Origin of the sequence: Sinorhizobium psoraleae (assembly GCF_013283645.1) — a bacterium.
GTDB lineage: Bacteria > Pseudomonadota > Alphaproteobacteria > Rhizobiales > Rhizobiaceae > Sinorhizobium > Sinorhizobium psoraleae.
Genome location: NZ_JABEKV010000001.1, coordinates 842,594 through 896,876 on the forward strand (window position 1 = coordinate 842,594; position 54,283 = coordinate 896,876).

General features: G+C 61.5%; 55 protein-coding genes and 1 tRNA gene (2 of these 56 cut by a window edge). 28 read left to right on the top strand and 28 right to left on the bottom strand.

Features of this window, described 5'->3' with window-relative positions; translation table 11 throughout:
- Positions 1-172: the beginning of a response regulator transcription factor CtrA gene (gene ctrA, locus ILFOPFJJ_RS03765; RefSeq protein WP_136508054.1), read on the bottom strand. The gene continues 530 nt to the left of window position 1, outside the view; 172 of the gene's 702 nt are visible here — the first part of the coding sequence; it begins with the start codon at positions 170-172; its stop codon lies off the left edge, out of view.
- 444 nt (positions 173-616) lie between these two features.
- Here ctrA and ILFOPFJJ_RS03770 point away from each other — a divergent pair, with 444 nt between their 5' ends.
- Positions 617-967, top strand: coding sequence for a flagellar export protein FliJ (locus ILFOPFJJ_RS03770; protein WP_173509220.1), 351 nt, complete (start codon positions 617-619; stop codon positions 965-967).
- 387 nt (positions 968-1,354) lie between these two features.
- Here the strand turns inward: ILFOPFJJ_RS03770 and ILFOPFJJ_RS03775 are convergent, their stop codons facing one another.
- Entirely contained in the window at positions 1,355-1,636 is a 282-nt protein-coding gene (locus tag ILFOPFJJ_RS03775) for a GNAT family N-acetyltransferase (RefSeq protein ID WP_173509221.1), read from the bottom strand.
- 209 nt (positions 1,637-1,845) lie between these two features.
- Positions 1,846-2,121 carry a CtrA inhibitor SciP gene (gene sciP / locus ILFOPFJJ_RS03780; RefSeq protein WP_003527546.1) on the bottom strand — a complete coding sequence of 92 codons (276 nt, stop codon included), beginning with the start codon at positions 2,119-2,121 and terminating at the stop codon, positions 1,846-1,848.
- A gap of 482 nt (positions 2,122-2,603) precedes the next feature.
- Between sciP and ILFOPFJJ_RS03785 the strand changes: the two genes are divergently transcribed.
- The 7 genes from ILFOPFJJ_RS03785 (at position 2,604) to ILFOPFJJ_RS03815 (ending at position 9,792) form a co-directional block, all read left to right on the top strand.
- Positions 2,604-3,350: a helix-turn-helix transcriptional regulator gene (locus tag ILFOPFJJ_RS03785; protein WP_173509222.1), complete on the top strand. Its 747-nt coding sequence runs from the start codon at positions 2,604-2,606 to the stop codon at positions 3,348-3,350.
- Between the two features lie 189 nt (positions 3,351-3,539).
- The gene (gene mnmA, locus ILFOPFJJ_RS03790) at positions 3,540-4,736 is read left to right on the top strand and encodes a tRNA 2-thiouridine(34) synthase MnmA (protein WP_173510146.1); all 1,197 of its coding nucleotides are present in this window, start codon (positions 3,540-3,542) and stop codon (positions 4,734-4,736) included.
- Between the two features lie 134 nt (positions 4,737-4,870).
- A tRNA-Met gene (locus ILFOPFJJ_RS03795) sits at positions 4,871-4,947 on the top strand.
- Between the two features lie 541 nt (positions 4,948-5,488).
- Positions 5,489-6,592 carry an acyltransferase family protein gene (locus tag ILFOPFJJ_RS03800; RefSeq protein WP_173509223.1) on the top strand — a complete coding sequence of 368 codons (1,104 nt, stop codon included), beginning with the start codon at positions 5,489-5,491 and terminating at the stop codon, positions 6,590-6,592.
- A 470-nt stretch (positions 6,593-7,062) separates the two neighbouring features.
- Positions 7,063-8,166, top strand: a complete 1,104-nt coding sequence (locus ILFOPFJJ_RS03805; protein WP_173509224.1) for a serine kinase — start codon at positions 7,063-7,065, stop codon at positions 8,164-8,166.
- Positions 8,153-9,244 carry a nucleotidyltransferase family protein gene (locus ILFOPFJJ_RS03810; protein WP_173510147.1) on the top strand — a complete coding sequence of 364 codons (1,092 nt, stop codon included), beginning with the start codon at positions 8,153-8,155 and terminating at the stop codon, positions 9,242-9,244. The genes ILFOPFJJ_RS03805 and ILFOPFJJ_RS03810 overlap by 14 nt, the downstream gene beginning before the upstream one ends.
- A gap of 245 nt (positions 9,245-9,489) precedes the next feature.
- On the top strand, positions 9,490-9,792 hold the full coding sequence (locus ILFOPFJJ_RS03815; RefSeq protein WP_173509225.1) for a hypothetical protein: 303 nt from the start codon (positions 9,490-9,492) through the stop codon (positions 9,790-9,792).
- Between the two features lie 286 nt (positions 9,793-10,078).
- Here ILFOPFJJ_RS03815 and ILFOPFJJ_RS03820 read toward each other — a convergent pair whose 3' ends face one another.
- From ILFOPFJJ_RS03820 to hutF, 6 genes are all read right to left on the bottom strand, one after another.
- Entirely contained in the window at positions 10,079-10,663 is a 585-nt protein-coding gene (locus ILFOPFJJ_RS03820; protein ID WP_173509226.1) for a HutD/Ves family protein, read from the bottom strand.
- Positions 10,660-12,147, bottom strand: a complete 1,488-nt coding sequence (locus ILFOPFJJ_RS03825; protein WP_173509227.1) for an HAL/PAL/TAL family ammonia-lyase — start codon at positions 12,145-12,147, stop codon at positions 10,660-10,662. The genes ILFOPFJJ_RS03820 and ILFOPFJJ_RS03825 overlap by 4 nt, the downstream gene beginning before the upstream one ends.
- The gene (locus ILFOPFJJ_RS03830; RefSeq protein ID WP_173509228.1) at positions 12,140-12,967 is read right to left on the bottom strand and encodes a quaternary amine ABC transporter ATP-binding protein; all 828 of its coding nucleotides are present in this window, start codon (positions 12,965-12,967) and stop codon (positions 12,140-12,142) included. Before ILFOPFJJ_RS03830 ends, ILFOPFJJ_RS03825 begins: the two co-directional genes overlap by 8 nt.
- Positions 12,960-13,817 carry an ABC transporter permease gene (locus ILFOPFJJ_RS03835; RefSeq protein ID WP_136508808.1) on the bottom strand — a complete coding sequence of 286 codons (858 nt, stop codon included), beginning with the start codon at positions 13,815-13,817 and terminating at the stop codon, positions 12,960-12,962. Before ILFOPFJJ_RS03835 ends, ILFOPFJJ_RS03830 begins: the two co-directional genes overlap by 8 nt.
- 150 nt (positions 13,818-13,967) lie before the next feature.
- Positions 13,968-15,002, bottom strand: a complete 1,035-nt coding sequence (locus tag ILFOPFJJ_RS03840) for an ABC transporter substrate-binding protein (protein ID WP_173509229.1) — start codon at positions 15,000-15,002, stop codon at positions 13,968-13,970.
- Between the two features lie 34 nt (positions 15,003-15,036).
- Entirely contained in the window at positions 15,037-16,413 is a 1,377-nt protein-coding gene (gene hutF, locus ILFOPFJJ_RS03845) for a formimidoylglutamate deiminase (RefSeq protein WP_173509230.1), read from the bottom strand.
- A gap of 136 nt (positions 16,414-16,549) precedes the next feature.
- On the opposite strand from hutF, the gene hutC reads away from it, so the two are divergent.
- Together hutC and ILFOPFJJ_RS03855 are read left to right on the top strand one after the other, a co-directional pair.
- Positions 16,550-17,293 carry a histidine utilization transcriptional repressor HutC gene (gene hutC, locus ILFOPFJJ_RS03850; RefSeq protein ID WP_173509231.1) on the top strand — a complete coding sequence of 248 codons (744 nt, stop codon included), beginning with the start codon at positions 16,550-16,552 and terminating at the stop codon, positions 17,291-17,293.
- A 31-nt stretch (positions 17,294-17,324) separates the two neighbouring features.
- Positions 17,325-20,252, top strand: coding sequence for an aminotransferase (locus ILFOPFJJ_RS03855; protein ID WP_173509232.1), 2,928 nt, complete (start codon positions 17,325-17,327; stop codon positions 20,250-20,252).
- A gap of 60 nt (positions 20,253-20,312) precedes the next feature.
- Here ILFOPFJJ_RS03855 and ILFOPFJJ_RS03860 read toward each other — a convergent pair whose 3' ends face one another.
- A complete protein-coding gene (locus ILFOPFJJ_RS03860; RefSeq protein ID WP_173509233.1) occupies positions 20,313-21,254 on the bottom strand; it encodes an AraC family transcriptional regulator in 942 nt (313 codons plus the stop codon).
- A gap of 220 nt (positions 21,255-21,474) precedes the next feature.
- Between ILFOPFJJ_RS03860 and ILFOPFJJ_RS03865 the strand changes: the two genes are divergently transcribed.
- Complete coding sequence (locus ILFOPFJJ_RS03865; RefSeq protein WP_173509234.1) at positions 21,475-22,515, top strand: NAD(P)-dependent alcohol dehydrogenase; 1,041 nt, start codon at positions 21,475-21,477, stop codon at positions 22,513-22,515.
- Positions 22,516-22,589: 74 nt separating this feature from the next.
- On the opposite strand, the gene ILFOPFJJ_RS03870 is transcribed toward ILFOPFJJ_RS03865, so the two are convergent.
- The gene (locus ILFOPFJJ_RS03870) at positions 22,590-23,054 is read right to left on the bottom strand and encodes an Lrp/AsnC ligand binding domain-containing protein (RefSeq protein WP_136508815.1); all 465 of its coding nucleotides are present in this window, start codon (positions 23,052-23,054) and stop codon (positions 22,590-22,592) included.
- Between the two features lie 25 nt (positions 23,055-23,079).
- Positions 23,080-24,243: a M20 aminoacylase family protein gene (locus tag ILFOPFJJ_RS03875; protein WP_173509235.1), complete on the bottom strand. Its 1,164-nt coding sequence runs from the start codon at positions 24,241-24,243 to the stop codon at positions 23,080-23,082.
- A 331-nt stretch (positions 24,244-24,574) separates the two neighbouring features.
- On the opposite strand from ILFOPFJJ_RS03875, the gene ILFOPFJJ_RS03880 reads away from it, so the two are divergent.
- Entirely contained in the window at positions 24,575-25,618 is a 1,044-nt protein-coding gene (locus tag ILFOPFJJ_RS03880) for a D-alanyl-D-alanine carboxypeptidase family protein (protein ID WP_173510148.1), read from the top strand.
- 103 nt (positions 25,619-25,721) lie between these two features.
- The gene (locus ILFOPFJJ_RS03885; RefSeq protein WP_173509236.1) at positions 25,722-26,867 is read left to right on the top strand and encodes a CobW family GTP-binding protein; all 1,146 of its coding nucleotides are present in this window, start codon (positions 25,722-25,724) and stop codon (positions 26,865-26,867) included.
- A 51-nt stretch (positions 26,868-26,918) separates the two neighbouring features.
- On the opposite strand, the gene ILFOPFJJ_RS03890 is transcribed toward ILFOPFJJ_RS03885, so the two are convergent.
- The 6 genes from ILFOPFJJ_RS03890 to ILFOPFJJ_RS03915 all read right to left on the bottom strand — a co-directional run bounded on the left by ILFOPFJJ_RS03890 (position 26,919) and on the right by ILFOPFJJ_RS03915 (position 31,659).
- Positions 26,919-27,401 (bottom strand): methyltransferase family protein, encoded by a 483-nt coding sequence (locus ILFOPFJJ_RS03890; protein WP_173509237.1) that lies wholly within the window; start codon positions 27,399-27,401, stop codon positions 26,919-26,921.
- A 254-nt stretch (positions 27,402-27,655) separates the two neighbouring features.
- Positions 27,656-27,892, bottom strand: coding sequence for a sulfurtransferase TusA family protein (locus ILFOPFJJ_RS03895; protein WP_173509238.1), 237 nt, complete (start codon positions 27,890-27,892; stop codon positions 27,656-27,658).
- Complete coding sequence (locus tag ILFOPFJJ_RS03900) at positions 27,892-29,328, bottom strand: L,D-transpeptidase family protein (RefSeq protein WP_173509239.1); 1,437 nt, start codon at positions 29,326-29,328, stop codon at positions 27,892-27,894. Before ILFOPFJJ_RS03900 ends, ILFOPFJJ_RS03895 begins: the two co-directional genes overlap by 1 nt.
- A gap of 214 nt (positions 29,329-29,542) precedes the next feature.
- Positions 29,543-30,496, bottom strand: coding sequence for an acetyl-CoA carboxylase carboxyltransferase subunit alpha (locus ILFOPFJJ_RS03905; RefSeq protein WP_173509240.1), 954 nt, complete (start codon positions 30,494-30,496; stop codon positions 29,543-29,545).
- Positions 30,497-30,559: 63 nt separating this feature from the next.
- A complete protein-coding gene (gene xerD, locus ILFOPFJJ_RS03910; RefSeq protein ID WP_173509241.1) occupies positions 30,560-31,513 on the bottom strand; it encodes a site-specific tyrosine recombinase XerD in 954 nt (317 codons plus the stop codon).
- Positions 31,510-31,659: a hypothetical protein gene (locus ILFOPFJJ_RS03915; RefSeq protein ID WP_173509242.1), complete on the bottom strand. Its 150-nt coding sequence runs from the start codon at positions 31,657-31,659 to the stop codon at positions 31,510-31,512. Before ILFOPFJJ_RS03915 ends, xerD begins: the two co-directional genes overlap by 4 nt.
- Positions 31,660-31,708: 49 nt before the next feature.
- On the opposite strand from ILFOPFJJ_RS03915, the gene ILFOPFJJ_RS03920 reads away from it, so the two are divergent.
- The 4 genes from ILFOPFJJ_RS03920 to ILFOPFJJ_RS03935 are packed head-to-tail and all read left to right on the top strand — an operon-like array spanning position 31,709 to position 34,917.
- Positions 31,709-31,900 carry a hypothetical protein gene (locus tag ILFOPFJJ_RS03920; RefSeq protein ID WP_173509243.1) on the top strand — a complete coding sequence of 64 codons (192 nt, stop codon included), beginning with the start codon at positions 31,709-31,711 and terminating at the stop codon, positions 31,898-31,900.
- Positions 31,897-32,487: a shikimate kinase gene (locus tag ILFOPFJJ_RS03925; RefSeq protein ID WP_173509244.1), complete on the top strand. Its 591-nt coding sequence runs from the start codon at positions 31,897-31,899 to the stop codon at positions 32,485-32,487. Before ILFOPFJJ_RS03920 ends, ILFOPFJJ_RS03925 begins: the two co-directional genes overlap by 4 nt.
- A complete protein-coding gene (aroB, locus tag ILFOPFJJ_RS03930; protein ID WP_173509245.1) occupies positions 32,480-33,613 on the top strand; it encodes a 3-dehydroquinate synthase in 1,134 nt (377 codons plus the stop codon). Before ILFOPFJJ_RS03925 ends, aroB begins: the two co-directional genes overlap by 8 nt.
- Positions 33,610-34,917, top strand: coding sequence for an HlyC/CorC family transporter (locus tag ILFOPFJJ_RS03935; RefSeq protein WP_173509246.1), 1,308 nt, complete (start codon positions 33,610-33,612; stop codon positions 34,915-34,917). Before aroB ends, ILFOPFJJ_RS03935 begins: the two co-directional genes overlap by 4 nt.
- A 7-nt stretch (positions 34,918-34,924) precedes the next feature.
- On the opposite strand, the gene ILFOPFJJ_RS03940 is transcribed toward ILFOPFJJ_RS03935, so the two are convergent.
- Positions 34,925-35,206 (bottom strand): BolA family protein, encoded by a 282-nt coding sequence (locus ILFOPFJJ_RS03940; RefSeq protein ID WP_173509247.1) that lies wholly within the window; start codon positions 35,204-35,206, stop codon positions 34,925-34,927.
- 232 nt (positions 35,207-35,438) lie between these two features.
- Here ILFOPFJJ_RS03940 and ILFOPFJJ_RS03945 point away from each other — a divergent pair, with 232 nt between their 5' ends.
- The 4 genes from ILFOPFJJ_RS03945 to ILFOPFJJ_RS03960 all read left to right on the top strand — a co-directional run bounded on the left by ILFOPFJJ_RS03945 (position 35,439) and on the right by ILFOPFJJ_RS03960 (position 40,275).
- Positions 35,439-36,074, top strand: coding sequence for a J domain-containing protein (locus ILFOPFJJ_RS03945; RefSeq protein WP_173509248.1), 636 nt, complete (start codon positions 35,439-35,441; stop codon positions 36,072-36,074).
- Positions 36,075-36,150: 76 nt separating this feature from the next.
- On the top strand, positions 36,151-37,146 hold the full coding sequence (gene cobS / locus ILFOPFJJ_RS03950; protein WP_136508830.1) for a cobaltochelatase subunit CobS: 996 nt from the start codon (positions 36,151-36,153) through the stop codon (positions 37,144-37,146).
- 76 nt (positions 37,147-37,222) lie between these two features.
- Positions 37,223-39,151, top strand: a complete 1,929-nt coding sequence (gene cobT / locus ILFOPFJJ_RS03955) for a cobaltochelatase subunit CobT (RefSeq protein WP_173509249.1) — start codon at positions 37,223-37,225, stop codon at positions 39,149-39,151.
- A 128-nt stretch (positions 39,152-39,279) separates the two neighbouring features.
- Positions 39,280-40,275 (top strand): esterase-like activity of phytase family protein, encoded by a 996-nt coding sequence (locus ILFOPFJJ_RS03960; protein ID WP_173509250.1) that lies wholly within the window; start codon positions 39,280-39,282, stop codon positions 40,273-40,275.
- A 72-nt stretch (positions 40,276-40,347) separates the two neighbouring features.
- On the opposite strand, the gene ILFOPFJJ_RS03965 is transcribed toward ILFOPFJJ_RS03960, so the two are convergent.
- Together ILFOPFJJ_RS03965 and rpmB are read right to left on the bottom strand one after the other, a co-directional pair.
- Entirely contained in the window at positions 40,348-40,986 is a 639-nt protein-coding gene (locus ILFOPFJJ_RS03965; RefSeq protein WP_173509251.1) for a VUT family protein, read from the bottom strand.
- Positions 40,987-41,127: 141 nt separating this feature from the next.
- Positions 41,128-41,418, bottom strand: a complete 291-nt coding sequence (gene rpmB, locus ILFOPFJJ_RS03970; RefSeq protein WP_136508834.1) for a 50S ribosomal protein L28 — start codon at positions 41,416-41,418, stop codon at positions 41,128-41,130.
- Positions 41,419-41,806: 388 nt separating this feature from the next.
- Here rpmB and ILFOPFJJ_RS03975 point away from each other — a divergent pair, with 388 nt between their 5' ends.
- Positions 41,807-42,583: a DUF3108 domain-containing protein gene (locus tag ILFOPFJJ_RS03975; protein WP_173509252.1), complete on the top strand. Its 777-nt coding sequence runs from the start codon at positions 41,807-41,809 to the stop codon at positions 42,581-42,583.
- A 208-nt stretch (positions 42,584-42,791) separates the two neighbouring features.
- Positions 42,792-43,682: an aromatic amino acid exporter YddG gene (gene yddG, locus ILFOPFJJ_RS03980; protein ID WP_173509253.1), complete on the top strand. Its 891-nt coding sequence runs from the start codon at positions 42,792-42,794 to the stop codon at positions 43,680-43,682.
- Between the two features lie 3 nt (positions 43,683-43,685).
- Here the strand turns inward: yddG and ILFOPFJJ_RS03985 are convergent, their stop codons facing one another.
- The gene (locus tag ILFOPFJJ_RS03985) at positions 43,686-44,129 is read right to left on the bottom strand and encodes a cupin domain-containing protein (RefSeq protein ID WP_173509254.1); all 444 of its coding nucleotides are present in this window, start codon (positions 44,127-44,129) and stop codon (positions 43,686-43,688) included.
- Positions 44,129-44,899, bottom strand: a complete 771-nt coding sequence (gene gloB / locus ILFOPFJJ_RS03990; protein WP_173509255.1) for a hydroxyacylglutathione hydrolase — start codon at positions 44,897-44,899, stop codon at positions 44,129-44,131. Before gloB ends, ILFOPFJJ_RS03985 begins: the two co-directional genes overlap by 1 nt.
- Positions 44,900-44,998: 99 nt before the next feature.
- Here gloB and ILFOPFJJ_RS03995 point away from each other — a divergent pair, with 99 nt between their 5' ends.
- The 3 genes from ILFOPFJJ_RS03995 to ILFOPFJJ_RS04005 all read left to right on the top strand — a co-directional run bounded on the left by ILFOPFJJ_RS03995 (position 44,999) and on the right by ILFOPFJJ_RS04005 (position 47,878).
- Positions 44,999-45,769: a class I SAM-dependent methyltransferase gene (locus tag ILFOPFJJ_RS03995; protein ID WP_173509256.1), complete on the top strand. Its 771-nt coding sequence runs from the start codon at positions 44,999-45,001 to the stop codon at positions 45,767-45,769.
- Between the two features lie 79 nt (positions 45,770-45,848).
- Positions 45,849-46,955, top strand: a complete 1,107-nt coding sequence (gene hisC / locus ILFOPFJJ_RS04000; protein WP_173509257.1) for a histidinol-phosphate transaminase — start codon at positions 45,849-45,851, stop codon at positions 46,953-46,955.
- Positions 46,955-47,878 carry a prephenate/arogenate dehydrogenase family protein gene (locus ILFOPFJJ_RS04005; protein WP_173509258.1) on the top strand — a complete coding sequence of 308 codons (924 nt, stop codon included), beginning with the start codon at positions 46,955-46,957 and terminating at the stop codon, positions 47,876-47,878. Before hisC ends, ILFOPFJJ_RS04005 begins: the two co-directional genes overlap by 1 nt.
- A gap of 40 nt (positions 47,879-47,918) precedes the next feature.
- On the opposite strand, the gene ILFOPFJJ_RS04010 is transcribed toward ILFOPFJJ_RS04005, so the two are convergent.
- Complete coding sequence (locus ILFOPFJJ_RS04010; RefSeq protein ID WP_173509259.1) at positions 47,919-48,932, bottom strand: DUF2125 domain-containing protein; 1,014 nt, start codon at positions 48,930-48,932, stop codon at positions 47,919-47,921.
- Positions 48,933-49,196: 264 nt separating this feature from the next.
- Between ILFOPFJJ_RS04010 and ILFOPFJJ_RS04015 the strand changes: the two genes are divergently transcribed.
- Positions 49,197-49,769, top strand: coding sequence for a gamma-glutamylcyclotransferase (locus tag ILFOPFJJ_RS04015; RefSeq protein ID WP_173509260.1), 573 nt, complete (start codon positions 49,197-49,199; stop codon positions 49,767-49,769).
- 71 nt (positions 49,770-49,840) lie between these two features.
- Here ILFOPFJJ_RS04015 and ILFOPFJJ_RS04020 read toward each other — a convergent pair whose 3' ends face one another.
- The 4 genes from ILFOPFJJ_RS04020 to ftsE all read right to left on the bottom strand — a co-directional run bounded on the left by ILFOPFJJ_RS04020 (position 49,841) and on the right by ftsE (position 53,435).
- Entirely contained in the window at positions 49,841-50,623 is a 783-nt protein-coding gene (locus ILFOPFJJ_RS04020; RefSeq protein ID WP_173509261.1) for a lysophospholipid acyltransferase family protein, read from the bottom strand.
- A gap of 259 nt (positions 50,624-50,882) precedes the next feature.
- A complete protein-coding gene (locus ILFOPFJJ_RS04025) occupies positions 50,883-51,584 on the bottom strand; it encodes a YdcF family protein (RefSeq protein WP_173509262.1) in 702 nt (233 codons plus the stop codon).
- 191 nt (positions 51,585-51,775) lie between these two features.
- Positions 51,776-52,783, bottom strand: a complete 1,008-nt coding sequence (locus ILFOPFJJ_RS04030; protein ID WP_173509263.1) for a cell division protein FtsX — start codon at positions 52,781-52,783, stop codon at positions 51,776-51,778.
- Positions 52,776-53,435, bottom strand: coding sequence for a cell division ATP-binding protein FtsE (gene ftsE, locus ILFOPFJJ_RS04035; protein ID WP_167528349.1), 660 nt, complete (start codon positions 53,433-53,435; stop codon positions 52,776-52,778). Before ftsE ends, ILFOPFJJ_RS04030 begins: the two co-directional genes overlap by 8 nt.
- A 510-nt stretch (positions 53,436-53,945) precedes the next feature.
- Here ftsE and ILFOPFJJ_RS04040 point away from each other — a divergent pair.
- A protein-coding gene (locus ILFOPFJJ_RS04040; protein WP_312032679.1) for a hypothetical protein crosses the window boundary here: on the top strand, positions 53,946-54,283 show its 5' portion. Its footprint extends 226 nt past the window's final position; only the first 338 of its 564 coding nucleotides appear in the window; the start codon lies at positions 53,946-53,948; its stop codon lies beyond the right edge, outside the window.

Consider the following 54,283-nt stretch of genomic DNA (forward strand, 5'->3'; position numbering starts at 1 on the left):
ACATATCCGGCAGGTTCAGGTCGAGAAGAATGATATCGTAATCATAAAGCTTGCCGAGATCGACGCCTTCTTCACCGAGATCGGTCGTGTAAACGTTGAAACTCTCGGACTTAAGCATGAGCTCGATGCTTTGAGCTGTCGCGCTATCGTCTTCGATCAGTAGAACCCGCATGTTTTTCCCCTTTTCCGCCGCCCAAGGTACGTCGTGGCCCCCTTACGCGATACGGATCCAGTCGTTGCCTGATTTGGAGGCTGCCACCAAATGGTTAACAAATTCTGATTCACTCTGGCAAGGTGTATCGAGAATGTTAAATATTTTTAGCAGTCTCCTGATTCAAAAGGTGAATCTCAAATGGCATCTCTCATGTAATACATGAGGAAATGCCGCTATCTGACTCTTCCGACTCGTTAATGCGCGAAGTGCCACATTTCATGCTTCAGCATTTACGGAGCCTTAAATCATCACCCCTATGATTAACGATGCCCGTAAACGAAAGGTTACCAGCGGTAGGCCTTTGTTAAGGTCGCTTCTATTTTTTGTTTCCGGCCGCAACGGGGCCGGCACGACGGGTCAGGATCAGTAACCGGGGTCTCGCTATCCACGGGAGTATTGCGTATGAAAGCACGTGAGAGCCTTGTCCGCCTGAAGGAATTTCAGGTCCGGGAGAAGCAGCGTCAGTTGAACCAGCTTCAGATGATGATGGCTGAGTTCGAGCGAATGACCAAGGATCTGGAAAGTCAGATTGTATTCGAAGAGAAGAAGTCGGGAATTTCGGATCCCGCACATTTTGCCTATCCCACCTTCGCCAAGGCCGCCCGCCAGAGAGCCGACAATCTACAGGTCTCGATTCGCGAGCTGAAGGCGCAGCAGGATGCGGCCGAACTCGCGCTCGAGGAGGTTCAGGCCGAATACGCGAAAGCGGCGGCGCTCGAAGAACGAGACTCAGGCGCCCGCATGCGCGCCTGAGTCATTATGCTCCTTCAAAGTGTTACAGCGATCTTTCCGTATCTGATCGGACGTGCGGTGCTGTCTTCTCGAGTCGTGCAGTCTGCCTGACGCGGGAGGCGTTTCTATTGCCGCCTGCAGCAGTTCCAGGAAGGTATGTAACGGTTTTCCGTCCGGAATTCTGTGGTTTCAGAGAGTTAGATCATTTCATTGTTTCAAGGGAACGTTGAAATGATCTAAATCGATCCCCCTCGCATGTTCGGATGCCGGGCGTACCAAGTCGTCGATGGACGATCGACTCGTCGGGATGCGAGGCGGACATGGGCGGAAGAGCGCGTCTTCACGACCTCGCCTGCTTGTGAGCGCGCCGTCCGCTGAGCTTCGAAAACGCAGGTCGCGCGGGCCCGCTTACGCCTGAATGACGTCCTGCCACTCCGGATGGCGCATCGCTTGCGCGCGCATGAAGGGGCAGAGCGGAATGATCTTCCAGCCGCCTTTTCGCGCTTCGTCGACTGCGTGCTTTGCGAGCGCTTGTCCCACGCCCTTGCCGCGCAATTCATCCGGCACCAGCGTGTGATCGATGATGATCAGTTTCGGTGAGGACCGCGAATAGGTCATCTCGCCGGTATGGCCCTCCACGGTCGCCGAATAACGGCCCTTTGCATTGATTTCCTCGTGGGCGATTTCCATAGATCTTCGCTCCGCATCTGTTGCTGCCGGCGGGAATGCTACAACATGTTTTCCGCGATCGGAAACATGCAGCAATTCAAAGCGCTACGGCGTCCTTTGCGCGTCTGATGAGCGGCGCGGTAGCGGCGTCATGCGACCCAAAACAACACCGGCGGCTGCGGGCAGATCCCGAAGCCGCCGATGTTGAACTATGGCCCTGTCGGGTGAAATCAGTGGCGATACTGTTGGATGCGCGTGGTCCGCAGACCGGCGAGACCATGATCGTTGATGGAGGACTGCCAGGAAAGGAACTCCTCCACGGTCAGGGTGTACCGTTCGCACGCCTCCTCGAGGCTCAAAAGGCCACCGCGCACGGCGGCGACGACTTCAGCCTTCCGGCGGATAACCCAGCGCCGGGTGTTGGCCGGTGGCAGATCCGCGATCGTCAGAGGGCTGCCATCGGGGCCGATGACATACTTTACGCGTGGTCGCATCATTTCGGTCATGGGACTCTCTACACAAACTCAAGACCATATGACCGCGACCTTAGCTTGCCACATTTAACATTTGCCTAAGCCGCCGGTAACAATTTGCTCATAATTTGAGACACTTCGAAGCTGCGGCGTAACACCGGACGTCACAGAAGAGACCACTGTCGGGCGCGTTGTCTCCTTGCCGATATTTGCTGGCCTCCGCATGGAAAGGCCCAAGTTTCGCGTGGTTTTCACATGGGAGCCATGCAATTACCACATTTCACTTCAACTAAAATTTTTGATAGCGAGGCGCACAGCAAAGAATGAGCGTTCGCGTGTACGCTCCCGGAATTATCTCCTGGGCACAACATATTTTCTTGATCGGCCGCGTTGCTTGCGCGACCAGCTGATCGGTGCCGGCTGTATTGCAGCCGCCAGTTGAAGACTGTGCCGGGATTGCAAGGGAGCATTCAATTCTTGACCAGGCGAACCCGCCGGCAACGTGGTGACAAGGTATGAAGGAATCGACTGAACCGGCCTCGCGGCGCGAGGCTGATGACGACATGCTTTCGGAGTTTGATCCCGCATCGGTGCGCACCGAATACGAGCTGTTGCACTTGATGCGGCGACTGGTTGCGCGCTACCGCTTCAGCCGCTTCGTGATCGCTCGGCTGCCGCTGGCCGAGCAGCAGCGGTTTTCCGAACGTCTGGTGCTCAGCAATTGGCCCGTCGAACTGGTGCGCCAATACGATGCCTCCGGCGCCTTTCAGGCGAGCGTCCTCGTTGAGCGGCTGCGCCAGACGAAACTGCCGGTCGTGGGTGGCGCGGAGCTTCTGGACATCACACGCAAGGATGGAGAGGCGATGTCCGTCCGCCACCTTCAGGCCCATCCCGACATGACGCGTCATTTTGCCTTGCTTTTGCATACGACCTATGGGGAGCCGTTCGTCGTCATGCTTTCGGGAACGCGGGAAGAGCCGGTCGGCACGGAACGCGCAATGCTCTATCTGACGCTCGTGCAGCTCTTCGAGTGTCTCGAGCGTACCTTCGATACCGGGAGCGTGGCGCGCGAAAAACTGTCCAGCCGCGAGATCGAGTGCCTGCGGTGGGCCGCGGCCGGCAAGAGCAGCGACGAGATCGCCATCATTCTCGGCATTTCCGCCTACACGGTCAGCAGCTATTTCAAGAGTGCGACGCGCAAGCTCGATGCGGTCAACCGCATGCAGGCGATCGCTCGCGCGATGCGGATGAAGCTGATCTGACAGCTTGATGCGGCTGATCCGCAGCCAAACCTCCGCCCTTGCCGCAGGGCGGACAAGTTTCTATATGTCGCGGCACAGAAAGCTTTGAAATGCCGCTTGGCGCCGTTTTTGCGGAAGGCCCAAGGCATGAGCGTGAAACAGGGCGGCGCAGGCGATCGACGCGTGCCCCGCAATGCCGGATTGGATCCCGTGAACAGTCTCGATTTTGACCGCAAGCCCGAAGATACGCGCGTCGTCGTCGCCATGTCCGGTGGCGTCGATTCCTCCGTTGTGGCGGGCCTGCTCAAACGCGAGGGCTATGACGTGCTCGGCATCACGCTGCAGCTCTACGACCATGGCGCGGCCGTGCACCGCGCCGGCTCCTGCTGCGCCGGCCAGGACATCGACGATGCGCGGCGCGTTTGCGAGACGCTCGGCATCCCGCATTACGTACTCGATTATGAAGCGCGCTTCCGCGAAACGGTGATCAATCCCTTCGCCGAAAGCTATATCGCGGGCGAGACGCCCATCCCTTGCGTTGCCTGCAACCAGACGGTCAAGTTCGCCGATCTGCTTGCGACCGCCAAGGAGCTCGGCGCCGATGCGCTTGCCACCGGCCATTACATCCGCTCCCGGCCGAGCCCGAAGCCGCGCTATGCCGGGCAGCGGGCGCTCTACCGGCCGACGGACGCCGAGCGAGACCAGAGCTATTTCCTGTTCGCGACAACGCAGGAACAGATCGACTATCTGCGCTTTCCCCTCGGTGGGCTTTCCAAGACCGAAACGCGGGCTCTGGCCGAAGACATGGGCCTGATCGTTGCCAAGAAGGCCGACAGTCAGGACATCTGTTTCGTGCCGCAGGGCAAATACAGCGACATCGTTTCGAAGCTGAAGCCGAATGCGGCTCTCGCCGGCGAGATCGTCCATCTCGACGGGCGCGTGCTCGGCAGCCACGACGGCATCCTGCACTATACGATCGGCCAGCGGCGCGGCATCGGGGTCGCCACCGGTGAGCCGCTTTACGTCGTCTATCTCGACGCCCGCTCGCGCCGCGTCATCGTCGGACCGAAGGAAGCGCTGGAGACGCGCCGTGTCTATCTGCGCGACGTCAACTGGCTGGGCGACGAGGAGCTTGCGCAGGCGGCTGCCCGCGGCTTCGACTGCTTCGCCAAGGTGCGCTCCACCCGCCAGCCGGCGCCGGCGGTCCTGAGAAACGACGCAGAAGGTCTCTACGTCGAGCTTGCCGAAGGGGAGGCCGGCGTCGCACCTGGCCAGGCCTGCGCACTCTATTCCGGCACCGGCGAAGACGCGCGCGTCTATGGCGGCGGTTTCATCCGCAAATCCGAACGCGAGCCCGGCGCGGAAGCGGCGCTCAAGGCGCTTTTGCAGGCACCGGCGGCGGCTTGAGCAGGTGCGATCAGGAACGTCGGGAAAAGTTCACATTTTCCCGCAGACTTTGCTTGACACTAGCCGGAACAGCACCTTATAAGCCGCCCGTCCAGCCGAGACGGGCTTCCTCGGGGAAGCTTCACGGTGCCGGCGGCGGAGTAGCTCAGTAGGTTAGAGCAGAGGAATCATAATCCTTGTGTCGGGGGTTCGAATCCCTCCTCCGCTACCATTCTAAGCCTTGTCCAGCCCGGAGACATAGGTACCAGAACGTACCTAAGAGATGCGTAGCTCTCTGTCGCTTCCCGTGAATGTCGGAATTTTGACAGGAAAAGTGAAATTTCCGGCATCTTGTCGAAATCCACTCCCAGAACGCACCGTTTTCGAAGCGGTCTCAAACCCGCTTTGAAGAAGCCTCATCGCCTGCATGTCGCTTCCCGCCTTTGATTACTTCGGGTCGCCAAACTGAGCCCCTACCGGGACCCAGTATCGTCTTCAGCTAGTGCGTGTTCGGCAGCCACATCCTCCAACTCACACCAGTGTTGACCATCTCGGTCGCCCGACCAGCGGCAGCCTCAGCATGGCTCGTCAAAATAGCCTTCGTTATCGCTGCAGGGCTTCTCGATCACCCCATTGCCCCATCTCCTCTTCCACCACGTCGTCGTGCAGGCGTTCGTGGCACTCGGTGCAAACTGCTCTCGGAAGTCCGCTGTAGGTTGCAGTTGATATTCCCGGCAACCATGGCAAGCTAATCGCTATGGTTGAGGTGAAACATGATCTGGTCATTACAAGTTCTGCGTCTTGTCGCCGCGCTCATGGTCGTCTACCTGCATGCGGCGCTGACAGCTTTTCAGGCGACAGGCTCCAGCGGCGTTCTCCCGCCTGAAATTCAGATCGCTGGCACGGCCGGCGTCGATATTTTCTTCGTCATCTCAGGCGTCATCATCACGCGCACCGGACGCAACCTCACATGGCAGCAATTCGCCTGGAAGCGGCTTCGCCGGATCGTGCCGATCTATTATCTGGCATCTATCCCGGCAGCCTTCGTCGCGGCCAAGGCGGGCTTTGGCTGGCGCGAAGTGGTGACGACAATCACCCTTTGGCCGGCTCTCGACGTGATGACCGCGCCTATCCTCCCTGTGGCATGGACCCTCTGTTTTGAGATGCTGTTCTACGGCGCGGCGACGCTTGTGCTGTTTGATCGGCGGTTCCTGCCGCTCCTGCTGGGGCTCTTTGCCATCTCTTGTGCATTCAGGTCGGCAGGGCCGGTGTTTCAGTTCATCGGCAACCCGATCATTATCGAATTCCTGATCGGGGTTGCCCTTGCCTTCGCGCCACCGTTCCGCGCGGCCTTGTGGGGCATCCCGCTTGGTGCCACCGCCATCCTGATTGCCGGCCCACTAGGCATCACTCCGTTTGGCGACACTATTGATTTCCTTCTTGGCAAAGAGGCGTTCCAGCGCGTCCTCGTGTATGGCGTCCCCGCCGGCCTGATCGTCTACGGCACGATGCAAGTCCGCGCCGAGCGGAGCATTTGGACCTATCTCGGCGACGGCTCCTATACGCTCTATCTCTTCCACACCTTTCCGATTTCTCTTTTTCTGACGCTCTGGAACGCCTTCCCGTTGGCGCCGGACATCATCATCCTGGTTGGAGTTATTGCCGCAGTGCTATTTTCATGGCGGGTTTATGAGCGCGTCGAGAGGCCCCTGTTGGAGGCGATTAGGAGGCCGCGAATTGGCACAATCGGCGCCTTTGATGATCAGTTCCCGCACCGCCTTTCCTTGCCCCCGACCGACGGAGTAGGTCAGTTCGGCCTCAAGAAAGGCGAACCCCGCGAACGTCTGCCGGATCGCCGAAACGTCGTTGATCGATAGCATGAAGTGCCCCGGAAGCGGCTTCAAGTGCCCGGCCATGATCTTGTCCGAAGAGCGCCTTGCCGTGGTCGCGCTCGCAGCCGAAATACAGGCCTAAGACGTTTGCCCGCGGCGTGCGGGACTAAGGTCCTATGGATTGAAGGTGATGACACCCTAGCTCCATGGAATTCGCCGCGGTGAAGCAACCACAAGAACCTAATTATTTCAGAAAAGATTTAGGGCGGGTCCCCTGCCGCAACGGTACGGGGTCCCGCTTGTGTGGTCGAAAGCGAGGTAAGCAAGGTCGACAACTGCCCTATCGGACCACGCCCACTCAACAGTCGCCTTCATCAACGGTAGCAGCCATCAAGGTCTTCAGGCATCCTAAGTTATCGGGCTGGACTGTTTTCCGGCTAGCAGGAACGCGAATTTTAGATCAGAAGTAAGTGCAGCAGTTGCATGTTTCCGACCAGCGTACAAAGGGGGTTGGAATGAAGTTCCGCGTTTCTGACCGCGCAGAGTTTTTCCTGATTGGGAACCGCAGAACGATTTTCGTCGAATCGTTGCAACGGATTTTTGAACTCGACGACCTAACGGCGTATCTGACCTGCAATCTCGCCGAAGCCATGTCGTTTCAACAACTGGTATCCGACCTTGTGGCGCGTGGCGTCAACCGGAGTTCCGCCGGTGCATTCGTGAGAAAATATCTCCTTTCCTGGTCCCGTCAGGGATTGCTGGACATTGTGCTTGACGAGAGCGACGGACCGCCTGTTGACACACATGTGCTTGATCTCGCCGCGACTGCCGCATCGGTGGCATATTACGATCAAGGTGCCGTCGATCTGCTTCGGCCCGTTTTCGATCATCTGGCGGTGAAGGGCATCGAGGCCCCTTTTTGCTACAATGTGGCAAGGTTCGGCGACCGGCTGTGCATCAGCAGGAACGGCTCTCCGGGGATGATCGTCACTGACGCCGAGGCGGCGCCAGCATTGAAGAGCTTTCTCACCGAAGACGTCCTGGCGGCGGTCGGCACCGACATTGCGCTTCACGCGGCGCTTCTGGTGAAGAAATCGCGGGGCCTTCTGATCTGCGGCGCGCCGGGAGCGGGGAAAACGACACTTGCTATGGCGCTCGTTGACGCGGGCTTTGATTGCGGCGGCGACGATATTGCATTGATGGACGGCCGGGGTCTGGTGCGCGGGGTGCCCTTTGCGCTCGCGCTCAAGTCCGGTTCGTGGGGTCTCCATGAGGGGTCTCGCGATGCGATCATGTCCTGCCCGGTGCACCGCCGCCTCGACAACAAAAGTGTCCGGTATGTCGCGCCGGTTCGGCAGGCGCCGCGCGAGCGTGTTCCGCTGCACACGATCGTGCTCATCCGCCGCCGAAAAAAGGGGCCGGCGGTGGTTTCGGCAGTAGAGCCGGTGCAGGCTCTGTCTGAACTGGTCGCAGGTGCGTTTACTCCCGCGCGACGGCTGGACATGACCCAATTCCAGAGCTTGCTGAATGTCGTTTCCGGCGCTCGCCTGGCGGAGCTTGCTTTTTCACGGCTCGATGAAGCCGTTGCGATCCTGGACCGGTATCATGATGCGGAGTAGCTACAGGGATCTTCTCGCTCTTGCTTCCTGCCTTGATGGCCGTCTTCCCGACGAGATAGATTGGGACGCCGTCATAGACCTGGCGAACAAGACCATGACGATCCCGTCGCTTGCCGTGGCGGTGGCCAGATTTGCACGCCAGGACGATATTCCCGAGGAGGTTCGGACCTATCTTGCGGCGATTTACCAGAGAAATTCACAGCGCAATTCACGGCTGAATTCGCAGCTGGAAGAAGCGGTAAGCCGTTTGAATGACATTGGCATCGAACCGGTTGCCATGAAGGGCGCCGCAATTCTAGTGGCGCAGAGACAGGACGAGATCGGTGCGCGGATGCTTACCGATCTGGATATTTTCGTTCGACCCGCCGAGATGGCCAGGGCGATTGCAGCACTGCAAAGTGTTGGCTATGAAATCCGCGAAGACGCCGGTGTGGGCTCCTGGCCCGGAAATCCAAAGTTCCGTCTACCTGTCGTACTCGCTCGCCCCGCTGATGCCGGCAGCATCGACCTCCATTGCCGCCTGAAGGGTCCAGCCTCCTTCAGCGACATCGAATGGCTGTACCGCAACGGCAGCCGGATGGCACTCGCCGGAGGCCACGTCTACATCCCTTCGCCGTTCGCCCAGGTGGTCTATCTGATGCTGCACGATCAATTTCAGGATGGAGACTACTGGCGAGGTTTGGTCGACCTGCGCCATCTTCTCGACATAGCAAACATTGCGCGTTCCACAGGTGAGATACAATGGGAGGTGTTGAGGTCGCTGTTTTCAGCGGGATATGAAAGAAATGCAATCGACACACAAATTCTGACGATAAGTGCATTGTTCAATATCGGGAGTACTCCCGCGGCGTTATTCGGCAAGGCCGCGCATTTCCAACTTTGGCGGCGAAAAATCCAGATAGAACGACAATATCTCCGCGCGTCGTTTACGCTTCTGACGCTTCTGACGGAATTGTTGCATTATTCATCCTGGGATCGCTTTGGAGGCGAGCCCCATTCTTCCCGGCGGCAGGAAACGAAGCGAAAGCTTCGCGAGTTGCGGCGTATTTTTCGCCCTGTAGCCCCGGGTAAGGCGTAAAACGCGCGCAAAAATCGCCAGTGCGTCGTGAATGTTTCGAACAGGACGGCGCGAGGCGCCATTCTCATCGACTTTTCGGCATAATGATTTAGAGTTAAAAGAGCTTATTTTTGCTGTTTATTTAACCAAGAAGAATCATCGCTGCGTAGTCCTGCTCCGCCAAAGTAACGAGATAATTCCCGCTACCAATTTCTTTGGTCCTACTGTACGCTAGATAGGTTATCCAACGCGAACAGGAGGCATTCATGAGTTCTCAGATGCCAGACGAGCTGCCGTCACGCAGTGAAGAAGACCGGCGCGAGTTTTTGAAAAGCTGCGGCCGCTTCGCAGTGGTGACGCCGCCGGCGGTGACGATGTTGCTGTCGACGAGCCTTACGTCGAATGCAATCGCCAAATCGGGCGGCAGCAAAGATCACGGCAATAACGGTTGGGGTAACGGCCCGGACAGCACAAATCCTGGCAGTTCTCACGGCGATGGTGTCTCCCAGGGTGGACGCGGCGGAGGGCAATCGCAGAGCGGTTCCAAATCCGAGAGTATAGGACGCTAGAGCAATTCCAGGGTTTTCCGTCCGGGATTGCGATCTTAGCGAGAGCGCACGCTGTAGACGCGAAGGAGGATTTTGCGCGGGGGGATCGGGCGGTGGGCTCTTGCCGCAACCGCATTTGGATGGCGAGCGGCGGCAATAAAGAAAATGCGTCCTATCGGACGCACAAAAGTTCCCAACAGTTTTCTGAGCTGTTTTGTGGCGCGGTGAGGCTATGAACTCCGGAGCAGGGCCTTGCCGTGGCCCGTCGACGTCCTTGCGGTAGATCACGGTGCCGGAAGGCATTTCCTCAGGCCGCGCCGCCGGGCATCATCTCGACAAGGAAAAGACCCGAGGCGATGTCGGCCGACAGCGTGAGAGGAGGCGGCTGGACGAGGATCGCCGCATCCAGTGCATGGAGCGTCGCGGTCACCCCTTCCGCCGCCAGTGTGACGCTTCCGCGGTGGCAGAAGACGATGAGCTCTCGCGCATGGGATTCGAGCGATTGCGAGCCCTCGACGTGAAGCCGCCGCACGCGGTGTTTCAGCGCGCTGCGTCGCGTCATGACGTTGAGGTCGATAACCGGGCCGTCACGAAGCGCAGCCGATGTCGGCGCATCGGCGGGGAAGGACAGCGGCGCATCGGCGACCGTCAGCAGTTTCGGCTGGCGCCCTTCGATCGCGAGTGTCATGCCGGCTCCTTCGAGGATCGAGAGCGTGCGGTCGATGCCGGGGAAGGTGGAAAAAGAACCATCGCTCGCCACCGTCGCCATGCTGATGCGCCAGTCGAAATCGGAAAGCGACGCGCGGTCCGGGGAGACGGCGATTTCCACGGTCTCGCCGCCGCCGTTCTTCCACGGCATGCGCCTATATTCGTTCGAACGCAGGATCTTCATGGCGTAGCTCCTTGCATCAGATTGCGCATCCGATCGACGTCCTCATTCATAGGCCGGTCGTCGGCATAGGTCGATATCGTTTCGCGGATGCAGCCATAGAGGGAGGCCGTCCGTGTCGCCTTGGCTCGGGATCGTGGTTGCAGATCATAGGCCTGGGCGGCCGCGAGCAACTCGATCGCCAGAATTTGCTCGAGATTGTCGAGGATCGAGAGCGCCTTCCAGGCTGCGGGCGTTGCGTGGGTGAGAATGTCCTCCTGAAGCGCAGAAGTAATGCCGCCATCGAGGCTTGCCGGTGCCGCCAGGCGGCGGTTTTCTGCCGCGAGCGCCGCGGCGGTGTATTGCGCTATCATGTAGCCCGAAGAAACGCCGCTGTCGCCCGCGAGAAAGGCAGGCAGACCACTGACGAGCGGGTTCACCAGCCGGTCGATGCGGCGCTCCGAAATCGCTGCGAGCTCCGCCGCCGCGATCGCGAGACTGTCCATGGCGAGACCGAGGGCGGCACCGACGGCGTGCGCCTGGGAATGCACCTCCGGTGCTTCCGGCGTGCCGGAAACCGCCGGATTATCGGTGACGCTCGAAAGCTCGCGGTTCACCACCTCGGCGACGTGATCGAAGGTGTCACGCGCAGCGCCATGGACATGGGGTATGGCGCGCAGGCTCAATGGGTCCTGGGTGCGGGTGCCGGCTGTTTCGGCAAGCATCGGGCTTTGTGCCAGCCAGTCGCGCAATGTCGCGCCGACCGCCTGGAGGCCGCGCGATTTCCGCAGCGCCAGCGGCCCCTCGGCGAATGCATTCGCCTGACTGCCCAGGTTTTCGTAAGTCATCGCAGCGGCCGCATCCGCCCAGTCGAGAAGCCGCTCCATACGGGCAAGGGCCAAGGCAGCCTGGCCTGTGGCGCAAGGTGTGCCGTTGACGAGACTGAGGCCTTCTTTCGCCTCGAGCCGCAATGGTTCAAGCCCGATGCGGGCAAGGGCGTCGGCGCCGCTCAGCCGGTCTTTGCCATGCACGGCCGCACCTCGTCCGATCAGGACGAGACCGATGGCGGCGGCATCGGTGAGATAGCCGACCGAGCCACGCGACGGGATCAGCGGAATGATGTCGGCATCGAGAAGTGCAAGCAGGGCGTCGACGGTTTCCATCCGGACGCCGGAGAAGCCATGGGCGAAGTTGGCAATCTGCGCCGCCATCACGGCGCGCGCCTCGGCGTTCCCGAGCGGCTCGCCCACGCCGCAGGCATGGCTGAGAATGATGTTGCGCGACAGGGCTCGCTGGTTCTCGCGGCTGATCACGACGTCACAGAGCGCACCGACACCGGTGTTGATGCCGTAGCCGCGGATGCCACGCTCGACCAGAGCATCGACGATCCGTCGCGCTTCGACGATCCGCGTGCGGGCGGCATCGGACAAGGCGAGGCGCGCTCCCCCGGCGACAGCAGCAATCTCTCGCCAGGTGAGGGGGCCGTCGATCGTGATCGTCTCAGTCATGGGCTTCGGGTCTTCCCTGCCGGCGCTGAACAAAGCGCGCGACATAGTCGTTAGCCGGATTGCCCAGAATATCATCCGGCGTCCCGACCTGCACGACCTGACCGTCCTTGAGGATCGCAATTTCCGAGCCGATCCGCAGCGCTTCATCGAGATCATGGGTGATGAAGACGATGGTTTTCGAGAGATTTTGCTGCAATTGCAGGAGCTGGTCCTGCATGTCGGCGCGGATCAGCGGATCAAGTGCGCTGAAGGCCTCGTCCATCAGGATCACGTCGGTATCGGCGGCAAGCGCTCGTGCGAGCCCGACGCGCTGCTTCATCCCGCCGGAAAGCTGATGCGGGAATTTCGCGTCGTAGCCGGCAAGTCCGACCGTTTCGATCCATTTCATGCCGATGCCGCGGGCGTCCGCCTTCGATACGCCGCGCACACGTTGGCCGTAGACGACATTCTGCAGCACGGTACGGTGCGGCATCAGGGCGAAACTCTGAAACACCATGCTGACGCGGCGCATGCGAAACGCCCGCAGCGTCTTGGCATCCAGATCGAGAATGTTGCTTCCGTCGAAGACGACCTCGCCGCTCGTCGGCTCGATCAGCCGATTGATGTGGCGCACCAGCGTCGACTTGCCGGAGCCGGAAAGCCCCATGATGACGAAGATCTTGCCGGCGCCGATCTTGAGGCTGACATTGTTGAGGCCGACGCTGCAGCCGGAGCGGGCGAGAATATCGGCCTTGTCCAGGCCGTCCTTGGCCATGGCGAGCGCCGTCTTCGCGTCGTGCCCGAAGATCTTGTAGACATTGCGGATTTCGATATCAGCCATTGCGGGCGTCCTCCGTCCGGGCCTTGCCGAAGCCCTGCGTAATGCGGTCGAGCACGATCGCCAGGATGACGATGCCGATGCCAGCCTCCAGGCCCTTGCCGACGTCGAGGGTTTGGATGCCGTTCAGCACCTGCTCGCCTAGACCGCGCGCACCGATCATCGAGGCCACCACGACCATCGAAAGCGCCATCATGATCGTCTGGTTGAGACCCGCCATGATGGTCGGCGTCGCAAGCGGCAGCTCGACCCCGAAAAGGATCTGCGTCGGGCTACCGCCGAAGGCGGTCGCTGCCTCGACCACCTCCGTGTCGACCTGGCGGATGCCGAGATCGGTGAGGCGGATCAGCGGCGGGACGGCATAGATGATTGTGGCGAGGATGGCCGGCACCTTGCCGAGACCGAAAAGCATCAGCGCCGGAATGAGATAGACGAAGCTCGGCATCGTCTGCATGACATCGAGCACGGGCAGCGTGATGTTGCGGACGACCCGGCTCTTGGCGACAAGAATACCCATCGGCACGCCGATCACCACCGAGACGATCGTTGCCATCAGCATCAGCGCCAGCGTCTGCATGGTCAGATCCCAGAGGCCGAGCACGCCGACGGCAAGAAGCAGGGCACCAACTGCGACGGTCAGCGACCAGCGACGCGAACTCTGCCAGGCGAGTGCCATGAAGGCGAGAATGACGAGCCACCAGGGCAGGCCGCGCAGGATCCATTCGATGAACAGCACGGCTTTCAGGATGACGCCGCTGATCGCCTTGAAGACCCAGCCATAATTTGTGACGAGCGCTTGGATGAAGTCATTCACAGGCGCCCGGATGGAGAGATTGAGAGAGTCCGGAAACATCGGATGTCGTTCCTTGTTCAGGCGCTTTGGCGGTCTTCACCGCAAATCTGCCTGCTCTGCGGAAACAGCTTTTAAGCCATGGCTGCCACGCCCCTGTCCCGCGCTGAAGGCGGAAGAGGGCGTGGCGGGCACGGTTCGGCAAAACTGTCGTTACTTCAGGCTTGCTTCGATCTTGCCGCGCGCCTCGTCGGAGACCCACTTGCCCCAGACGTCGCCCTTGGTCTTCAGGAACTCGGTAGCGGCGGCTGTGGCGTCGACCTTGTTGTCGGCCATATAGGCGAGGCTGCCGTTGACATCCTCAAGCGGGAAGGTCGCCTTTTCGAGGATTGCGACGATCTCCGGCGCTTCGGCAGCGAAAGTGCTGTTCACGCCATAGGCAACGTCGACCGAGGGAAAGGCGCAGCCTTCATCACGCTTGCCGTTGGCGCTGCTCAATTCCTTCCAGCAGGCTTCGTTGTAGGCCGGCTCTTCAAGCTGGACGAGCTTGAACTTGCCCATGATCGCGGTGGGAGACCAGTAATAGAAGAGGATCGGCTCACCCTGCAAATAGGCCGAGGTGATTGCCGAATCGAGCGCCGTGCCGGTGCCGGGGCGGAAGTTCACATAGGTTTCGCCGAGTTTGTAAGCTTCGAGCTTGGCGGAACTTACGCCTTCGCAGGTCCAGCCGGATGGGCAATTCAGGAAGCGGCCTTTGGACGGCTCTTCCGGATCCGCAAAGATCTCGGCGATCTTCGGGTCGGAAAGCTGCGAGACACTCTTCAAGTCCGGTGCCTTCGCCTCGATATTGCGCGAGGGGTCGCCGTGAACCACATAGTCCGGCACGAACCAGCCTTCGCTGGCGCCGACGAAGGTCTTGCCGACGGCGACGACCTTCTTTTCCTCGACGGCCTTGTTCCACACGTCCGAGCGGCCGAGCCATTCTTCGGCGAAGATCTGGACGTCGTTGTTGGCGGTTGCCTGTTCCAGCGTCACCGAGTTGCCGGGGATGGAATCCACCTGGCAGTCGTAACCCTTGGCAAGAATCGTCTTCATGACTTCGGTGATGAAGGCGCCGCTCTCCCAGTCTATGCCGGCAAAGGTCACGGTCTTGCCGTCGCCGCAATAGGAGGCGCTGGCGCTGCCGGCGGAGGCCGCAAGCATCAGGCCGGCGGCGGCGAGGGTGAGTCTCATTGTGCTGATCGACATGCGCATTCCCCTTTTTTGATCGTCGCTTCGATGACTATTTCAGTTTCGTCAGAACCCGCGCGAAGGCGCGGTCGATGTCGTCCTCCCGATCATGGCGTCCATTGCGGATCTTCCATTGGCCGGCGACCATGACGTCGCGGACCGTTTCGCCGCCGAGTGCAAAGAGCCAGCGGTCGAGAATCTGGTTGCCGCTTGCCGCGGCGATGTAGGGATTGTCGCCGTTGAGGACGACGAGGTCCGCAGGCGCGCCTGCCTTGATGCCGGTCAAATCGACACCGGCCGCTTGCGCTCCGCCTGCAAGCACCGCCTCGAAGATCGAGCGACCGACGGACGCGCCCGGACCGGCGGCAAGCCGGTTGCGCCGGCGGTCGCGCAACCTTTGGCCGTATTCGAGAAGCCGCAGTTCTTCGGCAACGCTCGTTGCGACGTGGCTATCGGTGCCGATGCCGACGCGGCCATCCTCGGCGATGAAATCGACCGCGGGAAAGATGCCATCGCCGAGATTGGCCTCGGTCGCGGGGCAAAGACCGGCAACCGCTCCCGAAGCAGCCAGCCGCTTCGTTTCCTCAGCCGTCATGTGCGTCGCATGGATGGCGCACCAGCGCTCGTCGACCGGCATCTCGTCAAGCAGCCATTCGACCGGCCGCCTGCCGCTCCAGGCAAGGCAGTCGTCGACTTCGCGCGTCTGCTCGGCCACATGAATGTGAATGGGGCCGGAGACCGGAGCGGCGGCTAGAATTGTCCGCATCTCGTCCGGCGTCGCGGCACGCAACGAATGAATGGCATAGCCAAGCCTGGCGCCGGCCTTCGAGCAGGCAGGGCCGAGGCGATCGAGAAGGGCGAGAAAGCGATCCGGATCATGCAGGAACGGACGCTGACCGGGATTGGGCGCCATGCCGCCGAAATTGGCGTGGGCATAGAAGACGGGCAGATGGGTCAGGCTGACGCCCGTCGCCTCAGCCGCACTCAATATCCGAAGCGACATTTCGGCCGGATCGGCATAAGGGGTGCCGTCTGCCTGGTGATGAAGATAATGGAATTCGACCACACGGCCGAAACCGCCCTTCAGCATCTCCATGTAAAGCTTGGCGGCGATGGCCTCGACGTCATCAGGGTCGACGAGGCTCACCGTGCGGTACATTTTCTCGCGCCAGGTCCAGAAGCTATCGTCTCCCGTGCCCGCCACTTCCGCAAGACCAGCCATGGCGCGCTGGAACGCATGGGAATGAAGGTTGGCGATCGCTGGAACGACAGGTCCGGAAAGCCGCTCGTCACCATCTGCGGGCGCTTGGCCGGTCACAACGGACGCGATGCCGCCGTTGCCGTCAAGAATAATTGCCACGTTTTCGGCCCAGCCGGTTGGAAGAAGAGCGCGCTCCGCGAAGAGCCGGGGGACGGGAAAAGTTGGCATGTGCGTTTTTCCTGTACGTGGTTGTATATGGAACTATAGATATTTTATGGTAGCGCGCAAGGCTAAAATGGACGAAAAGAATCATCCATTGCCGGGAGGAGCCGCAGCCTTGATCGGCATAAGATGGGAGTAGACAATGACGCCACCGGGGCGGACGAGCGACATGTCGACCTTCGCGGAAGGACCCGTGCCGCGCTATGAGGCGGTAAAGCAGTTCATTCGCAGCCGGATCGAGAGCGGCGAATGGCCCGCCAATCACCGGATACCGTCGGAAAACGATATCGTCGCTGATCTAGGCGTCAGCCGGATGACGGCGAACAGAGCGTTGCGCGAGCTTGCGAGCGAAGGCGCAATCACTCGGGTTCAGGGCGTCGGGTCGTTCGTTGCTGCGCATAAGGGCAGCACGGCGCTCCTCGAGGTCCGCAACATCGCGGACGAGATCCGCGAGCGCGGCCATCGGCACACCTCCCGGCTGAACCTGTTGCAGGAGGAGCCGGCAGGCCCGGAGATCGGCCATGCGCTCGGGCTTCCGACGGGAGCCAGGGTGTTCCATTCGATCATGGTCCATTGCGAGAACGAGGTGCCAATCCAGATCGAGGATCGGTTCGTCAACCCGGCGGTCTGCCCTGACTACATGGTGCAGGATTTCCGCACCATGACCCCGAACGCCTATCTGACCTTGGTGGCGCCGATCACCCGCACTGAACAGATCGTCGAGGCCGTGTCGCCCAAGCCGTGGGAATGCAAGCTTCTCGCGATCGGCCGCAACGAACCGTGCCTGATGATCCGCCGACGGACCTGGTCGGAAACGGCGAGCGTGACGACCGCGCGGCTGCTTTATCCAGGCACGCGCTATCGCCTTGAAGGCGCCTCGCAGTGAGGCGGTTCCGCGAATAGACAGGGATGGAAGAATGGACGGAGAGTCGCTCAAGCTCCGCACGCAACTCGCAAGGCCGGATGTCTCCGTCGAGGAGGCGAAACGCATCCTGTCGGAACATTACGGTCTTTCCGGCGCCCTCACAGAACTCGGCAGCCAACAGGACCGAAACTACCGGGTGGACGCCGACGACGGCCGTTTTGTCCTGAAAATCTGTCGGCTGGAATATGCGCGGGTCGAACTCGAGGCGCAGAACGCAGCCCTGCATCATCTTGCCGCCAGCTCGGGTGCTCCGAAGGTGCCGGCTGTAGTAGCCACACTGAATGGCGAAGAGATTATAGACGCAATTGTCCGAGACGTGCCCTATCAGTTTCGGCTGCTCACCTATCTCGATGGCACGCCGTTGACCCGGCGCAAGCACCTTCCGGCGCAAACGGTCGCCGAACTCGGCGCTCTCGCCGGGCGGCTCGCCTGGGAGCTTCGCGAGTTCGACCATCCAGGGCTCGAACGGGAACTGCAGTGGGACCTTCGGCGGGCGGGACCGGTCGCGCTGCATCTGCTGTCGACGATGGCTGACGTGGATCTGCGCAAACGCATCGCTGAAGCGATGATCGGCGCCATGCGGCGTGTGCAACCGCTCATGCCGCAGTTGCGGGTGCAGGCCATTCACCAGGACGTCACCGACGACAACGTCGTGAGCAGGACGGAGGCGAGCGGCCAGCTCGTGCCTGAAGGCGTGATCGACTTCGGCGATGTCCTCAAGGGGTGGCTCGTCGCCGAACTCGCGGTTGCATGTGCATCGCTGCTTCACCACGCGGATGGCGATCCTTTCTTTATCTTGCCGGCGGTCAGGGCTTTTCACGCAGCGTTCCCGCTGACGGATGCCGAACTGAAGGCGCTCTGGCCGCTCATCGTGGCACGAGCGGGCATCTTGGTCGCGAGTACGGAGCAGCAGCTGGAGATCGATCCCGACAACGCCTACGTGCGAGGAAACGCCGCCCATGAGCGCGAAATCCTCGATGTCGCGCTTTCCGTGCCGTTCGGCCTGATGGAGCAGGCAATTCGTCAGGCCGTGGGGAAGGGGGCGGCATTGACCGTACCTCTGACGGACGGCCGGCTGCTGCCGGACATCGACCCAAGCCACGTCGGCATTGTCGATCTTTCACTTCTCGGCCCCCATCTCCCGGCCGACCGCTGGCATTATGAGGACACCGAAGCGCTGCTTTTGCAATCGGCGGCGCGGGCAGCCGGCGCTTCGGCGACACGCTACGGCGAATTTCGTTTGACGGAAACGCGGCTTCTCCAGGCAAACCCGCCTGCGACCTTCGCGCTGCACGTCGATCTTTGCCTGCACGGACAAACTGCCGTTCATGCTCCCTTTGGTGGGCAGCTTAAGTTGCGTGGCGAAAGACTGGTTTTGTCGACCGACGGCCTGCATCTCCATCTCAGTGGCGTCGAACCGGCCGATGGCGCGGAAGGGGCGATCGAAACCGGCGCGCCGATCGGGGTCGTTCCCGGCGATCGGTCGGCGCTGGGCTTCATCCGTGTCCAACTGTCAACCGAAGCGGAAATAGACCCGCTGCCGTTTGCGACGGCGAACCAGGCGGAAGCCTGGCGGGCGCTCTGCCCGTCGCCCGCGCAAATGCTTGGCTTCGATTGTGATGCTTCCTTGCCGGCAGCAAGCGAACTGCTTCAGCGCCGGCAAAGTCATTTCGCGCGACCGCAGAAGAACTATTACCGGCAGCCGCCGCAGATCGAGCGTGGCTGGAGGGAACATCTGTTCGATGTCGAGGGCCGGGCCTATCTCGATATGGTCAACAACGTCACCATTCTCGGCCATGGCCATCCGCGCCTTTCTGCAGCCGTCGGCCGGCAATGGTCGCTGCTCAACACCAATTCGCGCTTCCACTATGCATCCGTGGCGGAATTTTCCGAGCGCCTCGCGGGATTGGCGCCGGAGGGCCTCGACACGGTCTTTCTCGTCAACAGCGGATCGGAGGCGAACGACCTTGCGATCCGGCTGGCCTGGGCCTATTCGGGCGCGCGCCATGTCGTCTCGCTGCTCGAAGCCTATCACGGCTGGACGGTCGCGAGCGATGCGGTCTCGACCTCGATCGCCGACAACCCGCAAGCGCTGACGACGCGGCCCGACTGGGTGCACCCGGTCCTTTCGCCGAACACCTATCGCGGACCGTTCCGCGGGGAAGGTTCGACCGGCGACTATGTCCGCGCCGTTGGCGAGAAGCTGGCGGAAATCGACGAGAAGCAGGAAGGTCTTGCCGGGTTCATCTGCGAAGCGGTTTACGGAAACGCGGGCGGCATCCCGCTGCCGCCCGGATATCTTGAGGCCGTCTACGCCATGGTCAGGGAGAGGGGCGGCGTCTGCATCGCCGATGAAGTACAGGTGGGTTACGGCCGCCTCGGCCACCATTTCTGGGGGTTCGAGGAGCAGGGCGTCGTCCCGGACATCATCACGGTCGCCAAGGGGATGGGCAACGGCCATCCGCTCGGCGCGGTCATCACGCGGCGCGAGATGGCGGAGGCGCTGGAGAAGGAAGGCTACTTCTTCTCCTCGGCCGGCGGCAGTCCGGTCAGCTCCGTCGTCGGGTTGACCGTGCTCGATATTCTCCACGATGAGGCCCTGCAAGAGAATGCCCGCACCGTCGGCGACTACCTCAAGGCGCGGCTGCAGGCGCTTGGCGAGCGCTTTCCGATCGTCGGCGCGGTTCACGGCATGGGACTCTATCTCGGCGTCGAATTCGTCCGCGACCGCGAAACGCTCGAGCCGGCGACAGAAGAGACGGCGGCCATATGCGATCGCCTTCTCGATCTCGGCGTCATCATGCAGCCAACCGGCGATTATCTGAACGTGCTGAAGATCAAGCCGCCGCTCTGCCTCAGCCCCGAGAGTGCCGATTTCTTTGCCGACATGCTGGAGCAGGTGCTGGAAGAGGGCTGGTAAACGAAGCTCCCTCAAGGGGCCGCGCAGCACGGCGCGGACGGCTGCGTTTAGGCCGGCTCCCTAACCCTCACTCAGCATTTCCGTCTCGCCGCTCAATCGGCCGACCAGGCTGCGGCGAACGCGGCCAATATCGCGCGCCGGCGGCTCGCCGAACTGGCGGGCATATTCGCGGCTAAACTGCGACTGGCTCTCATAGCCGACCTGATGGCCGGCATCGCCTGCATCGAGGCGCTCCTCAAGCATCAGGCGCCGCGCTTCCTGCAGCCGCAGCTGTTTTTGATACTGCAGCGGGCTCATCGCCGTGATGGCCTTGAAGTGGTGATGAAGCGAGGAAACGCTCATGCTGACGCGGCTCGCGAGATCGTCGATGCGCAAGGGACGGGAATAATGCTCCTTCAGCCAGGCGACGGCGCGGCCGATCTGATGCGGCTGGCTTTCCGCCGTCGTCATCTGCCGGAGCCTCGCGCCGTGCGGTCCGATGAGCAGGCGGTAGAGGAGTTCCTGCTCGATCAATGGCAGCAGGGCAGCAATGTCGTCCGGGCGTTCGAGCAGCCGCAGCAGGCGGAGCGCCGCGTCTTCGAGGTCGGGCGTGATCTTGCTCACCGTCATTCCGCGTGGCGAGGTAGGGGACTTTGTTGGCCCATCACCAATCAGGTCAAGCAGCGCGGGGATCTTCCCGGTATCGATCTGGAACGCCAGGCTCATATAGGGCTCTTCCGGCGACGCCTGCGAAATCTGGGAAAGAACCGGCAGGTCGATCGAGGTCAAGAGATAGTCCGAGGCGCCGTAGACGAGCGTCTCGTCGCCAAGCACCACGCGCTTGACGCCTTGCACGATGATCGCGAGGCTCGGCTTGTAAGCCGCGCAATTCGGGGTCGCGGTGCTTGAATGCCGATGGACGCTGAGGCCCGGTATGACCGTTGCGTAGTCTCCATCACTTTCGGCGATACGGGCAATGATGTCGATCATCTCGTGGCGAGGCGTCTGTCGTAGCGGCGTCATATTCAGTGGTCTTTCCAATATCTTAGATATGTGCGGGATGCCGTTCAGATAGAGCCAGGAGGTGGCCTTGCCACATCGGTCCGTTCAATCTTGCAGGATTATGCAAAAACTTTGCAGAATTGCACTAACGCATTGTTCTTCCCGAACAGCATAGTCTGCCGCACCGCAGGAGGTCCATGCCTCCCAAGCGCATCATTTCCCAGACATCAAGGACAGACTCATGGCTATAGCTAGAGGATATGCGGCGACCGATGCTTCGAAGCCGCTTACACCTTTCACGTTCGAGCGCCGCGAACCACGCGACGACGATGTGGTTATCGACATCAAATATTGCGGCGTCTGCCACTCCGATATCCACCAGGCCCGCAACGAATGGGGCAACTCCACCTTCCCGATGGTTCCAGGCCATGAGATCGTCGGGATTGTTTCGGCGGTCGGATCAAAGGTCACGAAGTTCAAGGTCGGCGACCGCGCTGGCGTCGGCTGCTTTGTCGATTCCTGCACGACCTGCACCACCCGCGATCTCGATCTGGAACATTATCTGCCGGGTCTGGTCGGGACCTATAACAGCGTCGAGGCCGACGGAAAGACCCCGACCCAGGGCGGCTACTCGGATCATATCGTCGTCAAGGAAGGCTATGTGCTTTCGATTCCCGAGAACCTGCCGCTCGACGCAGCCGCACCGCTGCTCTGCGCCGGTATCACGCTTTACTCGCCGCTGCGTCACTGGAAGGCGGGACCCGGCAAGAAGGTTGCAATCGTCGGCATGGGCGGCCTCGGGCACATGGGCGTGAAGCTTGCTCACGCGATGGGTGCCGAGGTCACGGTGCTGAGCCAGAGCCTCTCCAAAAAGGAGGACGGGCTGAAACTCGGTGCGGATCATTACTACGCGACCAACGATCCGGAGACGTTCCAGGCGCTTGCCGGAAGTTTCGACCTCATCATCTGCACCGTCGCCGCCGAGATCGACTGGAACGCCTACCTCAATCTGCTGAAGGTCGATGGCGACCTGGTGCTTGTCGGCATTCCAGAGAACCCGGTGCCGGTCCACGCCTTTTCGCTTGTTCCGGCCCGGCGCAGCATTTCTGGTTCGATGATCGGCTCGATCAAGGAAACCCAGGAGATGCTGGATTTCTGCAGTGAGCATGGCATCGTTTCGGAGATCGAGATGATCCGCATGGACGAAATCAATGCGGCCTACGAGCGTGTCGTCAAGAGCGACGTGCGCTATCGCTTCGTGATCGACATGGCCTCGCTGTAGGAGGCAAATCCAGGAAAAGCATGTAACGGTTTTTCGTCCGGAATTGCGTATTTTCAAAGAGCCCGCTGCCGCTTTCAGACGAGCGGCAGCGGACCGTCGTTCTTGATCTCTTCCATGACAGCGTAGGTGCGGGTTTCCTTGACCCCCGGCAGTGTCCACAGCACCTGCCCCAGGAAATTGCGGTAGGCGGTCATGTCCTCGAAGCGGGTCTTGACCAGATAGTCGAAGCCGCCGGCGACCATATGGCATTCGAGCACGGCCGGGGCCTGTTTGATGGCGATCGCAAACTGGTCGAAGACTTCCGGTGTCGTCTTGTCCAGCATGACTTCGATGAAGACGAGCAGACCGAAGCCCAGCTTGTGCGGATCGAGGCGGGCACCGAATCCCGAGACGTACCCTTCCTTAAGCAGCCGGCGCAGCCGCTCGCTGGTCGCGGTCGGCGACAGGCCGATGCGGTCGGCCAGCTCAAGGTTGGTGATCCGGCCATCCGCCTGCAGGATGTTCAGGATTCTGCGATCCGTCTTGTCGATCTGGTGCATTACCGCCGCCTCCCGCTCGCGTCTCTCAGGCGGCCAGTCGCGCTTCAGCGAGCTTCACCCAATAGGAGATCCCGTGCGGGATCGCCTCGTCGTTGAAGTCATAGGCCGGATGGTGAAGGCCGGCCGTGTCGCCGTTGCCCATGAAGATGAATGCGCCCGGCCGGGACAGCAGCATGTAGGAGAAATCCTCGCCACCCATCATCGGGTCGAGCGAGGGATTGACCTTGGCCGCTCCGGCAACCGTCGCGGCTGCCGCAAGCGCGTGGGCGGTCTCGTCGGCATGGTTGACGGTCACGGGATAGTTGCGGCCGTACCAGACGTTCACCGTCGCACCATAGGCGCCGGCGATGCTTTCGGCGATCTGGCGGATACGCGCCTCGCCGGTGTCGCGCACTTCCGGCATCAGGGTGCGGACGGTTCCGGCAAGGACCGCCTGCTCGGGAATGACGTTGTGGGCGAAGCCGCCGTTGAACTTCGTGACCGAGACGACGACGGATGCGAGGGGATCGACGGTGCGCGAGGCGATCGTCTGGAGCGCGTTGACGATCTGTGCGCCGACGACGATCGGATCGATCGTCTTGTGCGGCTGGGCCGCGTGGCCGCCGCGGCCGTTGATGGTGATGGTGAACTCGTCGGTCGACGCCATGATCGGGCCGATGCGGCTGCCAAAATGGCCGACCGGCATGCCCGGCATGTTGTGCATGCCGTAGACCTCCGCGATCGCGAAACGCTCCATCATCCCATCCTTGACCATCTCGTTGCCGCCACCGCCGCCTTCCTCCGCCGGCTGGAAGATGACCGCGACGGATCCTGCGAAATTGCGCGTCTCCGCGAGATATCTCGCCGCACCGAGCAGCATGGCCGTGTGACCATCATGGCCGCAGGCGTGCATCTTGCCCGCGGTCGTCGACGACCAGGGCTTGCCGCTCGTCTCGGTGATCGGCAGGGCGTCCATATCGGCCCTGAGCCCGATGGTCCGCCCGGTGCCGAGATTGCCGCGAATGATGCCGACGACGCCGGTCCTGCCAAGACCAGTCACGATTTCGTCAACGCCGAATTCCTTCAGTTTCCTTTCCACAAAGGCTGCCGTATTTTCGACCGCGAACAGGAGTTCGGGGTTCATGTGCAGGTGGCGCCGCCACTCGGTGACTTCGTTCTGGAGTTCGGCAGCGCGGTTGAGAATCGGCATAGGGTCGTCCTGTTGGTCTGTTCGGTCACTACTGCATGATTCCTTAAATCGGAATCGATTTGAGGACAAAGTCACGCAGAAACTCAAAGCTCCACAGCGACTTTGCGTGTCCGATTGGACGCGCGGCGCTGTAAGGGCGCAGTGGATTGGCGCGGCAGCCAAGGATTGGGCTTTGCCATCTCCTCGCCATATAGGCTAAATACCGGGACAAGACGAGGCAATTGCGGAATTTCGAGGTTGGATTGTGGTGACAGGTGGATTCTTGAGGCGTGATGGGGCGAGGACGGTGGGCGTTCTCGCGGGGGCCTGTGCGGCATTTCTGGCAGTGGTAATGCCGGCATTTGCCAATCCGCGGCTGGTCGTCGACGTCAACTCGCTCAAGGTCTACGAGCATCAGGACATCTTCCGGAAGTGGTACCCGGCATCGCTGACCAAGCTGATGACGGCCTATACGACTTTCCGGGCGATCAAGACGGGGCAACTGACGCTGGAGAGCCCGGTCGTAATGACGAAGAACGCCGCGTCCGAGCCGCCGAGCAAGATGTTCTACAAGCCCGGCCAGGCGATGACCCTCGACAGCGCGCTGAAGATGATGCTGGTGAAATCGGCAAATGACGTCGCCGTTGCCATCGCGGAAACGGTCGGCGGCTCCGAGCCCGCCTTCATCGAGCGGATGAATGCCGAGGCACGGCGTATCGGGATGACCTCGTCCCATTTCATCAATGCTAACGGGCTGCCGGGCGAGGGGCAGTATACGACGGCTCGCGACCTTGCTGTGCTGGCGATCACGTTGAAGCGCGAGTTCCCCGAATATGCGGCCTATTTCTCGCTGGAAGGCTTCACCACCGGCAAGAAGGACTATGCCAATTACAACATGCTGATCGGCCGCTTCGATGGCGCGGACGGCATGAAGACCGGCTTTATCTGCGCGTCGGGCTTCAATCAGGTCTCTTCGGCGACGCGCGATGGCCGCAGCGTCGTTTCGGTCGTTCTCGGTGAAGACAGTCTCGGCGCCCGCGCCGACGAGTCTGCCCGTCTCTTGCAGATGGCGCTGACGACCAGCAGCGCGGGCAAGCAGTCTCTGACGCAGATCGCTCCCTATGGAGAGGGCCGCGACACGGTTACGGACGTCAGCAAGCAGATCTGCTCCAAGACCGCCGCGAAGGTGCGCAGTGAAGGCCGCGACGAAGCCGGGCGCCAGAAGCTGCTTTCTCCTTACATCCACGAACTCAATCGCCCGCTCAAGCTTGCTTTTGCGGGGCTTATTCCGGGCAGTGGCGACAAAGTCGCCAAGGCCGGCAGCGATATCGCGGGGCAGGGCGACGTCGTCGAGATCGCCAACGTGCCCATTCCGGTTCCTCGCCCGAGTTTCTAGAGCCGGGTAACAAGAGGTGCGCGGTCTTCGGCCGCATCGCGCGTCTCAAATTTCGTGGTTTCGAGTCGATCCGAGACCAGCGTGATCTAAGATGGAGTCCGCCATGAACGGTCCCCTGCCGGTGGTGCCGGTATCTATCCTCACCGGCTTTCTCGGTGCGGGCAAGACGACGCTTCTCAATCGCCTGCTCAAGGATCCGGACCTCGCCGATACGGCGGTCATCATCAACGAATTCGGCGATGTCTCGATCGACCACCTGCTGGTCGAGGCCTCGAGCGACGGCGTGATCGAGCTTTCCGACGGCTGCCTATGCTGCACGGTGCGCGGAGAGCTTGTCGACACGCTCGCCGACCTCATGGACCGTATGCAGACCGGCCGCATCAAGCCGCTGCGGCGTGTTGTGATCGAAACGACCGGGCTTGCCGACCCGGCGCCGGTGCTGCAATCCGTGCTCGGAAATCCGGTTATCGCGCAAAACTTCCGGCTGGACGGTGTCGTCACGGTCGTGGACGCGGTGAACGGTCTGCAGACGATCGCGAACCACGTGGAAGCCTTGAAGCAGGTCGCGGTCGCCGACCGGCTCGTCATCAGCAAAGCCAAGCTCGCGACTGACGCGGAGCGGGAGACGCTTCTGGAACGGCTCAGGGACCTCAATCCACGCGCGCCGGTAATCGACGGCGATACGGATGAGGCCGGCCGCGCGGAACTGTTCGCCTGCGGTCTCTATGAAGCGTCGACCAAGGTCGCCGATGTCGGCCGCTGGCTTCAGGACGAGGCGCACGCCGATCATGATCACCAAGATCACGACCACGATGGGCATGATCATCATCATGGACATCACGATCACCACCATCACGATTTCACGCGCCACGGTTCGGACATCCGGTCCTTCAGCATCGTCCACGATCGTCCGATCGAGCCGATGGCGCTGGAAATGTTCATCGATCTTCTGCGTTCGGCCCATGGCGAAAAGCTGTTGCGGATGAAGGCGGTCGTTTCCATGGCGGACAATCCTGAACGGCCGCTCGTTCTGCACGGCGTGCAGACCGTTTTTCACGCGCCGGAGCGGCTCGCCGCCTGGCCCGATCCTGACGACCGGCGCACGCGCATGGTGCTGATCACGAAGGGACTCGAGGAAGCGTTCGTGCGCGACCTCTTCGATGCCTTCACCGGCAAGCCCCGGATCGACCGGCCGGACGCGCAAGCTCTCTCGGACAATCCACTCGCGGTTCCCGGCGTGAGATTCTAGACCGCAGTGCGCGGAATCGGTTGGATTTGCCAATCGGCTGCGGTTTGATTTTCACAGCCAGCGGCGGACGCGGCTCTTGTAGCCGCGATAGGCGTCGCCGAACTTCACTTCGAGATAGGCTTCTTCTCGGGCGACCACTAGGTACCGGATGACAAAGTAAAACGGCACCAGCAGGATGAGGAGCCACAGGCTGTCGAAGCCGATGGCAAGACCGATCAGGCCGAGAAACATGCCGATGTAGATAGGATTGCGGCTGTAGCGGTAAGGCCCCTCTTCGACGATCGTCGTCGTCGGCTGGGTGGTCGGAATGTTCGTTCCCGCCCGGCGCAAGGTCGTCGCCGCCCAGATCAACAGTGCCAGGCCGGCGAGGAACACGATGGCGCCCAACCAACCGGCCGGCACTGCCGCCGGCAGGAAAGGCAGCGGGTAGAGCGCGTCGATCACACGCCCCGCCACAACGGCGAGTGCCCAGACGATCGGCGGCCGCACCGCCGCGCCGGAACTGTCGTGGAAATTGCCGCTCGCATCGTTCATTGTTGAGTCCGCGTCGTAGTTCGCTGGGATCATAGCAAGAATTCCGACCGCGTTGGAGCGCCGCGGTGTGGGACGACGACAGGGCTAAGATCTAGCGATATTGCCCCTCACCCTAGCCCTCTCCCCGCAAGGGCGAGGGGACTTCCGAGGTCGCCGCTTGTCCCTTCGCCCCGCTTGCGGGGAGAAGGCCGCGGCAGCGGGATGAGGGGCAGTAATTTAGCCGCGGGTGAAGCCCGCACGCTTCGTTCGATCCGTCAGGCCTTCTTGCGGATGACGAAGCGATGGCCGCCCTCTGTGGGCGCGGCTTCCTCAAGCCGGTGTCCGTCCTCGTTGCAGAAATGCGGAATGTCGATAACCGCCAGAGGATCCGTCGTCTCGATCTCGAGCAGGGACCCGGGTGCGAGCGCCTGCATGCGCTTGCGCGTCTTCAAAACGGGAAGGGGGCACTTAAGCCCCCTCAGGTCATAGACGATCCTGGGCTCGTCCGGCATCAATTGCCCCAGATCTTCCAGAACGGACGCTTCTTCGGCTGTTCGGCGGCGGGTTGTTCGGTTGCCGCCTGCGGATTTTCTGCCGGAGCCGCAGCCACTTGCGCATTGCTTTCGGCGGGCGTTCCTGTCTGCTTCTGGTCGGCGGCTGCCGGCTGCTGGTTTGCCGCGGGCTGCTGTGCCGCCGGCGCGGCGGCCTGCGGTGCGGGTGCCTGTGCCGCAGGTGCAGGCGTCGCGGCTTCCGGTTCGCTGGCCGAGAACAGATTCCAGAAGGATTTTCTGGCGGGCGGCGTCTGGACGGCCGCCTGCAGGACAGGCCGCTCGATCGGGCTTGCCTGCGGTACCGGCACGCTCGCGCCGCCACGGGTCGCTTTCTCAAGCGCCTCCTTCTGGATCAGCGCCGCCTGCTTGGCTTCCTCGGCCGCCTTCTGATCCGCGAGCTGTTTTTCGAGGTCGCTCACCTTCATCAGCTTGCCGGCATCGAGCGAATTGCCCGTGGGGGCATAGGCGAGTTCGCGGCCCTTGCGCTGATCGGCGACGATCGCCTTGCGCTCCGCTTCGCTCGGTTCATACCAGACCATGCCTTCGTACTTCTTCAGAGCCTTGTCGTAATCGCGCTGATAGTCCTTCTCGAAGTTTGTCATTGCCACTTGCAGCGCAGGTGGCGTCGACATCGCCGGGCATTGGCCCGTCGGATTGAACGTGCTGTCGCTCTGCTGGTTGAAGACGTATTTCCTCTCGCAGACATTCACATCCGGCGGACGCTTGGTCACCTCGAATTGGTCGTAGCCCGCCTTCAGCATCTTCCAGAACTCGATGTTCGGATTATCGCGATGGCGGGCCATGTTCTCCGCGGTCATGCGGAAGGGGAACGCCTGGAGCTGGACGCTTTGCTGTCCACCCCTGAAGGCATCACGTGCGAGCGCGAAGATCTCGATGATCTGCTCGTCCGTCATCGAATAGCAGCCCGACGAAGAGCATGCGCCATGGATCATCAGATGCGTGCCGGAACGGCCGTTCGCCTTGTCGTAAGTATTCGGGAAACCGGTGTTGATCGCGAGATAATAATTGGAATTGGGATTCATCTGGTGCGGGAACAGCGGATAGAATCCTTCCGGTGCCTGCCGGTCGCCTTCCTTCACCTTGGGACCGAGCTTTCCGGACCACGCGCAGATCTTGTAGCTCTTCAGGAGTTGAAAGCGGTTCGCCGCGTTGGCCTTCCAGACTTCGAGCGTGCCTTCTTCCTTGAAGATCCGCAGCGCGATCGGCGACGTCTTCTGCATCCCCAGTTCGCGCATCTTCGCGGTCATCTTGCTCGAAAGCTGATATTCGGTCTTGTTCTTTACCGAGGAGAGATTGACAGAATCCAGCGTCTCGTTGGTGCAGCCGGCAAGCGCGGCTGCGATAGCGGCGGTGGCAACAAGGTTCCTGAAACGCATCGGCAGAGGCCCGTTAAAAAACAAAATCCGTCATTGAGCGCCGCACCCGTCGAGGAGGCGCCCTCAACGAATCAGTAAGCGATTATTCTTCACGAAATCTTAACCCTGCAGGATCCCCCTGCGCACGCCATCTTTCATGACCGTACGAATATGGCCAAGATTTGGCCACAGTCCGATTTCCGGTTGCCGCTGCCGCCGTTTTAATCGCAAAGGTTCAGAGATTTCGGCCGATATTCAGGTATTTCTGCCGGCGGTCCGTCCGCAATTCGTCGCCGCTGCGGCCGGACAGGTCCTTGAGCGCATCGGCGAGCACGGTCCCGGTGCGGCCGATGACCGACAGCGGGTCGCGATGGGCGCCGCCGACCGGTTCGGGAATGATGCCGTCGATGATGCCGAGCGATTTGAGGTCCTCGGCCGTAATTTTCATGCTGCTTGCCGCTTCCTTGGCGCGCGCTGAATCGCGCCACAGGATCGAAGCCGCGCCCTCCGGCGAGATGACGCTGTAGATCGCATGCTCCAGCATATAGACGCGGTTGCCGGTTGCGATCGCGATCGCCCCGCCGGAGCCGCCTTCACCGAGGACCACGGTGACGATCGGCACCTTGACCTTGAGGCACATCTCGGTCGAGCGGGCGATCGCCTCGGCCTGCCCGCGTTCCTCGGCGTCGACGCCGGGATAGGCGCCGGCCGTGTCGACCAGCGTGATCAGCGGCAGGCTGAAGCGGTCGGCCATCTCCATGACGCGGATCGCCTTGCGATAACCTTCCGGGCGCGGGCTGCCGAAATTGTGCTTGATGCGCGATTTGGTGTCGTTGCCCTTCTCCTGGCCGAGAACAGCGACCGGCATGCCGCGAAAGCGGGCGAGGCCCGCCTGGATCGCATCGTCGTTGCCGAAGTTGCGGTCGCCGGCGAGCGGCGTGAATTCGGTGAAGAGTTCGGCTGCGTAGTCGAGGAAATGCGGGCGTGACGGGTGGCGGGCGACCTGGGTCTTCTGCCACGGCGACAGCTTGGAATAGATCTCGGCCATCGCGTCGCGTACACGCACCTCAAGCCGTGCGATCTCGTCGGATGTATTCACACTCTCATCTTCACTGGCGAGTTTCTTCAGTTCGAGAATCTTGCCTTCGAGATCAGAAATGGGTTTTTCGAAATCGAGATAGTTGTGCATGAGATGCGTTTCCGATCAATTTGCGACAGGGCTCTGCGGTCGAAGCCAGCCTGCCCGGCGGTCCTAATCCTGTTTTTTCGCCTGTTTGGCAAGGGGGTGATGGTTCTGCACGAGGTCATGCAGCCGTTCTTCCAGCACATGTGTATAGATTTGTGTCGTTGAAATGTCCGAATGGCCGAGCAGTTCCTGCACGGCGCGCAGGTCGGCGCCGTTGGCGAGCAGGTGGCTGGCGAAGGCATGGCGCAGAACATGCGGCGAGATCGCAGCAATCCTTATGCCGGCGCGTGCCGCAAGGCCCTTGAGGTCGCGCGCGAAAACCTGGCGCGGCAGAAAGCCGGTCTTGCCATGGGAAGGAAAGAGCCAGGGGCTTTCCTCTGGCGGGTCGGCCGCCGCGTTCCTGACCCGCAGGGCTTCTCCATAAGCGCGCATGGCGCGCAAGGCGGCCTGCGACAACGGCACCAGCCGTTCCTTGTTGCCCTTGCCGCGAATGACGAGGAAGCGTCCGTTCTGGGACAACACGCTCGCCGGCAGCGAGACGAGTTCGCTGACCCGCATGCCGGTTGCGTAGAGGAGCTCGATCAGCGCATGCATGCGCAGTTTCACCAGCGCGTCTTCACCGCCGGCGGCGGCTTCCGTTTCCGCCTGGCCGATCAGCCTGGACACATCATCGATGCTGAGCGTCTTCGGCAGCGCCCGTCCTTTCTTCGGCGCATCGAGAATCCCGGTAGGGTCGTCGCCCCTGAGGCCCTCGGCGTAAAGAAACTTGTAGAACTGCCGCAACGCCGACAGGCGGCGTGCCTGCGACGAGGATTTGAAACCCTCGCCGGCGAGATGCGAGAGATAGCTTCGCAAATCGTCGGCCGAGGCATCGATCAATCGCTTGCCGCGGGTTCGCAGAAAGGAGAGCGCATCTTTCAGGTCGCGCTCATAGGATTGCAACGTGTTGGCCGCCGCGCCACGCTCGGCGCTCATCATTTCCAGAAAGGATTCGACATAGGCGGCGGAGAGATCGGTCATTTCGGCTTGTTGACCCGTTCCGATGGAATGCGCACCGTTACATCCCGCTCGACCGGCTCGACGAAAGTCACGAGCGCCACCATCGTGCCATAGACGATGCCGGCGAAGACGGCCAAGAAGAACAGGAAGCGGAAAAGGGTCGGCATTTCGGTCTCCTCTGCATGACTCCTTTAAATCAGAGCTGGTTTAGAAATCATGCAGTCGTTCTTCAAAGTGCTGCAGCAATTCCTGTATGTCTGGATGGACGTGCGCTTGCTGCGGATGCGTGAACTATATGACCGGCCGCGCCGCCGAGTTCAAGAAGCGTCGCCCCGCACGCGCGACGACTTGACGCTCCCCGCCGATTTGTCGATATCGGAGGGGAATGGGGAAAATGAAGTGCAATGAACGACGTGACCGAACCGGTTTCCGCGACGCTTGCCGAACGGGCGAAGCTCGCCCTCGGTAAGCGCAATCTCGTTTTCATCGGATTGATGGGGGCGGGAAAATCGGCGATCGGTCGACTGACCGCACAGGCGCTCGGCGTTCCATTCATCGATTCCGATCATGAGATCGAACGGGTTTCCCGCATGACGATCAGCGAGCTTTTCGCGGCCTACGGGGAGGAAGAGTTTCGCGCTCTCGAGGCCCGCGTGCTGAAACGTCTGCTAAGATCCGGTCCCCGGGTGGTCTCGACCGGTGGCGGGGCCTACATCAACGAACGATCGCGCCGGCAGATCAAGAAGGGCGGCGTTACGGTCTGGCTCAATGCGGAGCTCGACGTTCTGTGGGAGCGGGTGAGCAAACGCGATACGCGGCCGCTCCTGAAAACCGAGAACCCGAAGCAGACACTCGAAAACCTGATGCGCGCGCGTTACCCGATCTATGCCGAGGCCGATCTGACGGTCCTCTCGCGCGATGTGAAGAAGGAGATGATCGTCGAGGAGGTTCTTACCGCCGTCGCCGATCGCCAGAAAGCTCAAAGCCATGACTAGCCATGTGATACCCGCCGCCGAGCGCAAGGTCCGTGTAGACCTTGGAGATCGCTCCTATGACATCCTCATCGGTCCCGGGCTCATTGCCGCGGCGGGCAAGGAAATCGCGTCGCGCCTCAAGGGCCGGAAGATGGCGGTCATAACCGACGAGAACGTCGCCCCGCGCTATCTACAGCCGCTGATGGCGAGCCTCGGCGAAAATGGTATCGAGGCCGTCTCGCTCGTTCTTCCCGCGGGCGAAAAGACCAAGAGCTTCGACCACCTCATTCCCGTCTGCGAAACCGTGCTTGGCGCCAGGATCGAGCGGAACGACGCGGTGATCGCCCTCGGAGGCGGCGTGATCGGCGATCTCACCGGCTTTGCTGCCGGTATCGTCCGCCGCGGCTCGCGCTTTATCCAGGTTCCGACATCGCTGCTGGCACAGGTCGATTCCTCCGTCGGCGGCAAGACCGGGATCAATTCGCCTCACGGCAAGAACCTGATCGGTGTCTTTCATCAGCCCGATCTCGTCCTCGCCGACACGGACGTGCTCGATACGCTGAGCCCGCGCGAGTTCCGGGCGGGCTATGCGGAGGTCGCCAAATACGGCCTGATCGACAAGCCGGAGTTCTTCGATTGGCTCGAACGGAACTGGCAGGCCGTCTTCGCCGGGGGGGCTGCGCGGATCGAGGCCATTGCCGCCAGTTGCCAGGCCAAGGCCGACGTCGTTGCTGCGGACGAGCGCGAAAACGGTCTGCGTGCGCTTCTCAATCTCGGACATACCTTCGGCCACGCTCTGGAGGCGGCGACCGAATACGACAGCGCGCGCCTGGTGCACGGCGAGGGCGTTGCGATCGGCATGGTTCTGGCCCACGAGTTTTCCGCCCGCATGAACCTCGCAAGCCCCGACGATGCGCGGCGCGTGGAAGCTCATCTCAAGGCAGTCGGCCTGCCGACGCGGATCGCCGACATACCCGGCAAGCTGCCGCCGGCCGAACGGTTGATGGACGCGATCGCCCAGGACAAGAAGGTGAAGGGTGGCAAGCTCACCTTCATTCTCACAAGGGGCATCGGCCAGTCCTTCGTCGCGGATGATGTGCCGTCCTCGGAGGTGCTGGGCTTCCTCAAGGAGAAGCACCCCCAATGACCGGCGACGCGTTTCTGGCCTTTCTGGCGGAATACTGGCTGTCTCTTGTTTCGATCATTTGCCTTCTGCTGCTCTCCGCCTTCTTCTCCGGCTCGGAGACCGCGCTGACGGCTGCCTCGCGGTCACGGATGCATATGCTGGAAAGCAATGGCGACCAGCGCGCCGGTCTCGTCAATCGGCTGATCGAGCGGCGCGATCGTTTGACCGGTACGCTGCTCATCGGCAACAACCTCGTCAATATTCTTGCCTCTTCGCTGGCGACGAGCTTGCTGATCGGCCTTTTTGGCGACATGGGCGTGGCGATTACAACGCTCGTGATGACCGTGCTGCTCGTGATATTTTCCGAAGTGCTGCCGAAAAGCTGGGCGATCGCTTCGCCGGATCGCTTCGCGCGCGCGGTGGCGCCGGTAGTGAGCCCCCTGGTCGCCGTTGCTGGCCCGGTATCGGCGCTCGTCAATGCGATTGTAAGGCGCATCCTCAACCTCTTTGGCGTGAAGCTCTCGTCGGACATGCCGATGCTGTCGGCGCATGAGGAACTGAGGGGCGCAGTCGATCTGCTTCACCGGGAGGGATCCGTGATCAAGGCGGACCTCGACCGGCTCGGTGGCGTGCTCGACCTCGGCGAACTCGAGGTCTCCGACGTCATGATCCACCGTACGGCGATGCGTGCGATCAACGCGGAGGAGCCGCCGGAGGTCTGCATTCGGGAAATCCTCGAGAGCCCCTTCACGCGCCTGCCGCTCTGGCGCGGATCGACCGACAACATCGTCGGCGTCGTCCATTCCAAGGACCTCCTGCGCGTATTAGCCGAGCCGGACGTCGAACCCGAGCGCCTCGATATCGTCAAGATCGCGCAGAAGCCGTGGTTCGTGCCGGATACGACCAATCTCAAGGATCAGCTCAATGCCTTCCTGCGGCGCAAGCTGCATCTTGCCATCGTCGTCGACGAATATGGTCAGGTCCAGGGTCTCGTTACGCTCGAGGATATCCTTGAGGAGATCGTGGGCGATATCGCCGATGAGCACGATATCGACATCCAAGGCGTGCGACAGGAGGCCGACGGTTCGATCGTCGTCGATGGATCGGTACCGATCCGCGACCTCAACAGGGCGCTGGACTGGTCGCTGCCTGACGAGGAGGCGACCACCGTTGCCGGTCTTGTCATCCATGAATCGAAGAGCATCCCGGAAGAGCGGCAGGCCTTCACCTTCTACGGCAAGCGCTTCATTGTCATGAAGCGGGTAAAGAACCGGATTACAAAGCTGCGCATCCGCCCCGCCGAGGACGATGCGCCAATCGGCTAGCGCCTCGTCACCAGCGCGTCGGCTCTCCCGGCGCGAATGGTTCGACGGCGAGCGCATGCAGACCCGCATCGAGCTCAGGCTTCAGGAGATCATTTATCGCGCGGTGGCGCGCCACTCGGCTCATGCCGTCGAACGCGCTGGAAACGATCCTGATCCTGATATGCGTTTCGCCTCCGCCGTCGAAACCGGGCTGATGCCCGGCATGCAGATGGCTTTCGTTGATCACCGCGAGGCGCTCGGGATGGAAGGCTTCGATGAGTTTCTGTTCGATCCGGCTTTGCAGCGACATTCTTCCGTCCTATTTCCCTGCTTGCTGCGAGGCAAAGTGCTGTCCGCATGGGCCCCGCAGCGCCGCGCGTCGTATCAGACGCGCAAAGACGCCGTAGCACTTTGAAGTACAGCATGTTTCCTTAAATCGTAACCGATTTAAGGAAACATGCTGTGGCGGTGCAAAATGCTCGCACAAAGCCAGCAACATTCCGCTTTGTCAATTCTTGTTGTGGGGGCCTCCAAACCCCATAATGTCGGCTATGAAACTCGATTCAAAATACTTCGATCGCATCCGTACGCGCCGCAAGGTGGAGCCGCGCGCAGAGCCGTCTGCGCCCGTATGCCAGTGGGACGGCTGCGACAAGAAGGCGATGCATCGGGCTCCCGTCGGCCGCAATGCCGAGGGCGAGTACTTCATGTTCTGCTTCGAGCACGTGAAGGAGTACAACAAGGGCTACAATTATTTCTCCGGGCTGTCCGATACCGAGATCGCGCGCTACCAGAAGGAAGCCGTGACCGGCCATCGCCCGACCTGGACCGTCGGCGTCAACAAGAGCGCCCGCAGCGGCCCAACTCAGTCGCAGATGCGCTCCGGCACGGCGGGGGCGCAAGCCCGCATGCGCGATCCGTTCGGCTTCTTCAGCGAGGCGCGTGCCCGCTCGGCCCGGCACGAACCGCGCCTGCGCAAACTGAAAACGCTCGAAGCCAAGGCCTTCGAGACGCTCGGCCTCGCGGCCTCGGCAACGGCCGCCGATATCAAGACGGCCTACAAGGATCTCGTGAAGAAACATCACCCTGATGCAAATGGCGGAGACAGGGGATCGGAGGACCGTTTTCGCGCGGTTATTCAAGCCTATCAATTGTTAAAACAGGCTGGTTTCTGCTAACAACGCGGATTATGACAGAAAGCACTTTTTGCAGGCGAATGCGCGGGTGCCGACCGGCGGCCGCTCTGGAGACATGATGAGCAAGATTGACCTCGACATTTCGAACCTCCCCGACACGACGATCTCTGTCCGGGAGGTCTTCGGCATTGACACGGATTTGCGCGTTCCTGCCTATTCGAAGGGCGACGCCTATGTGCCCGATCTCGATCCCGACTATCTCTTCGATCGCGAAACGACGCTCGCCATTCTCGCAGGATTCGCACACAATCGACGCGTCATGGTCGCCGGCTATCACGGGACCGGGAAGTCCACCCATATCGAACAGGTTGCCGCACGGCTCAACTGGCCCTGCGTGCGCGTGAACCTCGACAGCCATGTCAGCCGTATCGACCTCGTCGGCAAGGATGCGATCGTGGTCAAGGACGGGCTGCAGGTCACCGAGTTCAAGGACGGCATTCTCCCCTGGGCCTACCAGCACAATGTGGCGCTCGTCTTCGACGAATACGATGCAGGCCGCCCGGACGTCATGTTCGTCATCCAGCGCGTGCTCGAGTCCTCCGGCCGCCTGACCCTGCTCGATCAGAGCCGCGTCATTCGTCCGCACCCGGCCTTCCGCCTGTTTGCGACGGCGAACACGGTGGGTCTTGGCGATACGACCGGTCTCTACCACGGCACGCAGCAGATAAACCAGGCGCAGATGGACCGCTGGTCGATCGTCACCACGCTCAACTATCTGCCGCATGACAAGGAAGTCGACATCGTCGCCGCCAAGGTCAAGGGCTTTACGGCCGACAAGGGGCGCGAGACCGTATCGAAGATGGTTCGCGTGGCCGATCTCACGCGCGCAGCGTTTATCAACGGCGATCTTTCGACTGTCATGAGCCCGCGCACGGTGATCACCTGGGCGGAGAATGCCTATATCTTCGGCGACATCGCCTTCGCCTTCCGCGTGACCTTCCTCAACAAGTGCGACGAGCTGGAGCGGGCGCTGGTCGCCGAGCACTACCAGCGGGCCTTCGGTGTCGAGCTCAAGGAGAGCGCCGCCAACATCGTGCTGGAAGCCACCGCCTGAGGGGTTTCTGCTGCCGGCCTCGGGCAGAAGCCGGCCCCCGCGGACTTTCACGGTCAAGCGGACTTGAGCGCCCCGGATGTCACCGTATCTGGCTGAAAAAGGAATTGTCGTGAGCTCGAACTCCAAGGCGAAGCCGAACGCGAGGGAAAACGCCGCTGAACCGTTCAAGCGGGCGCTTTCCGGCTGTATCCGGTCGATTGCCGGCGACGCCGAGCTCGAGGTCGCCTTTGCGAACGAACGTCCCGGAATGGCAGGCGAGCGCATCCGGCTGCCGGAGCTTTCGAAGCGTCCCAGTCGACAGGAGTTGGCCGTGGCGCGGGGCCTCGGCGATTCCATGGCGCTGCGCAAGGCGTGCCATGATGCCCGCATCCACGCGACGATGTCGCCGCAGGGAGCGGACGCGCGAGCCATCTTCGATGCCGTCGAGCAGGCGCGCGTCGAGGCGATCGGTGCGCTGCGGATGACCGGAGTCGCCGACAACCTCACCTCGATGCTCGAGGAGAAATACGCCAAGGCGAATTTTGCGGCGATCGACAGCCAGTCTGATGCGCCTCTCGAAGAGGCGGTGGCGCTTCTGGTGCGTGAGAAACTGACCGGGGAGAGGCCACCGGCATCGGCCGGCAAGGTGCTCGATCTCTGGCGCGATTTCATCGAGGGCAAGGCCTCTGCGGATATGCGCAATCTGCCGGCCGCAATCAATGACCAGCAGGCCTTCGCCCGCGTCGTGCGCGACATACTGTCGTCGATGGATGTCGCCGAGAAATACGGCGAGGACGATATCGAACCGGACGAGCAGGAAAGCGAGACCGACGAGGACCAGCCGCGCAGCCAGGAGCAGGACGAGAACGCCAGCGACGAGGAAGAAGGCTCCGATGCCGCGCCCGCCGACGAAAACCAGTCTGCCGAGGAGCAGATGGAAGAAGGCGAGATGGACGGCGCCGAGATTTCCGACGACGACCTCCAAGATGAGGGCGACGAGGAGAGCGAGACGCCAGGCGAAGTCAAGCGGCCGAACCATCCCTTCGCGGATTTCAACGAGAAGGTCGACTACACCGTCTTTACGCGCGAATTCGACGAGACAATCACCGCCGAGGAGCTTTGCGACGAGGCGGAGCTCGACCGCCTCCGTGCGTTCCTCGACAAGCAGCTGGCTCACCTGCAGGGGGCAGTCGGCCGCCTCGCCAACCGGCTGCAGCGTCGGCTGATGGCCCAGCAGAACCGCTCCTGGGAGTTCGACCTCGAGGAAGGGTATCTCGACACGGCCAGACTGCAACGCATCATCATCGACCCGATGCAACCGCTGTCCTTCAAGCGTGAGAAGGACACGACCTTCCGCGATACCGTGGTGACGCTGCTGATCGACAATTCCGGCTCGATGCGCGGCCGGCCGATCACGGTTGCGGCGACCTGCGCCGACATTCTCGCCCGCACACTGGAGCGTTGCGGCGTCAAGGTGGAAATCCTCGGCTTCACCACCAAGGCATGGAAGGGCGGGCAGTCGCGCGAGAAGTGGCTCGCGAGCGGCAAGCCGCAGTCGCCCGGCCGCCTCAACGATCTCCGGCACATCGTATACAAGTCCGCAGACGCGCCCTGGCGTCGCGCACGCCGCAATCTCGGGCTGATGATGCGCGAGGGCCTGCTGAAAGAGAACATCGACGGCGAGGCGCTGATGTGGGCGCATGACCGGCTGCTGGCGCGGCCGGAGCAGCGGCGCATCCTGATGATGATCTCGGACGGCGCCCCGGTCGATGATTCCACCTTGTCGGTGAACCCCGGAAACTATCTCGAGCGCCATTTGCGCGCCGTGATCGAGCAGATCGAGACCCGCTCGCCGGTCGAGCTTCTGGCGATCGGCATCGGCCACGACGTGACGCGCTATTACCGCCGCGCCGTGACCATCGTCGACGCGGACGAACTGGCCGGTGCAATGACGGAGCAGCTTGCAGCGCTCTTCGGGGACGAAAGCATGCATCGGCGCCCGGGGCGCACGCGCCGCGCGGGCTAGGAGCCGATCGGATTTCTATGGCCCGATACCGACGGCGCCGATGGTTTGGACCGGTTCAATCCGCCCCTCCTGCGAAGTCGTTCCCTGCCTTACCAGGCCCCATCCTGCCCTCCGAAGGTCCCTCTCATATGCTCCGTCGAAGCCTTGTTGTCCTTTCCCTTCTGGCATCGGCCACGATCGCCCGGGCGGGGCCGGCGAGCGAGATCGCGCCCGTTCAGAGCCGGCAGGTAATGCAATTCAAATCCGGTTCCGATCAAACGGTGTTTGGCGGGCTCGAATTCATCGGCGGCATCGAAATGACGTCGCCCAACCCGCTGCTCGGTGCAATTTCCGCGATCCGCTTCCGACCTGGCAGCGATTCCTTCGTCGCCGTGATGGACACCGGCCACTGGATCGAGGGAGCCGTTGTCCGCGACGATGCTGGGAGGCTTCAGGGCCTGACCGAGCTGACCGTGACATCAATGACCGATGGAAATGGTGGTGCTGAGCTCAAAAAGTGGAGGGTGGACTCCGAGGGCCTGGCTTTGCGTGACGGGGAGGCGATCGTCAGCTTCGAGCAGTTGGCCCGTATCGAGATCTATCCCGATCCGGGCTTCGCGCGCTCGAAGCCCGTCCGGCAAATGGCCCTGCCGTTCCCCGTCGAGGAATTGCGCGTCAATGGCGGCCTCGAAACCATAGCGATCGCGCCAAAGGACAGTCCCCTTCGCGGTGCTGCGGTCATAGTCGCGGAACGCAGCGTCGACAAGGCGGATAACCTTCTGGCGGGGATTCTGGACGGGCCGATGAAAGGCGCGTTCACGGTCGTTCGCGAGGAACCCTATGCTGTCACCGACGGTGACTTCCTGCCCAATGGCGACCTGCTTCTCCTGGAGCGTCGGTTCAATCTCGCCTCCGGCCTCGGCATGCGCATTCGCCGGATTGCCGCCGGCGACATTCGTCCGGGCGCCGTGGTCGACGGCGAGGTGTTGCTCATGGCCGACATGAGCTATCAGATCGACAATATGGAGGGGCTGGATGTCGTCGTTCGGCCCGACGGCGAGGTTCGCGTGATCGTCGTTTCCGATGACAATCATTCGATTCTCGAACGCAACCTGATGCTTGAATTCCGGCTGATCTTGGATTGACGGGACGAACTCGTCGTCTCGCAAATGAAAACGGGGCCGCATCGCGACCCCGTAAACATCTTTGTACCGGCGTTAGGCGGTGGCTCTGGCTGCCGGCATCGGCTTGATGACGCTCATCAGCGCTCCATAGGGCAAGAGCAGCACGATGCCGCAAAGGATCTTCACCAAAAGATCGCCAAGCGCCCAGGAGATCCAGCGCGGCGCTTCCGCAGCAAGCGCGCCGAGCAGCGGAGCGGTCTCCAGCGCAAAGCTGTCGTTCGGGCCAAAGAACACGAAGAACGGCGCGAAGGCGAAGGAGAAGAACATCGCTGTGTCCAATGCCGAGCCGATGAGGGAGCCGGCGAGCGGTGCATGCCACCAGGTCTGCCGGCGCAGCCGGTTGAACACGGAAATGTCGAGGAGCTGTCCGAACAGGAACGCCGAACCGGAAGCGATCGCAATGCGCGGCGTCGCGAGATAGATCGAGAAGGTAACGCCGACGACAAAACCGGCAACCACCACGCGGCGCGCGATCCGCGGTCCGAAATGGCGGTTGGTGAGGTCCGTGACAAGGAACGCGAAGGGATAGCTGAAAGCGCCCCAGGTCCAGAGATCGCCGAGGTTCATGCCGGCAACGGAGCCTGGAAGGGGATATTGGACGAGGAAATTCGACGCCACGACCACCGAGGTCATGAGCGCGACATAGATAAAGAATGTGCGGTTGGTCAGCATTTTTTTATCCTGGGTGATGCCACCAGTTGGAGACGACATAGCCGGGACAGGCACGGCGGATGAATATGTGGCGACACGAGAAAAAGGCTTGCCGGACAGAGCCCGCAAGCCTTTAAGTCTTGTCAGAAGCGCTGGCGGCGATCAGGCTGCTTCAGCGGTCTTCTTGACGATCTGGCGGCGCAGCAGGCGAGCGCGCATGCTCAGCTCGTTCTCGTCAGCCTTCAGCAGGAAAGCGTCGAGACCGCCGCGGTGCTCGACCGAGCGGAGAGCGGCTGCGGAAACGCGCAGACGGAAGCGCTGGCCGAGAGCATCGGAAATCAGCGTGACGTTGCACAGGTTCGGGAGGAACTTGCGCTTGGTCTTGTTGTTGGCGTGGCTGACATTGTGGCCCGACTGGACGCCCTTGCCGGTCAATTCGCAACTACGGGACATGGTACACCTATTCTCTTTATCGCCGCCGGACAATGCGGTAGCGGGCCCAGAGCCCAGGCCGCGTTCCTGTTGGCCATTATTGGAAAGTCGCGGTTCTATAGTCAGAGAAGGCCTGCCAGTCAAGCCAAACACTGCGCATTCTCGAAAAACCGCAGATTTTCCAGCCGGTCTCGCAAGGCGATTGCTCATCGGGATACACTAATCGGCGCCCATACCCATTCCAAGCCGTTCTTCACTGCGCTATTTCTTTCACAAGACCGTGGAATGAAGAGGCGACGCTTGTTCTCCATTGGCGCGGTTGTATTTTAAGGATTTGGCGCAAAAAAAGCCGCAAACGGCTTGCATCCCAGAGAATTGCAACGACGGCAGAACGACAGGGCTTTCGGGCATGAACAGGCGCAATGGCTTCCGGGCGTCAGCATTGCTGACCGCGATGATGTTTTCCACAGCGTCCTCGGCTGCGGATATCGCGCATCAAACGGATTACAGCATCTCGCTTGCCGGCCTGCCGCTCGCGCGGGCCACGTTCCACACCGAGCTTGAAAAGAATCGCTACACGATTTCCGGCACACTGAATTCGGCCGGCCTGGTCGACATCATCAGCCGCACGTCCGGCCAGACACGCGTTTCCGGGGTGATCGGGAACGATCATCTGCGCGCCTCGCAATATTCCATGTCCTATCGCAGCGGCAGGAAGTCGCGTGCGATCAGCGTCACCTTCCGCAACGGCAATGTCGTGCGTGCGAGCATGACCCCGAAACGCAACCCACTTCCGAAGAACTGGGTGCCGGTAACGAGCCGCGACATGCGCAACGTGCTGGATCCGCTCTCCGGGCTGATCATTCCGGGGAAGAGCCGGGTCTGTCCCAATACGCTGCCGATCTTCGATGGCGAATCGCGGCTCGACATCAAGCTGTCGCCCAGGGGAACCCGAGCCTTCAAGACCCGGGGATTTAACGGCGAAGTCATTGTCTGTGGTGTCCGCTTCGTGCCGAAGGCGGGATACAGGAAGGGTCGTGAGGACGTCGAATATCTGCGCCGGCTGGAGACGATGGAGATCTGGTTCGCAAAAGCCGAGACCGTCAATGTCTATGCCCCGGTCTATGTCCGCATCCCGACCAAGCTTGGTCCCGTGACCGTTTCCGCGACGCGATTCGGCGGGTGATCGATCCCGATCTTCTCTTTCGCTCGTCGCGAACGGGCGCTAACTACAGCGCCGCGCGTCTTATCAGACGCGCAAAGGACGCTGTAGCACCTTGAATTGCTGTATGTTTTTATCCTTAAATCGGCTACGATTTAAGGAAACATGCAGTAGCAGGGCATGAATGATTTGACGCGGCTTTCACGAAGGTGAGCCGGGCGTGGGGACAGGAATGAAGTTCAAGGCAACGCTGATCGGTTTTTCCGCGATCCTGATGTGGTCGCTGCTGGCGCTCTTTACCGCGGCTTCGGGCAAGATGCCGCCGTTCCAGCTTTCGGCGATCTGCTTCCTGATCGGCAGCCTGCCGGGCATTGTCGTACTGGCTGTGAAGCCGGAGCGATTCGCGCTTTTGAAACAGCCCGCCAAGGTCTGGATCACCGGTATTGCGGGTCTTTTCGGCTACCACTTTCTCTATTTCACTGCGCTTCGCAACGCCCCGGCGGTCGAGGCGGGCCTCATCGCCTATCTCTGGCCGCTGCTCATCGTGGTCGGCTCGGCGCTGCTGCCGGGAGAGAGGCTTCGCTGGTACCATATCGCCGGCGCGCTCGCAGGACTTGGCGGCACCATCCTGATCGTCGCCCGCAATGGCGTCGCCTTCGACGAGGCGTATACACTCGGCTACGGCGCGGCATTTCTCTGCGCCTTCACCTGGTCGGGTTATTCCTTGCTGACGCGCCGCTTCGATGCGGTTTCGACCGATGTCGTGACCGGATTCTGCCTGGCGACCTCCATCCTTTCATTCCTCTGCCACCTTGGTCTCGAGACGACGATCTGGCCGCAGACGGCTTTCGAGTGGCTTGCCGTCGCCGGGCTTGGCCTTCTGCCGGTCGGCGCGGCGTTCTATGCCTGGGACTTCGGCGTGAAGAACGGGGATATCCAGCTTCTCGGCGTTGCGAGCTATGCGGCGCCCGTTCTCTCAACGCTGGTCCTGATCCTCTTCGGCTTTGCGGAACCCTCGTGGAGAATAGCTGCAGCCTGCCTGCTTGTGACCGGCGGCGCGGTGCTGGCAGCGAGGGACATGGTCTTTCGCAAGAGCAGGACTGCCCCGCAGCCCGCGGAGTAGGCGTCAGTTCTTTGGCGGCCGCCAGTCGGGGGCCGCCATCTCGAATGCGGAAAAATCGAATCCCGGCGCGACGGTGCAGCCGACGAGCGTCCAGTCTCCGAGCGAGGCGGCCGACTGCCACCAGTTGGCGGGGACGACGTGCTGCGGTCTTTGTCCATCAAGCAAATCCGGTCCAAGGCGAAAGCGCGAAGCCGGTTTGCCCGGCTCGGCGATGCTGAGTTCGAGAGGGGCGCCCGCGTAATAGTGCCAGATTTCGGCCGCGTCACGGACGCGGTGCCAGTGCGACAGCTCGCCCCTTTCGAGAAGATAGTAGATCGCCGTCGAATGGCTGCGTGGCGCGCCGACGTCGTCGCGGAAGGTCTCCACATACCAACCGCCCTCCGGATGTCTCGCCAATCCAAGCGCGTCGACAATCGCGGCTGGCGTGAGATCCCGTGAGACGTCCATTAGAAATTATCCTTGCGCTTGCGGATCTCTGCAAACACTTCCGCGTCGCTGGCGCCCTCCATCCCGAGATGCTTGCGAATCTTCTGATCGCCCGTGCGAAGGAACGGATTGGTCCGCTTTTCGAGGCCGATCGTCGTCGGCGCGGTGAACCCGCCATCCGAGCGCGTCTCTTCGATTTCAGCGGCGCGCGCCTTGAGGGCCGCGTTTTCGGGATCGATCGTCACGGCGAAATGCGCGTTGGTAAGCGTGTACTCGTGGCCGAAGTAGACCGACGTGTCGTCGGGGAGCGCCGTCAGCCGGTTCAGCGATTGCCACATTGTCTCGGCAGTTCCCTCGAACAGTCGCCCGCAGCCGAGTGCAAACAGCGTGTCCGCGGCAAACAGCATCCTGTCCTGTGGGAAATGGAAGCAGATGTGGCCCGCGGTATGTCCCGGCGTTTCGATGACCTCGACCGGATGGCCGGCAAAATCAAAACGGTCCCCTTGGCCGACGCTCCTGTCGATGCCGGGGATCTTCGATGCCTCGCCTTTCGGCCCTATGATCGTAACCCCGAAGCGTTCCTTGAGACTGACATTCGCCGCCACGTGATCGCCATGGTAGTGGGTCGTCAGGATGTGTGTGAGGCGCCAGCCCCGCCGCTCCAGCGTGTCGAGGATCGGTTGCTCCTCCGGTGCATCGATCGATGCCGTTGCGCCGCTCTCCGGATCATGGAGAAGCACACCAAAATTATCGGTACGGCAGAGGAAGAGGTCGAGTTCGAGCGCGGCCATGATGAGGTCCTCCGATCGGGTGTGATGAGGGCTGCGGGCGAAACCGCTTCTGCCGAATGTAGCGAGGCTCGCCTTGAAGTCTACCGCCCCAAAGCTAACATGTTGGCCATGCACACGGATATCGTCGATCTTCGCCAATTTTATCATTCCGAGCTTGGCCGGATGGCGGAGCATTCCGTCAGCATGGCGCTCTCCTCGGTCTGGGCGCGCTTGCCCGAGGAGCGGCTGGTCGGGCTCGGCTATGCCGTTCCCTATCTCGAGCGCTTCCGGGCGGACACCGAGCGGACCTTCGCCTTCATGCCGGCCGGGCAGGGTGCGGTGAACTGGCCGGTCGCCGAGTTGTCGTCGACGGCGCTGGTCTTCGACGAGGAACTGCCGCTGCCCGACGCGTCGATCGACCGCGTGCTGATGGTGCATTCGCTGGAATTCGCCGAAAGCCCGCGCGAAACGATGAAGGAAATCTGGCGGGTCCTTGCGCCCGGCGGCCGGCTGGTCATCGTCGTGCCGAATCGCCGCGGCGTCTGGGCGCGGATGGAGCACACCCCGTTCGGCTCGGGACGACCCTATTCGCGCGGTCAGTTGACGGCGCTGCTCCGCGAGACGAATTTCACGCCGGGCGCCACCTCCGAGGCGCTGTTCTTTCCACCGTCGAAGCGCAAGATCGTCCTTCGCCTGCGGCACAGCCTGGAGCGGTTCGGCCGTTCGCTTTGGCCGGTGTTTTCCGGGGTAATCATCGTTGAGGCGCAAAAGCGGCTCTATCAGGGCCTGCCGGTCGCTGTCCGCGCTTCGCGCCGCGTCTTCGTTCCGGTGCTGGCACCGCATGGCGTTCCAAGCACGCGCAAGCGGTTACCAGAGGTCAAAGCCCCATAAGGCAGGGCTGTCGCACTCGACAAATTTCCTCTGCCCGGCTATTGGCTTTGCCACATTTCCTCCCGTGAAAGCCGATCCGATGAACCTTGTTTCAAAGAGCCCGCAGCCGCGTCCCGGCATTCTGGACATCGCCGCCTATGTGCCGGGCAAGGAGCATGCGCCGGGTGTTGCCAAGGTTCACAAGCTCTCGTCGAACGAGACGCCGCTCGGTCCAAGTCCGAGCGCGCTCGAGGCGTTCCGGAACGCAGCCTTCAATCTCGAGCGCTATCCGGACGGTCAGGCGCAAGCGTTGAAGGACGCGATCGCTGCGGTTCACGGTTTGAATCCGGCCAATATCGTTTGCGGCAATGGCTCCGACGAGCTGCTCGGACTTCTCTGCCACACCTATCTCGGTCCGGGCGACGAGGGGATCATCACCGAGCACGGATTCCTCGTCTACAAGATCCAGATCCTGGCCGCCGGAGCCACAGCAATCACGGTCAAGGAAAAGGATGCGCGTGTCGATGTCGATGCGATCCTCGCGGCCGTGACGGAACGGACGAAGATCGTCTTCATCGCCAATCCGGCCAACCCGACAGGCACCTATATCCCGGTTGACGAGGTCCGCCGGCTGCACGCGAGCCTTCCCTCCGGAGTGTTGCTGGTGCTTGACGCTGCCTATGCGGAATACGTCCGGCGCAACGACTACGAAGCGGGCCTGGAACTGGTGTCGAGCAATCGCAACGTCGTGATGACGAGGACGTTCTCGAAGATCTATGGGCTCGCCGGGCTTCGCATCGGCTGGATGTTTGCCCCGCGCGAGATCGTGGATGCCGTCGATCGTGTACGCGGTCCGTTCAATCTCAATGCACCCGCGATCGCGGCAGGCGCGGCGGCGATCCGCGACCAGGCCTTCGTTGCCGTGGCGGTCGATCACAATCTTACCTGGCTCGCGAAAGTCACCGCGGCATTGCAGGCGATCGGTCTGCGTGTGACGCCTTCTGTAACCAATTTCGTGCTGATCCACTTTCCGGAGATGGGCGGGAAATCGGCGGAGGAGGCGGATGTGTTCCTGACAGCCCGCGGCTTTATCCTGCGCGCCGTGCGCGCTTACGGTTTTCCCAATGCGCTCCGCATGACCATCGGTTCCGAGGAAGCGAACGAAGGCGTCATCGCCGCATTGACTGAATTCATGGGACAAAAATAATGGCTCAACAGTTCGAAACGATCGCCCTTGTCGGTATTGGCCTGATTGGATCGTCGATCGCCCGGGAAATCCGCGAGAAACAATTGGCAGGCACGATCGTAGTCTCCACACGGAGTGCCGCGACGCTGAACCGCGCCCGCGAGCTCGGCCTCGGCGACCGCTACACGCTTTCGGCGGCCGAGGCGGTCAAGGATGCCGACCTCGTTGTCGTTTCGGTGCCGGTCGGCGCTTCCGGCGCCGTTGCCGCCGAAATCGCCGCGCATCTGAAGCCCGGCGCAATCGTCACCGATGTCGGTTCGACGAAGGGCTCGGTCATCGCGCAGATGGCGCCGCATCTGCCCAATACGGTCCACTTCATCCCCGGCCACCCGATTGCGGGTACCGAACATTCCGGCCCCGATGCCGGGTTCGTCGGACTTTTCCGCGGACGCTGGTGCATCCTCACGCCGCCCGTCGGCGCCGACGAAGAGGCTATCGCGAAGCTCAGGCTCTTCTGGGAGACGCTCGGCTCGATGGTCGATGAGATGGACCCCGAGCACCACGACAAGGTGCTGGCGATCGTCTCCCATGTGCCGCACATCATCGCCTACAACATCGTGGGAACGGCGGACGACCTGGAAACGGTCACCGAGTCCGAAGTCATCAAATATTCGGCCTCGGGTTTCCGCGACTTCACGCGTCTGGCGGCGTCGGATCCGACCATGTGGCGTGACGTCTGCCTGCACAACAAGGATGCGATACTCGAAATGCTCGCCCGCTTTTCCGAAGACCTTGCCTACCTGCAACGGGCGATCCGCTGGGGCGACGGCGACAAGCTCTTCGATCTCTTCACCCGCACGCGGGCAATCCGCCGCTCGATCATCCAGGCGGGCCAGGACACGGCAATGCCGGACTTCGGCCGGCACGCAATGGATCCCAAATAGCGGGCAACCGCGAAGCGGCGGAAGACCGCCGCCTCGGCCTTCAGAGCGCCGGCAGCACGCCGACCGGAATGAAGGCCAGGAAGGCGGTGCCGTCGCGGACGTTGAGTTTTACCGTTGCCTCATTCTTGCCGCCGGCCAGAGCCTTCAGCATGGTCGCGATGTTGTTGATCAGGTCGGTTTCCTCGGGAACGACCTTCATGAGGCTCGTGTGCCAGGCATCGATATTCATAATGGTCAGCGAAAACTCGCCGGATATCAGGCCCTGATCATTCACTGAAAACGGACCCGAGAGCTTCGCGCTCATTCCGTCGCCCGCATCAAGGGTCAGGTGACGCAGTTCGCCGCTGCTGCCGCGCAGCATGTGTTGTGAAAGGGCACCCGCCTGCATCCACCCGGCTTTGCCAACGACGGTGACGTCCGCTGCGACATCGACCGGAGAGGCGAGGCTCGGTCCTTGCGCCGGGCGCAGATCGAGCTTCTCCACGCTCAGGGCGGCGTCGAGGTCTTCGCCGTTCTGGCGCAAGTGCATCTCGCCGTGGCTTGCGCCGAAGCCCAGACTGTCACCCGTCAGCGGCCAACGCGCCGTTCCGGTGAGATTGTCGTAGGCGATCGACGAGCGCTCGAGGCCCGACATCGTCGCGTTGAGGCTCGCATGCAGGAGCGTCCAGTCGGCCGAAACCGTAAGGCCCGGAGACATCCGGACCTCGGCGGGGCCGTCGAGTTCGACAACCGCGCGTCCCGGTTGATAGACCTGAGAAGCCGTCCGCAGGGAGCCGAAGGATGCGGATGCGCCGCGAAGATTGTCGTCGAGGCGCAGCTTGTCGCAGAAAAGACCGATGCGGAACGGGAAGCCCCGCACTTCCATGTCCGTGCATTCACCGCCAAGACCGTTTTCCCGCTTTTCGGAAAGATAGGTTGTCAGTCGCTTTTCGATCTGGTCCGCGGCAAAGAACCAGCCGGCGGAATAAATGCCAGCGGCGAGCACGATGCCCACTGCCAGCCAAAGAAATTTCTTGCCGGCTGGTGATCCGTTGGCGACATCGGTGACGGTCATTCTGATCGCGTACTCCAATTGGTGCTGTGGCGGAAACCGCTTCGGATCATCGCGATCGAAGACGGAAGGGCTGAAAGAACATTTTGGTTTTCTCTCATCCCGTTCCGGGTGGCGGTTGCCGATCCTGCAAGCTATCTTCCATTCCTGTATACGGCGGCCGGCTGCCTCTTCCGTGTTCCGCAGTGTGTGCCGTAGAAGTTTCGGCTTGATCGGTCGCGACCGTGCCGGTGAATGATGCGACATGTGGCAAAGCGGCGTGTATGAATGGCAGTGGATATGGACGAATTTTGGGTCTTTGGCTACGGGTCCTTGATGTGGAACCCGGGTTTCCGTTTTGAGGAGAAGTCGACGGCACGCGCCTTCGGGTACCGCCGCTCCCTCTGCGTACACTCCTGGGTGCATCGCGGCACGGAGCAGCGGCCCGGTTTGGTGCTTGGCCTCGACTACGGCGGCTCCTGCATCGGCACCGCATTTCGCGTGCCGGGAAGCGAAAAGTCCGATGTGATCGGCTATCTGCGCGAGCGCGAGCTGGTGACGCAGGTCTACAAGGAGCGGACCATGCCGGTCCAACTCGCCGACGGACGCCGAGTGCCGGCGCTTGCCTATGTGATCGATCGCGGCCACGCCCAATATGCCGGGGCGCTCAGTGCGGCGGAAGCGGCGGAAACCGTCGCGATCGCCTCCGGCAAGTCCGGGCCGAACAGCGAATATGTACTTAATACGCTCGCTCATCTCAAAGAAATGGGCATCCGCGACCAGTGGCTGGAGGACGTGGTTGCACGATTGACCGCGACTGCAGCGCCGCGCGTCTTATCGGACGCGCAAAGGTCGCTGTAATCATTTGAATTACTGCATGTTTGCTTGAATCGGCTCCGCTTCAGGCAAGCATGCAGTAGGGCGGTCGCAGTTCAGGCCTGACCGAGTTCGCGCAGCCGCTGCTCCGCCGTCGGCGGCAACGGCAGATGCGGATTGGCCTTGACCGTCTCGACAAGCAGCTCATCGCTTGCGGCCTCGGTCATCTCGATCAGCTTTTTGAGGAACGCATCCGGATCCAAGCCGGCCTTGACCGGAGGCAGGACGCGTACCTTGAAATGACCGGGGAAGCGCAGGAATCTGCGTCGCGGCCAGAAGAGGCCCGGATGCATGGCGACGGGCACGACCGGAACCTGCAGGTCACGGTAGAGGCGGGCGATGCCATATTTGTATTCAGGCGGCGCGCCCGGGGGACGGCGGGTGCCTTCCGGATAGATGATCAACTGCCGCCCGGTCGCCATCTCGTTCTTGGTGCGCTCCATGACATCGGTCATCGCCTTGCCGCGCGCCGCGCGGTTCACCGGCACCATGCGCTGCTTGATGATGTACCAGCCGAACAGCGGTATCCAGGTAAGCTCGCGCTTCAGGATATAGAACGGATCGTCGAGCCAGGGCAGGAGCGCGTAGGCATCCCAGAAGGATTGATGCTTCGGCGCGAAAATATAGGGACCATCCGGAATATTCTCCAAGCCTTCGATTTCGAAGGTCGTGCCGACGATCTTCTCCAGGAGCCAGTGATTGCTGCGCACCCAATTCTTCGGCACGAACCAGGCCTTCTTGCGGGGAAGAAGGAAATAGATCGGCGTCAATACGATCATCTGGACGACCAGATTGGCATAAAACACCAGGTTGAAAAGGATCGAACGCAGGATGATCATCAGGTGGCTCTCGATGCGGACTACAGCGCCCCCCGTTTTAAGACGCGCAAAGGACGCTGTAGAACTTTGAAGCGCTGCATGTTTCCTTAAATCGGCTACGACTTAAGGAAACATGCAGCAGGCGGCGATTGGTGACCGGGGGCCGGCCACTCCGCTGCCTACACGAATATATCGCCAAGGAAAACCGCTGCCACGGCACCGCAGGCCTTTACCAGCGCAAAAGTCGCCGTCCGCTCTGCCCCGGGACGTAACCACTTTTTTACTCTTCCGCCGGGGTCACCCGAGAGGAAATGGCCGCCCTCAGGCCGTTCGTCGGACGCGCGCCCATCATGTCGAGCACGGAGGCGACGGAATATTTGCCGTATTCAAGCAGAATGGCCTTCAGGACCAGCGGGTTGCGCAGCCAGTTTGTCGTCCTCAGATCGGAATTGATGACGGGATAGGCCATGAAATCCGTGTCGGGCTTGGCGCGCCGCAACTCCAGAAGGCTGCGCGGCATATGGTAATTGTTGGTGACGACGAGCACGCTCTTGTAGCCCCGGTTGCGGATCCACTGGGCGGCCTCCCGGGCGTTGCCGATGGTGTCTATCGCTTCATGCCCGATGTCGACGCAGCATTTGAAGAGATCGGCCGAGCTCTGCGTGTTTCGGCGTATCTGGCTTCCCGTCGTCGTCGGGTGGACGCCGGAAATCAACAGACGCTTGCCTGCTCCCGTTTTCAGAAGATCCACCGCCTGATCGATCCTCTGGAAACCGCCCGTCAGGACGACGATTGCATCGGCCTTGGGATGAGTGGGCGGCTGCAGCGTTGCGACCGTATCGGCAAATTGCAGGAAACCGCCGATGAAGATGGCGAGGAATACGAGCAGCACGAAAAAGGTCCGGCGCAGCAGCTTGCGCAACAAGCTGCGGGACCGGCGGCGGCGCGCGGCTCTCTCCCGCCATCTGCCCCTCTCGGCCATTCCGCTCTCGCGTAATTCTCGCCCCATCGTGATTCTCTTCACACACAGCGCCGCGCGTCCAATCGGACGCGCAAAGATCGCTGTAGCACTTTGAATTGCTGCATGATTCCTTAAATCGCTTCCGATTTAAGGAATCATGCAGTAGCCGCAGATTGCGGCAAGGAATAGATGGCGTGAGCGGTTCATGGCTGTCAGCTTTGAAAGGTATCCGTCCGGCCGGGATCCGACCGGATGAGGTCGATTTCGTAGATCGTCCTCATGACTGTAAGGCGCGCCGTCAGTGTCGTCAGCAGAGCGATGACGATTATGATCGCGAAAATGCCGAGATAACCGGTATAGCCGATGGCAAACCGTCCGAACAACGCCGTCGCCTGGTCCGTTTCGGGGGTGGCAAGCGTTTGCGATTGCCAGAAACTGGCGGCGGCGAAGGAAAGAGCGGCCAGCAGACCGCCGGTACCGGCCCCTTTCAGGCTGATTCGGAGGAAGTGCTTCTGGAACTCGGAGGCCACGAAACCCGCCTCCGCACCGACGAAGTGAAGTACTTCGACGATGTGGCGGTTGCCGGACAGTGCACCGCGGGTTGCGAAGACGACGGTGAGGACCATGGCGGAGAATACCAGCGCAAGGACGCCGCTTCCGATCATCGCGGTGGTATTGGCCATTGCCACTAGGCGGTCGACCCAGGTGCGATGATCGTCAAGAAAGGCCTGCGGGATGGTTTCCGTCAACGCCGCGCGCATGGCGGCGAAATCGGGCGGGTTGTTCTCGTCGATGGTAATGACGACCAGTCGCGGCACGGGCAGTTCGTCGAGGTCCAGACCTTCGCCGAGCCAAGGCTCCAGGAGGCGGGCCGTGGCGGCCCGGTCGATGATCTTCCCGCCCGTCGTGCCGCTGAAGGTCAGAGCCAGGTCGCGCGCATCGGCTAGCGCCTTCTCCATCTCGAGATTGTCGTCCGGCTTGATCTGGATGGTGATTTCCCGCGAGATCTGGGACTGCCAGCTTTGCGCCGTCGCTCGCACCATGCTGACGCCGCCGAGCGTCAAGCAGGCGAGGAACGACATGATGGCGATTACGCACATCAGCGCATGGCCGGAGACATTGGCCGAAGGAACGATCGGACCGGTCGGGCGCACGCGCATCTCGGCGCGGCGTTGCTGCTGCGGCTCGGATTCGCGGCGGGGGACGCTGTTCTCATTCATAGATGTCGAGCCGCCCCTGTGACAGGATCATGCGCCGGGCTTCGACCTGATCCATCAAGGACAGGTCGTGCGTGGCGATCACCACCGCCGTCCCGAGCCGGTTGAGCTCGAGAAAGAGGTTCAGCAGCCGGCGTGCCATCGGCGGATCGACGTTGCCCGTCGGCTCGTCGGCAAGCAGGATCTCCGGCCGGTCGATCAGAGCTCTTGCGATCGCCGCACGTTGTTTCTCGCCGCCCGAAAGCACCGGCGGCAGGACGTTGATGCGCTCGCCGAGGCCGACCCATTTGAGAAGTTCGAGCACATCCGCGCGGTAGCTTGCCTCCTCCTTGCCGCGCACCCGCAGCGGCAGGGCAACGTTCTCATAGGTCGTCAGGTGGTCAAGCAGGCGGAAGTCCTGAAAAACGATGCCGACGCGCCGGCGCAGCATCGGGAATTCGTCTCTCGGGATGGAGGAGATGTTGCGATCGAACATGCGGATCAGGCCGCGCGTCGGCTGCAGCGACAGAAAGAGCAGCCGCAGCAATGTCGTCTTGCCGGCGCCCGAGGGGCCGGTGAGAAACTGGAACGACCGGCGCGGAATGTCGAACGTCAGGTCCCGGAGGATCTCCGGTCCCATGCCATAGCGCAATCCGACGTTCTCAAAGTGAATCAATGGGACAGCCCAGTCTCTCTTCACGACCTTCGACACCCGCGAAGCGATCGTCCGAGCGTACGGCGCCGCGCGTCCCATAAGACGCGCAAACATCGCTGTAGCACTTTGAATCGCTGCATGTTTCCTTAACTCGGCTCCGGTTTGAGGAAACATGCAGCAGGACAGCACTCCTGCCAAGGCTAAACCGCGCGCGGCACGATGGTTAAGCAGCGGCTCATTTTCCATGAAAAGGCGCCGCTTTCACGGCCTCTTTCCGAAACATTAACCATTTCGGTTTACGTGTCGTAAGGATTTGATGCAATGCCCTGTTTCTTGCTCAGGCCGGTTACAGGCATTGCCCGCAAGCTCCGCTCAAGGCTGGCGCCGGTCGAGCCGTCGATCCGGCCGCATGATGCGTCGGAAGGAGAGCCGGAGTGATCCCGAGGGGGAACGATGCAGGCATTTCGTTCAAAAACCGCCGCACGTGTCGATCTGCTTCCGCCGGAGCGGGATGCGCGCCCAAGCGGAGCCGTGGCTAGAAACCCGAATTATGTCGACGCGGAATTCGAGACCATCGCCAACACGGTCCGGCCCAGCCCCTATCCGGTCTTCAACGACAATCGGCGTGGTCAACGCCTCTCTACGGCGCAGTCCGGCAAACCGGCTCGGCAGGTTCTGACCGTTATCGAGACGAGATTGCGCGCCATGCCGCCCCGACGTTTTGCCGGGCTGGTCGGCGGCCTCGGCCTTGGGGCGTTCCTTCTGATCGTGGGCCTCTTCAACGAAGACCAGGCGGACGCCCGACCTCTGTCGATCGGTGGCGTCACGACTTCCTTCGATTATGCCGGCGGCATGCGTGTGCTTTCGGT

Excerpts from the sequence above, each read along its gene's own strand:
- ILFOPFJJ_RS03915 (WP_173509242.1), bottom strand. The coding sequence starts at position 31,659 with ATGCCGACCCTTTTCCGCTTCCTGTTCTTCTTGGCCGTCTTCGCCGGC.
- ILFOPFJJ_RS03975 (WP_173509252.1), top strand. The coding sequence starts at position 41,807 with ATGAACAGGCGCAATGGCTTCCGGGCGTCAGCATTGCTGACCGCGATG.
- ILFOPFJJ_RS03785 (WP_173509222.1), top strand. The coding sequence starts at position 2,604 with ATGAAGGAATCGACTGAACCGGCCTCGCGGCGCGAGGCTGATGACGAC.
- ILFOPFJJ_RS03995 (WP_173509256.1), top strand. The coding sequence starts at position 44,999 with ATGTTGGCCATGCACACGGATATCGTCGATCTTCGCCAATTTTATCAT.
- cobT (WP_173509249.1), top strand. The coding sequence starts at position 37,223 with ATGTCACCGTATCTGGCTGAAAAAGGAATTGTCGTGAGCTCGAACTCC.
- gloB (WP_173509255.1), bottom strand. The coding sequence starts at position 44,899 with ATGGCCGCGCTCGAACTCGACCTCTTCCTCTGCCGTACCGATAATTTT.
- yddG (WP_173509253.1), top strand. The coding sequence starts at position 42,792 with ATGAAGTTCAAGGCAACGCTGATCGGTTTTTCCGCGATCCTGATGTGG.
- ILFOPFJJ_RS03825 (WP_173509227.1), bottom strand. The coding sequence starts at position 12,147 with ATGACTGAGACGATCACGATCGACGGCCCCCTCACCTGGCGAGAGATT.
- ILFOPFJJ_RS03940 (WP_173509247.1), bottom strand. The coding sequence starts at position 35,206 with ATGTCGCTGCAAAGCCGGATCGAACAGAAACTCATCGAAGCCTTCCAT.
- ILFOPFJJ_RS03875 (WP_173509235.1), bottom strand. The coding sequence starts at position 24,243 with ATGCCGATTCTCAACCGCGCTGCCGAACTCCAGAACGAAGTCACCGAG.
- ILFOPFJJ_RS03860 (WP_173509233.1), bottom strand. The coding sequence starts at position 21,254 with ATGACGCCGCTACGACAGACGCCTCGCCACGAGATGATCGACATCATT.
- ILFOPFJJ_RS03800 (WP_173509223.1), top strand. The coding sequence starts at position 5,489 with ATGATCTGGTCATTACAAGTTCTGCGTCTTGTCGCCGCGCTCATGGTC.
- ILFOPFJJ_RS03775 (WP_173509221.1), bottom strand. The coding sequence starts at position 1,636 with ATGGAAATCGCCCACGAGGAAATCAATGCAAAGGGCCGTTATTCGGCG.
- ILFOPFJJ_RS03880 (WP_173510148.1), top strand. The coding sequence starts at position 24,575 with ATGCCGGCATTTGCCAATCCGCGGCTGGTCGTCGACGTCAACTCGCTC.
- ILFOPFJJ_RS03965 (WP_173509251.1), bottom strand. The coding sequence starts at position 40,986 with ATGCTGACCAACCGCACATTCTTTATCTATGTCGCGCTCATGACCTCG.
- ILFOPFJJ_RS03830 (WP_173509228.1), bottom strand. The coding sequence starts at position 12,967 with ATGGCTGATATCGAAATCCGCAATGTCTACAAGATCTTCGGGCACGAC.
- ILFOPFJJ_RS03815 (WP_173509225.1), top strand. The coding sequence starts at position 9,490 with ATGAGTTCTCAGATGCCAGACGAGCTGCCGTCACGCAGTGAAGAAGAC.
- ILFOPFJJ_RS03985 (WP_173509254.1), bottom strand. The coding sequence starts at position 44,129 with ATGGACGTCTCACGGGATCTCACGCCAGCCGCGATTGTCGACGCGCTT.
- ILFOPFJJ_RS03920 (WP_173509243.1), top strand. The coding sequence starts at position 31,709 with ATGCAGTCGTTCTTCAAAGTGCTGCAGCAATTCCTGTATGTCTGGATG.
- ILFOPFJJ_RS04030 (WP_173509263.1), bottom strand. The coding sequence starts at position 52,783 with ATGAATGAGAACAGCGTCCCCCGCCGCGAATCCGAGCCGCAGCAGCAA.
- ILFOPFJJ_RS03925 (WP_173509244.1), top strand. The coding sequence starts at position 31,897 with ATGAACGACGTGACCGAACCGGTTTCCGCGACGCTTGCCGAACGGGCG.
- ILFOPFJJ_RS03935 (WP_173509246.1), top strand. The coding sequence starts at position 33,610 with ATGACCGGCGACGCGTTTCTGGCCTTTCTGGCGGAATACTGGCTGTCT.
- ILFOPFJJ_RS03870 (WP_136508815.1), bottom strand. The coding sequence starts at position 23,054 with ATGCACCAGATCGACAAGACGGATCGCAGAATCCTGAACATCCTGCAG.
- ILFOPFJJ_RS03820 (WP_173509226.1), bottom strand. The coding sequence starts at position 10,663 with ATGAAGATCCTGCGTTCGAACGAATATAGGCGCATGCCGTGGAAGAAC.
- ILFOPFJJ_RS03840 (WP_173509229.1), bottom strand. The coding sequence starts at position 15,002 with ATGTCGATCAGCACAATGAGACTCACCCTCGCCGCCGCCGGCCTGATG.
- ILFOPFJJ_RS03865 (WP_173509234.1), top strand. The coding sequence starts at position 21,475 with ATGGCTATAGCTAGAGGATATGCGGCGACCGATGCTTCGAAGCCGCTT.
- ILFOPFJJ_RS03810 (WP_173510147.1), top strand. The coding sequence starts at position 8,153 with ATGATGCGGAGTAGCTACAGGGATCTTCTCGCTCTTGCTTCCTGCCTT.
- ILFOPFJJ_RS03945 (WP_173509248.1), top strand. The coding sequence starts at position 35,439 with ATGTCGGCTATGAAACTCGATTCAAAATACTTCGATCGCATCCGTACG.
- ILFOPFJJ_RS04020 (WP_173509261.1), bottom strand. The coding sequence starts at position 50,623 with ATGATCATCCTGCGTTCGATCCTTTTCAACCTGGTGTTTTATGCCAAT.
- ILFOPFJJ_RS03895 (WP_173509238.1), bottom strand. The coding sequence starts at position 27,892 with ATGCCGGACGAGCCCAGGATCGTCTATGACCTGAGGGGGCTTAAGTGC.
- ILFOPFJJ_RS03805 (WP_173509224.1), top strand. The coding sequence starts at position 7,063 with ATGAAGTTCCGCGTTTCTGACCGCGCAGAGTTTTTCCTGATTGGGAAC.
- xerD (WP_173509241.1), bottom strand. The coding sequence starts at position 31,513 with ATGACCGATCTCTCCGCCGCCTATGTCGAATCCTTTCTGGAAATGATG.
- ILFOPFJJ_RS03835 (WP_136508808.1), bottom strand. The coding sequence starts at position 13,817 with ATGTTTCCGGACTCTCTCAATCTCTCCATCCGGGCGCCTGTGAATGAC.
- ILFOPFJJ_RS04005 (WP_173509258.1), top strand. The coding sequence starts at position 46,955 with ATGGCTCAACAGTTCGAAACGATCGCCCTTGTCGGTATTGGCCTGATT.
- ILFOPFJJ_RS04025 (WP_173509262.1), bottom strand. The coding sequence starts at position 51,584 with ATGGCCGAGAGGGGCAGATGGCGGGAGAGAGCCGCGCGCCGCCGCCGG.
- ILFOPFJJ_RS04015 (WP_173509260.1), top strand. The coding sequence starts at position 49,197 with ATGGCAGTGGATATGGACGAATTTTGGGTCTTTGGCTACGGGTCCTTG.
- hisC (WP_173509257.1), top strand. The coding sequence starts at position 45,849 with ATGAACCTTGTTTCAAAGAGCCCGCAGCCGCGTCCCGGCATTCTGGAC.
- rpmB (WP_136508834.1), bottom strand. The coding sequence starts at position 41,418 with ATGTCCCGTAGTTGCGAATTGACCGGCAAGGGCGTCCAGTCGGGCCAC.
- ILFOPFJJ_RS03905 (WP_173509240.1), bottom strand. The coding sequence starts at position 30,496 with ATGCACAACTATCTCGATTTCGAAAAACCCATTTCTGATCTCGAAGGC.
- aroB (WP_173509245.1), top strand. The coding sequence starts at position 32,480 with ATGACTAGCCATGTGATACCCGCCGCCGAGCGCAAGGTCCGTGTAGAC.
- ILFOPFJJ_RS03885 (WP_173509236.1), top strand. The coding sequence starts at position 25,722 with ATGAACGGTCCCCTGCCGGTGGTGCCGGTATCTATCCTCACCGGCTTT.
- ILFOPFJJ_RS03770 (WP_173509220.1), top strand. The coding sequence starts at position 617 with ATGAAAGCACGTGAGAGCCTTGTCCGCCTGAAGGAATTTCAGGTCCGG.
- sciP (WP_003527546.1), bottom strand. The coding sequence starts at position 2,121 with ATGACCGAAATGATGCGACCACGCGTAAAGTATGTCATCGGCCCCGAT.
- cobS (WP_136508830.1), top strand. The coding sequence starts at position 36,151 with ATGAGCAAGATTGACCTCGACATTTCGAACCTCCCCGACACGACGATC.
- ILFOPFJJ_RS04010 (WP_173509259.1), bottom strand. The coding sequence starts at position 48,932 with ATGACCGTCACCGATGTCGCCAACGGATCACCAGCCGGCAAGAAATTT.
- ILFOPFJJ_RS03900 (WP_173509239.1), bottom strand. The coding sequence starts at position 29,328 with ATGCGTTTCAGGAACCTTGTTGCCACCGCCGCTATCGCAGCCGCGCTT.
- ILFOPFJJ_RS03890 (WP_173509237.1), bottom strand. The coding sequence starts at position 27,401 with ATGAACGATGCGAGCGGCAATTTCCACGACAGTTCCGGCGCGGCGGTG.
- ILFOPFJJ_RS03855 (WP_173509232.1), top strand. The coding sequence starts at position 17,325 with ATGGACGGAGAGTCGCTCAAGCTCCGCACGCAACTCGCAAGGCCGGAT.
- ILFOPFJJ_RS03960 (WP_173509250.1), top strand. The coding sequence starts at position 39,280 with ATGCTCCGTCGAAGCCTTGTTGTCCTTTCCCTTCTGGCATCGGCCACG.
- hutC (WP_173509231.1), top strand. The coding sequence starts at position 16,550 with ATGACGCCACCGGGGCGGACGAGCGACATGTCGACCTTCGCGGAAGGA.
- hutF (WP_173509230.1), bottom strand. The coding sequence starts at position 16,413 with ATGCCAACTTTTCCCGTCCCCCGGCTCTTCGCGGAGCGCGCTCTTCTT.